At 41.7% G+C, this 57,671-nt stretch carries 42 protein-coding genes and 1 other annotated feature (1 of these 43 running past the window's edge); of the genes, 33 read left to right on the forward strand and 9 right to left on the reverse strand.

Features of this window, described 5'->3' with window-relative positions; translation table 11 throughout:
• Positions 1-102: 102 nt before the first annotated feature.
• Positions 103-1,104 (reverse strand): tryptophan--tRNA ligase, encoded by a 1,002-nt coding sequence (gene trpS, locus EP58_RS15820; RefSeq protein WP_036094813.1) that lies wholly within the window; start codon positions 1,102-1,104, stop codon positions 103-105.
• A 52-nt stretch (positions 1,105-1,156) separates the two neighbouring features.
• Positions 1,157-1,537, reverse strand: a binding site (T-box leader).
• A gap of 48 nt (positions 1,538-1,585) precedes the next feature.
• A complete protein-coding gene (locus EP58_RS15825; protein ID WP_036094814.1) occupies positions 1,586-1,936 on the reverse strand; it encodes a DUF3899 domain-containing protein in 351 nt (116 codons plus the stop codon).
• 244 nt (positions 1,937-2,180) lie between these two features.
• Between EP58_RS15825 and EP58_RS15830 the strand changes: the two genes are divergently transcribed.
• The 10 genes from EP58_RS15830 to pepF all read left to right on the forward strand — a co-directional run bounded on the left by EP58_RS15830 (position 2,181) and on the right by pepF (position 15,253).
• Positions 2,181-3,839, forward strand: a complete 1,659-nt coding sequence (locus tag EP58_RS15830; protein ID WP_036094815.1) for a peptide ABC transporter substrate-binding protein — start codon at positions 2,181-2,183, stop codon at positions 3,837-3,839.
• A gap of 619 nt (positions 3,840-4,458) precedes the next feature.
• Entirely contained in the window at positions 4,459-6,126 is a 1,668-nt protein-coding gene (locus EP58_RS15835; RefSeq protein ID WP_036094816.1) for a peptide ABC transporter substrate-binding protein, read from the forward strand.
• Positions 6,127-6,457: 331 nt separating this feature from the next.
• Positions 6,458-7,384 carry an oligopeptide ABC transporter permease gene (gene opp3b, locus EP58_RS15840; protein WP_036094817.1) on the forward strand — a complete coding sequence of 309 codons (927 nt, stop codon included), beginning with the start codon at positions 6,458-6,460 and terminating at the stop codon, positions 7,382-7,384.
• A gap of 2 nt (positions 7,385-7,386) precedes the next feature.
• Positions 7,387-8,406 (forward strand): oligopeptide ABC transporter permease, encoded by a 1,020-nt coding sequence (opp3C, locus tag EP58_RS15845; RefSeq protein WP_036094818.1) that lies wholly within the window; start codon positions 7,387-7,389, stop codon positions 8,404-8,406.
• Between the two features lie 17 nt (positions 8,407-8,423).
• Positions 8,424-9,503 carry an ABC transporter ATP-binding protein gene (locus EP58_RS15850; protein WP_036094819.1) on the forward strand — a complete coding sequence of 360 codons (1,080 nt, stop codon included), beginning with the start codon at positions 8,424-8,426 and terminating at the stop codon, positions 9,501-9,503.
• Complete coding sequence (locus EP58_RS15855; RefSeq protein WP_036094821.1) at positions 9,496-10,461, forward strand: ABC transporter ATP-binding protein; 966 nt, start codon at positions 9,496-9,498, stop codon at positions 10,459-10,461. The genes EP58_RS15850 and EP58_RS15855 overlap by 8 nt, the downstream gene beginning before the upstream one ends.
• 317 nt (positions 10,462-10,778) lie before the next feature.
• Positions 10,779-11,174 (forward strand): transcriptional regulator SpxA, encoded by a 396-nt coding sequence (spxA, locus tag EP58_RS15860; protein WP_036059428.1) that lies wholly within the window; start codon positions 10,779-10,781, stop codon positions 11,172-11,174.
• Between the two features lie 297 nt (positions 11,175-11,471).
• The gene (mecA, locus tag EP58_RS15865; RefSeq protein ID WP_036094822.1) at positions 11,472-12,125 is read left to right on the forward strand and encodes an adaptor protein MecA; all 654 of its coding nucleotides are present in this window, start codon (positions 11,472-11,474) and stop codon (positions 12,123-12,125) included.
• 137 nt (positions 12,126-12,262) lie between these two features.
• Positions 12,263-13,375 (forward strand): competence protein CoiA family protein, encoded by a 1,113-nt coding sequence (locus tag EP58_RS15870; protein WP_052171481.1) that lies wholly within the window; start codon positions 12,263-12,265, stop codon positions 13,373-13,375.
• Positions 13,376-13,441: 66 nt separating this feature from the next.
• A complete protein-coding gene (gene pepF / locus EP58_RS15875) occupies positions 13,442-15,253 on the forward strand; it encodes an oligoendopeptidase F (RefSeq protein WP_036094826.1) in 1,812 nt (603 codons plus the stop codon).
• 474 nt (positions 15,254-15,727) lie between these two features.
• Here the strand turns inward: pepF and EP58_RS15880 are convergent, their stop codons facing one another.
• A complete protein-coding gene (locus tag EP58_RS15880) occupies positions 15,728-17,098 on the reverse strand; it encodes an Nramp family divalent metal transporter (RefSeq protein WP_036094827.1) in 1,371 nt (456 codons plus the stop codon).
• A gap of 206 nt (positions 17,099-17,304) precedes the next feature.
• On the opposite strand from EP58_RS15880, the gene EP58_RS15885 reads away from it, so the two are divergent.
• Both EP58_RS15885 and EP58_RS15890 read left to right on the forward strand, forming a co-directional pair.
• On the forward strand, positions 17,305-17,886 hold the full coding sequence (locus EP58_RS15885; RefSeq protein ID WP_036094829.1) for a bifunctional transcriptional activator/DNA repair enzyme AdaA: 582 nt from the start codon (positions 17,305-17,307) through the stop codon (positions 17,884-17,886).
• Entirely contained in the window at positions 17,886-18,377 is a 492-nt protein-coding gene (locus EP58_RS15890) for a methylated-DNA--[protein]-cysteine S-methyltransferase (protein ID WP_036094832.1), read from the forward strand. The genes EP58_RS15885 and EP58_RS15890 overlap by 1 nt, the downstream gene beginning before the upstream one ends.
• Here EP58_RS15890 and EP58_RS15895 read toward each other — a convergent pair.
• The 3 genes from EP58_RS15895 to EP58_RS15905 all read right to left on the reverse strand — a co-directional run bounded on the left by EP58_RS15895 (position 18,374) and on the right by EP58_RS15905 (position 20,035).
• Positions 18,374-18,673 carry an MGMT family protein gene (locus tag EP58_RS15895; RefSeq protein ID WP_036094960.1) on the reverse strand — a complete coding sequence of 100 codons (300 nt, stop codon included), beginning with the start codon at positions 18,671-18,673 and terminating at the stop codon, positions 18,374-18,376. The two genes, EP58_RS15890 and EP58_RS15895, sit on opposite strands and share 4 nt — an antisense overlap.
• Before the next feature lie 73 nt (positions 18,674-18,746).
• A complete protein-coding gene (gloA, locus tag EP58_RS15900; RefSeq protein ID WP_036094835.1) occupies positions 18,747-19,127 on the reverse strand; it encodes a lactoylglutathione lyase in 381 nt (126 codons plus the stop codon).
• A gap of 62 nt (positions 19,128-19,189) precedes the next feature.
• Positions 19,190-20,035 carry a YihY/virulence factor BrkB family protein gene (locus EP58_RS15905; RefSeq protein ID WP_052171482.1) on the reverse strand — a complete coding sequence of 282 codons (846 nt, stop codon included), beginning with the start codon at positions 20,033-20,035 and terminating at the stop codon, positions 19,190-19,192.
• Between the two features lie 397 nt (positions 20,036-20,432).
• On the opposite strand from EP58_RS15905, the gene EP58_RS15910 reads away from it, so the two are divergent.
• The 18 genes from EP58_RS15910 (at position 20,433) to EP58_RS15995 (ending at position 43,843) form a co-directional block, all read left to right on the forward strand.
• Complete coding sequence (locus EP58_RS15910) at positions 20,433-21,098, forward strand: cyclic nucleotide-binding domain-containing protein (protein ID WP_036094837.1); 666 nt, start codon at positions 20,433-20,435, stop codon at positions 21,096-21,098.
• Positions 21,099-21,246: 148 nt separating this feature from the next.
• Complete coding sequence (locus EP58_RS15915) at positions 21,247-24,894, forward strand: immunoglobulin-like domain-containing protein (RefSeq protein WP_052171483.1); 3,648 nt, start codon at positions 21,247-21,249, stop codon at positions 24,892-24,894.
• A 33-nt stretch (positions 24,895-24,927) separates the two neighbouring features.
• Positions 24,928-27,825: an immunoglobulin-like domain-containing protein gene (locus EP58_RS15920; RefSeq protein WP_036094839.1), complete on the forward strand. Its 2,898-nt coding sequence runs from the start codon at positions 24,928-24,930 to the stop codon at positions 27,823-27,825.
• Between the two features lie 31 nt (positions 27,826-27,856).
• Positions 27,857-31,318: a toxin Cry1Ac domain D-VI-related protein gene (locus EP58_RS15925; RefSeq protein WP_036094841.1), complete on the forward strand. Its 3,462-nt coding sequence runs from the start codon at positions 27,857-27,859 to the stop codon at positions 31,316-31,318.
• 70 nt (positions 31,319-31,388) lie between these two features.
• Positions 31,389-31,844, forward strand: a complete 456-nt coding sequence (locus EP58_RS15930) for a DUF4352 domain-containing protein (RefSeq protein ID WP_052171484.1) — start codon at positions 31,389-31,391, stop codon at positions 31,842-31,844.
• A gap of 22 nt (positions 31,845-31,866) precedes the next feature.
• Positions 31,867-33,135: a nucleotide sugar dehydrogenase gene (locus tag EP58_RS15935; protein WP_036094842.1), complete on the forward strand. Its 1,269-nt coding sequence runs from the start codon at positions 31,867-31,869 to the stop codon at positions 33,133-33,135.
• A 75-nt stretch (positions 33,136-33,210) separates the two neighbouring features.
• A complete protein-coding gene (locus EP58_RS15940; protein ID WP_036094844.1) occupies positions 33,211-33,876 on the forward strand; it encodes a YveK family protein in 666 nt (221 codons plus the stop codon).
• On the forward strand, positions 33,870-34,553 hold the full coding sequence (locus tag EP58_RS15945) for a CpsD/CapB family tyrosine-protein kinase (RefSeq protein WP_036094845.1): 684 nt from the start codon (positions 33,870-33,872) through the stop codon (positions 34,551-34,553). Before EP58_RS15940 ends, EP58_RS15945 begins: the two co-directional genes overlap by 7 nt.
• Before the next feature lie 16 nt (positions 34,554-34,569).
• On the forward strand, positions 34,570-35,883 hold the full coding sequence (locus tag EP58_RS15950) for a hypothetical protein (protein WP_036094847.1): 1,314 nt from the start codon (positions 34,570-34,572) through the stop codon (positions 35,881-35,883).
• A complete protein-coding gene (locus EP58_RS15955; protein ID WP_036094848.1) occupies positions 35,849-37,084 on the forward strand; it encodes an oligosaccharide flippase family protein in 1,236 nt (411 codons plus the stop codon). The genes EP58_RS15950 and EP58_RS15955 overlap by 35 nt, the downstream gene beginning before the upstream one ends.
• 1 nt (position 37,085) lies before the next feature.
• Positions 37,086-37,694, forward strand: coding sequence for a sugar transferase (locus tag EP58_RS15960; protein ID WP_036094850.1), 609 nt, complete (start codon positions 37,086-37,088; stop codon positions 37,692-37,694).
• 25 nt (positions 37,695-37,719) lie between these two features.
• Complete coding sequence (locus EP58_RS15965; RefSeq protein WP_036094967.1) at positions 37,720-38,661, forward strand: NAD-dependent epimerase/dehydratase family protein; 942 nt, start codon at positions 37,720-37,722, stop codon at positions 38,659-38,661.
• Positions 38,662-38,678: 17 nt separating this feature from the next.
• Entirely contained in the window at positions 38,679-39,995 is a 1,317-nt protein-coding gene (locus EP58_RS15970; protein WP_036094851.1) for a UDP-glucose dehydrogenase family protein, read from the forward strand.
• Positions 39,996-40,000: 5 nt separating this feature from the next.
• Complete coding sequence (locus EP58_RS15975) at positions 40,001-40,852, forward strand: hypothetical protein (RefSeq protein ID WP_052171485.1); 852 nt, start codon at positions 40,001-40,003, stop codon at positions 40,850-40,852.
• Positions 40,849-42,141, forward strand: a complete 1,293-nt coding sequence (locus tag EP58_RS15980; protein ID WP_077917963.1) for a glycosyltransferase — start codon at positions 40,849-40,851, stop codon at positions 42,139-42,141. Before EP58_RS15975 ends, EP58_RS15980 begins: the two co-directional genes overlap by 4 nt.
• Entirely contained in the window at positions 42,128-42,844 is a 717-nt protein-coding gene (locus tag EP58_RS15985) for a glycosyltransferase family 2 protein (protein WP_036094855.1), read from the forward strand. The genes EP58_RS15980 and EP58_RS15985 overlap by 14 nt, the downstream gene beginning before the upstream one ends.
• A gap of 13 nt (positions 42,845-42,857) precedes the next feature.
• Entirely contained in the window at positions 42,858-43,619 is a 762-nt protein-coding gene (locus EP58_RS15990) for a YqiA/YcfP family alpha/beta fold hydrolase (protein WP_052171486.1), read from the forward strand.
• The gene (locus EP58_RS15995) at positions 43,616-43,843 is read left to right on the forward strand and encodes a helix-turn-helix transcriptional regulator (RefSeq protein ID WP_036094857.1); all 228 of its coding nucleotides are present in this window, start codon (positions 43,616-43,618) and stop codon (positions 43,841-43,843) included. Before EP58_RS15990 ends, EP58_RS15995 begins: the two co-directional genes overlap by 4 nt.
• Positions 43,844-44,524: 681 nt before the next feature.
• Here EP58_RS15995 and EP58_RS16000 read toward each other — a convergent pair.
• Together EP58_RS16000 and EP58_RS16005 are read right to left on the reverse strand one after the other, a co-directional pair.
• Entirely contained in the window at positions 44,525-45,196 is a 672-nt protein-coding gene (locus EP58_RS16000; protein ID WP_036094859.1) for a Crp/Fnr family transcriptional regulator, read from the reverse strand.
• A 128-nt stretch (positions 45,197-45,324) separates the two neighbouring features.
• Positions 45,325-45,969 carry a hypothetical protein gene (locus EP58_RS16005; protein ID WP_036094861.1) on the reverse strand — a complete coding sequence of 215 codons (645 nt, stop codon included), beginning with the start codon at positions 45,967-45,969 and terminating at the stop codon, positions 45,325-45,327.
• Positions 45,970-46,546: 577 nt separating this feature from the next.
• Between EP58_RS16005 and EP58_RS17130 the strand changes: the two genes are divergently transcribed.
• Complete coding sequence (locus tag EP58_RS17130; RefSeq protein ID WP_052171487.1) at positions 46,547-51,928, forward strand: VaFE repeat-containing surface-anchored protein; 5,382 nt, start codon at positions 46,547-46,549, stop codon at positions 51,926-51,928.
• A gap of 88 nt (positions 51,929-52,016) precedes the next feature.
• Here the strand turns inward: EP58_RS17130 and EP58_RS16015 are convergent, their stop codons facing one another.
• Positions 52,017-53,147: an LCP family protein gene (locus EP58_RS16015; RefSeq protein WP_036094864.1), complete on the reverse strand. Its 1,131-nt coding sequence runs from the start codon at positions 53,145-53,147 to the stop codon at positions 52,017-52,019.
• 236 nt (positions 53,148-53,383) lie between these two features.
• Between EP58_RS16015 and EP58_RS16020 the strand changes: the two genes are divergently transcribed.
• Both EP58_RS16020 and EP58_RS16025 read left to right on the forward strand, forming a co-directional pair.
• On the forward strand, positions 53,384-55,684 hold the full coding sequence (locus EP58_RS16020; protein ID WP_036094865.1) for a SpaA isopeptide-forming pilin-related protein: 2,301 nt from the start codon (positions 53,384-53,386) through the stop codon (positions 55,682-55,684).
• A 220-nt stretch (positions 55,685-55,904) separates the two neighbouring features.
• Positions 55,905-57,671 carry the 5' portion of a YhgE/Pip domain-containing protein gene (locus EP58_RS16025; RefSeq protein ID WP_036094870.1) on the forward strand. Its footprint extends 1,011 nt past the window's final position, so 1,767 of the gene's 2,778 nt are visible here — the first part of the coding sequence; the start codon lies at positions 55,905-55,907; its stop codon lies off the right edge, out of view.

Consider the following 57,671-nt stretch of genomic DNA (forward strand, 5'->3'; position numbering starts at 1 on the left):
AAATGATACATCATATTTTGCCACAGCAAAACACCCCAAACGTTAGATTTTTGGTCTAACTTTTGGGGTGCACATCAAAAAGGCATGACAGGATTTTTTTACTTATTTTCTTCTTTTACGACCAAGTCCAATCGCATTTTCCATTTTCTTTAACGTTTTATTAGCCACACGAGCCGCTTTTTCAGCACCGTGATCTAAAATGTCATCGAGCTCAGGAGACTTCAAGAAATGCTCGTAACGCTCTTGAATCGGAGCTAATTCATTCACAACAACCTCGGCAAGATCCGATTTGAAATCACCATAACCTTTGCCCTCATATTTGGCCTCAAGCGCCTTCACTGATTCGCCAGTCATCGCAGAATAAATCGCCAATAAGTTCGAAATGCCAGGCTTGTTCTCTTTATCAAACTGAACAATACCAGAAGAATCCGTCACGGCACTCTTAATTTTTTTCGTAATCACATTCGGCGGGTCCAACAAGAAAATCGCATTCTTTTTATTATCATCCGATTTACTCATTTTGCGCGTCGGATCTTGCAGCGCCATCACGCGCGCGCCTTGCTCAGGTACATAAATATCCGGAACAACGAATACATCCGCATCCTCATTTTTCTTATTAAAACGCTCCGCCAAATCGCGCGTCAACTCAATATGTTGCTTCTGATCATCGCCAACCGGCACCAAATCCGTTTGATACAGCAAAATATCCGCAGCCATCAAAGGCGGATAAGTCAACAGCCCAGCGCTCACACCAGCTTTACCAGTCGATTTATCCTTAAACTGCGTCATCCGCTCCAATTCACCAATATACACATTACATTGCAAAATCCAAGCCGCCTGCGCATGTGCCGGAACCTCCGATTGAATAAATAACGTTGACTTCTCTGGATCAAGCCCAACCGCCAAATAAAGCGCAGCAAGATTACGAATGCTTTGGCGTAACTTCAAGCGGTCTTGCGGAACCGTAATCGCATGCTCATCCACGATACAATAAAAACAGTTATAATCCTCCTGAAACTGTCCAAACTGCTTCAAAGCCCCGATATAGTTCCCTAAAGTTAAATCCCCACTCGGTTGAATCCCTGAAAAAATGGTCTTTTTCATCCTAATTTCCTCCTCCATAATCAACAAAAAAACGCCCATCCCAATCGTAAAAAATAGGGACGAACGTATATCCGCGGTACCACCCTAATAAGCTAGCTCTACAATCCGAATAAATCGGCGACAAGCGCTCGCATTCTGGGAGTTTGGCGGACTTCCGGTTCTCATGTACAGTCGTACACTCCGCTTCCGGGTTCCACCAAACTCCCAGAATACAAACGCTTTCGCTCGATTTGTGTAAAGCGCAATCTATAGCTTCCAACAAGAATATATGATTTTTTAACCAGAGTTAACGGTCTAACCCGTCATTTGCTACTTCCATATTCACAAATGATGCCAAAGAACCCATTCAAGCAAGGTCGCTATCTGTTTCCACCAACCACAGACTCTCTAAAAAACGTTACCCAGCCATACTATTTTCTTTGCTAACACATTTCAATTATATAACTCCATAATACCAAGGAATAAACACCGCGTCAATGTCTTAACTGTAGTAAATCGCGAGTGCAATAAAGCTCGTTGCAAGCACTGCCAGCGAACTGAGCAAGAGACTCACATAGCCGACATTCATCAATTCAGACAACGGCACATCCGCGAATTCACTTTCCTCTTCCCGACGCATTCTCCTCGTAATTTTGCGCATGCCGGTATGTATTAAATCAAAGAAACCAGACTGCATCACATAAAGTATTAGACCTACTACAAATACAATTGCTGCCACGATAAAGGAAACATTTATATAGTAAAGTAGCGAGATATTCCAGTAAAAAGAAAGCATCAGAAAGAATATCAAAATCTCCTGAATAACTGCAAAAATGATTACACGCTTGAGCAAATATGTCACCTTCCCATCAAAAATTCTACTCTAACTCTATCATAAAAACTGTCAAATGACCATCCAGTCCAGTGATATTTAGAATAAAAATTATATTACTTTAACACGTCAAAAGACCAACGCGCGCAAGGTATTTGCATTTATGTACAAAAATAAAAGTAATCAAATTTATAAAAACTACTTTATTTTTCTGAAAAAATAGTATATAGTGATTCTACACTCTAAAGAGGGAGAGGATTAAGTTATGAAGTTGAAAAAAAGTTGGGTATTACTATTGATGCTAACAATTATGTCCGCAGTACTTGTGGCATGTGGAGGCGGCGATAGCACAAAAGACGATGTCAGCACGTCAGGCAAGAAGACGGTTAATCTAATGGAATCCGCTGAAATTCCATCGATGGACTCTAAAAAAGGAACAGACGGTGTAAGTTTTACGGCTCAAAACACTGTTTTCGAAGGTTTGTACTACCTGGATAAAGACGATCAAGTACAGCCCGGCGTTGCAAAAGAAGATCCACAAATCAATGATGACCAAACTGTATACACAATCAAACTGCGCGACGATGCTAAATGGTCAGACGGCACGCCCGTGACAGCCAATGATTTCGTATATTCATGGAGAAAAATAGTAGATCCAAAAACGGCTGCAGAGTACGCTGTCATTTTCAGTGGCGTAGTAAAAAATGCTGCTAAAATAACAGCCGGCGAAATGAAGCCCGAAGAACTAGGCGTGAAAGCAATTGACGACACAACGCTTGAAGTAACGCTAGAGCAACCCGTTCCATATTTCCATTCGCTCCTAACATTCCCAACATTCTATCCGCAAAACGAGGAATATGTTGAGAAACAAGGCGCTGACTATGCAAAAGATAGCGACCACATGATTTACAACGGCCCATTCACGATGAAAGGCTGGACAAACACAAGCAAATCATGGTCTTACGAGAAAAACAGCAAATATTGGAACAAAGGCGACATCAAGCTAGACAAAATCAATCTACAAGTTATCAAAGATCCAGGAAGCGCTGTTAACCTTTACACAACAGGCAAACTAGACCGCGCAACACTTTCTGGTGACTACGCGAAACAAAAACAAAACGATGCAGACTTCACATCAAGTTTAGATGCATTTGTATATTTCTTGAAATTTAATCAAAAACTAGATGGCAAAGCGACTATTTTTGCGAATGAAAATGTTCGTAAAGCGATTGCCACTGTTATTAATAAAGAAACAATGGTAGACACAGTCCTTGCCAATGGTTCCGAACCAATCGACGGACTAGTACCATCGAAATTCACATTCAATCCAGTAACGAAAGAAGACTTCCGTAAAGAAAATGGCGATTTAGTAACATACGACAAAGCCAAAGCACAAGAATACTGGAAAAAAGCAAAACAAGAACTTGGTCAAGATAACATCACGATTGAATTCCTAGGCGATGACCAAGAGTTCAGCAAGAAAATGGCTGAGTACATCCAAAATGAATTAGAAACAAATCTAGACGGACTAAAAATCAACATTAAAACAGTCCCATACAAATCACGTTTGAAATTGGATGAGACACAACAATATGAATTACAACTAGCACGTTGGGGCCCAGACTACCAAGATCCATCCACATTCCTAGGCGTATTCGAAACAACAAGCAGCTACAACCGTTCTAGCTACTCCAACCCAGAGTATGACAAACTGTTAAAAGAAGCAGCAACAACACTAGCAACAAAACCAGAAGAACGCTGGAATGTACTACTTCAAGCCGAAAAAATCCTTATCGAACAAGACACAGCAATCGCACCACTTTACCAAAACGGTGTAGCAGCATTGCAAAATCCGAAGATGACAGGATTCGTGACGCATTTATTCGGTGCACCATATTCGTATCAATGGATCGATATTAAATAAAGTAAAGCAGACAGAAAGCGCGCTCCGAATTCAATTTTGGGGTGCCTTTCTTCTATATTAAAACTGGAAATGAAATCCTAAATAGCCCGAATATCTAACAAAGCTAGTGAAATTTTCTGTCATTAGAGAAATTGCTAGAAACGGCATATATTAAGGGTTTGTAAAGTTTTTTTAAAAGTTTATTTATTTTTTAGTGTATTTATGTAGACAGATGACGAAAAAAAGTATATAAATAAATATAATCCTACTAAATATTAGTGGATTGCTTTTCGAGTGATTTATACTTTCAAAATTAAAATTGTTTTCGAGTACATAGTGTGTTTGAAACAGTGAAGCTTTGGGGGATATTATTTTAATCGATTTATTTATTCAGAAAACTTAATAAAAGGGAAGAGTAAATTGTAAGATAGTTTAGCTAAATAATCTCATTCGCTCAAGTACATGCAAGAAAAGCGTTGCAATAGGCTAATTGGGTTATCTTGCGGAAATTTTGCAATAACTTATAACTTTCATCCTTGTTTTCGTGTATTTCGAAAAAATAATTTACAAAGCTTAAATTTTTAGAGTATAATAGTAATCGAAATGATTTTTCTGAAAAATAAAAAAGGGAGGTTTACTAATGAAAAAATCTAAATTGTTTTTAGTTTTAGGATTAACATTAGTACTAAGCTTAGTACTGGCAGCATGTGGAGGCGGAAGCGATTCCAAATCTAGTGGAGGCTCAAAGGATTCCAAGCAAGAATTAAACTTGATGGAGTCAGCTCTTATCCCATCAGCGGATAGTACAAAAGCAGATGATGCAGTTGGATTAAACGTAATTAACCAAACAAACGAAGGTCTGTACGCACTTGATAAAGATGGTGTAGCACAACCTGCAGGCGCTACTGAGAAAGCAACAGTAAGCGACGACAAAAAAGTTTATACATTCAAACTACGTGATGATGCAACATGGTCTAACGGTGACCCAGTGACAGCACAAGATTATGTGTATTCATGGCAACGTGCCGTTGATCCAAAAACAGCAGCAACTTATTCCTACTTATTTGATGGATTAGTTCAAAATGCTTCTGAGATCATTAAAGGTGAGAAAAAACCTTCTGAATTAGGCATTAAAGCAGTCGACGATAATACACTAGAAGTAACACTGGTTCAACCAGCAGCTTACTTCGATTCATTACTAGCATTCCCAACATTCTTCCCGCTTAACCAAAAGTTTGTTGAAAGTAAAGGTGACAAATACGCTTTAGATAGCGATAGCATCCTTTACAATGGACCATTCAAATTAACAGATTGGAATGGAACAGGAAAAACTTGGTCTTTCGTACCAAACGATAAATATTGGGACAAAGACAAAGTAAAACTTGATAAAATCAACGTACAAGTAGTACAAGATCCTGGAACTAGCGTTAACTTATACAACACGAACAAACTAGACAAGGCGTTACTATCGGCTGAATACGCTGTACAAAACAAAAATAAAGACGACTATGCTGTAGAAGAAGAATCTTCTGTATTCTACATTAAATTTAACCAAGAACGTAATGGTAAGAAAACACCATTAGCGAATAAAAACATCCGTAAAGCATTGGCATTATCTGTTGATAAACAAAGCTACGTGGATACAGTACTACAAAATGGTTCTATCCCAGCAAACGGTTTAGTTCCTAAGAAATTCACATTCGATCCTAAAGATAACAAAGACTATCGTGATGAAGTTGGCGATGTTGGCGTTTATAACTTAGACGAAGCGAAAAAAGCATGGACACAAGGCTTGAAAGAGCTAGGCGTTACTTCTCTAAACCTTGAGTTTACAAGTGATGATACTGAAAATGCGAAGAAATCAAGTGAATTCTTACAAAACCAATGGGAGAAAAACCTATCAGGTCTTAAAGTAACACTTAAAAACGTACCATTCAAAATCCGTTTAGCGAATGACCAAAAACAAGATTATGACTTCTCTCTAAGCGCTTGGGGTCCTGATTATCAAGATCCATCAACATTCTTGAACTTGTTCAGAACTGGTAACACACAAAACAGAATGAGCTATTCAAATGCCGCTTACGATAAAATTATCGACCAAGCAGCAGGACCACTTGCTGGTGATACACAAGCTCGTTGGGATGAAATGCTTAAAGCTGAACCAATTCTAATTGAAGAAGATTATGCTATTCAACCACTTTACCAACGTGCGAAAGCATTCTTGCAACAACCATACGTGAAAGATCTACAAAAAAATGCGTTTGGTCCAGACTATACGTTCAAAACAACGTATATTGACGGAAAATAAGTAAACGCATATCGATTTAAGAAATGCTTGACTGTAACCTGAGAGAGTATATTCTATATACTCTCTCTTTTAATGATGAATTAGGATGCGTACATATCCAAGTGATAACCACGCTGAAATTTCAGTTTATTATGTTTGCGTTTAGAATAATCACAATGAATTTTTAGATAACTTGATGTATTTTGGTTTTCAAAGAGTGTTCTTTTATAACCAAAGTGGATTCGAGAAATTAAAAAAACAATGAATTGAGAAAACAAAGCTCGCTATGGTTGCAGGCTTATGATAAAATAAGAAAATATTCTACAAAATAAATTTTTCGGGGGGTGTAGAGATGATTAAATATGGATTGAAACGGCTCTTATATATGGTTATTACAATGTTTATTATTGCAACGGTGACATTCATTTTAATGCAATATCTACCAGGTTCACCGTATAGAAACGAAGCTAAAATGACGCCAGAACAAATTCAGATTATGAACGACCAGTATGGACTAAATGATCCAGTACCAGTGCAATATCTTCGCTACATGGGAGACTTATTACAGGGGAATCTAGGGGTATCCTTCCAATTGGATAATCGACCTGTATCTGAAATACTAGGAAATCTGATTGGCCCATCGATTACAATCGCCGTGGAAGCCATTGTTTTCGGGCTACTATTCGGTATTATACTAGGGGTTATAGCGGCCATGTTCCAGAATAAGTGGCCGGATTACACCAGTACGTTTATTGCGATACTAGGGAAATCGATACCATCTTTCGTATTCGCCGCCATGCTACAATATTGGATTGGTGCCAAACTACAATGGTTACCAGTGGCTGGATGGGGAACCTTTGAATACACCATACTGCCAGCACTCGCGCTCGCCATGTTCCCACTCGCCACAGCGGCTCGTTTTATGAGGACAGAGCTTATCGATGTATTTGGTTCGGATTATGTGTTGCTTGCAAAAGCGAAAGGGAATAACCGTGTGGAAGTTGCTTGGAAACATGCGATTCGTAATGCACTGATTCCACTTATTACTGTTATCGGTCCATTAACTGTGGCCTTGATGACTGGTTCACTTGTTATTGAAAATATCTTTGGTATTCCAGGTATCGGAAGCCAGTTTGTTTCATCTATACAAACCAATGACTATCCTGTAATCATGGGAACTACGCTACTTTTCGCAGGTATGCTTGTTTTCGTTATTCTAGTGGTAGATATTCTTTACGGATTGATTGACCCTCGTATCCGTGTGTCGGGAGGTAAATAATTATGACAGAACCAAAAATTTCAAAAGAATTATTCCAACCCGCGCATATACAAGAATCAGAACATGAGAAAATTCTCCGTCCAAGTCTGACATTTATGCAAGATTCTTGGATTCGTATCAGAAAGAATAAAGCCGCATTAGTGAGTATTATCGTGTTGGCGCTTGTTGTCATCATGGCTTTTGTTGGACCGCTTATTTCTGGATACACGTACTCAGAACAAACAACGTCTAATGCCTCACTACCACCTAAAGTTCAAGGTTTTGATAATATGCCATTTTGGAATGGTAAGCAAAACATCGGTGGGGAAGAAGTAGATGTTTATAAACAAAAAAATGTACCTGAAGGAACGTACTATTGGTTTGGGACGGATACACTTGGCCGTGACCAATTTACACGTGTGTGGAAAGGTACGCAAATATCACTATTTATCGGTTTTGTAGCGGCATTCTTTGACTTACTTGTCGGAGTAACGTACGGTATGATCTCTGGTTATTCTGGTGGTCGTGTTGATAACTTCATGCAACGTATTTTGGAAGTTGCTTCGGCGATTCCAAACTTAGTTGTAGTTATCCTCATGTTGCTCGTCCTCGATCCCGGTATCATGTCCATTATCATTGCAATCGCGATGACTAGTTGGATAACGATGGCTCGGGTTGTACGTGGACAAGTTTTGAAATTGAAAGATCAAGAGTTTGTCTTAGCTTCTAAAACGCTTGGTGGTTCGACGCCGAGTATTTTATTCAAGCATTTGCTGCCCAACGTATCGGGTGTTATTATCATCAACGTTATGTTTAGTATTCCAAGTGCGATTTTCTTCGAGGCCTTCTTAGGATTTATCGGATTAGGTATTCCTGCACCACAGGCATCGCTTGGAACGCTTATCAGTGAAGGGTACAAGACGCTACAAGTATTGCCATATATGGTTCTTTATCCAACGCTCGTACTATGTATTATCATGATTGCATTTAACTTAATTGCTGACGGCTTACGTGATGCGTTTGATCCGAAAATGCGTGATTAAAGGTGAGGTGAGGAAAAATGGAAAAACTATTAGAAGTAAAAGACCTGCATATCTCGTTTCATACGTATGCTGGTGAAGTAAAAGCAATTCGTGGCGTGAGCTTTGATCTTATTAAAGGCGAGACGTTAGCCATCGTTGGTGAGTCTGGTTCGGGTAAATCCGTAACGACAAAGTCCATCATGCGCCTATTGCCTGAAAGCAACTCCAAAATTAAATCAGGAGAAATCCTATTTAACGGTATAGATATCGCGAAAGCATCTGAAAAACAAATGCAAAAAATTCGTGGTAAAGAAATTTCGATGATTTTCCAAGATCCGATGACCTCATTAAATCCAACAATGACCATCGGCAAACAAATTGCAGAACCGATCATCAAACACCAAAAAATCGGTAAAAAAGAGGCCTTGAAAACAGCGCTTCGGTTGCTTCAATTGGTTGGTATTCCAAATGCAGAAGAACGTTTAAAACAATATCCGCATCAGTTTTCGGGTGGTATGCGTCAACGTGTTGTTATCGCGATTTCGCTTGCTTGTAATCCGCAAATCCTGATTGCCGATGAGCCAACAACGGCCCTCGATGTTACGATTCAAGCGCAAATTTTGGACTTGATGAAAGATTTGCAGAAGAAGATTGATACGTCGATTATCTTCATTACACATGACCTTGGTGTTGTAGCGAATGTGGCGGATCGTGTAGCCGTTATGTATGGCGGTAAAATTGTTGAAATCGGAACTGTGGATGAGATTTTCTACAATCCGCAACATCCGTACACGTGGGGACTTATTAGTTCGATGCCAACGTTGGATACGGAAGAGGAAGAACTGTTTGTTATTCCTGGTACGCCTCCTGATTTGCTTGATCCTCCAAAAGGGGACGCTTTTGCGGCTCGTAATAGATACGCGATGCAAATCGATTTAGAACAAGAACCACCGATGTATAAAGTCTCTGACACGCATTATGCAGCCACTTGGTTATTGCATCCTGATGCACCAGAGGTTACGCCTCCTGATGCCGTATTACGTCGTCAAGAGCAATTTGCAACGGATCATCCCGGTATGCAAGCTGTTCACGCGAAGGGGGTTGAAGTAGATGGCTGAAAAACTACTCGAAATTAAGAATTTAAAGCAATATTTTAATAAAGGTAAAGCAAGCGAAGTCCGCGCTGTAGATGGTATTTCTTTTGACATCTATAAAGGGGAAACGCTTGGTCTTGTAGGCGAGTCTGGTTGTGGTAAATCGACAACTGGGCGTACGATTATCCGTCTATATGACGCAACCGATGGCGAAGTGCTTTACGATGGTGTCAATGTACATGGTCGTAAATCACGGACAGAAATGCATGAGTTCCGCCGCAAAATGCAAATGATTTTCCAAGATCCATATGCATCGTTAAATCCGCGTATGAAAGTCAAGGATATTATTGCAGAGGGTATTCGTATTCACGGCTTGGCAAAAACACCATCTGAGCTTACGAATCAAGTCTATGAATTGCTGGAGACGGTTGGTTTGAGCAAGGAACACGCTGGTCGTTATCCACATGAATTCTCTGGTGGTCAACGTCAACGTATCGGGATTGCTCGTGCGCTTGCTGTACAACCAGAATTCATCATTGCCGATGAGCCGATTTCTGCCTTGGACGTTTCGATTCAAGCACAAGTCGTCAATCTACTAAAACAATTGCAAAAAGAAAAAGGCCTGACATATCTGTTTATCGCGCATGATTTGTCGATGGTTAAATATATTAGTGATCGTATCGGCGTTATGTATTTCGGTAAATTGGTGGAATTGGCACCAGCTGACGACTTATATCGCGCACCATTACATGCGTATACGGAATCATTACTTTCTGCGATTCCACTACCTGATCCTAACTATGAGCGCACTCGTATCCGTAAAACATACGATCCAGCGATTCATAATTATACAGGAAATGAAGATTTACAGATGCGTGAAATCGCGCCAGGACATTTTGTGTATTGTTCCCCTGAAGAAGTAGCAACTTATCAGGAGAAACATGCCAAGTTGACTGCCGATGCTGCTGCAACTGTCGAATAATAATTTGGAGCCATCCTGGTTTTCGGGGTGGCTTTTCCAATGGCATTCTAACAAAATTCTCATCAAATTCTCATGTAAAGGCTTATATTTTCATCGGATTCTAGTTTTAAAGCGGTATAGTAAGGGTAACATACATATAACGAGCAACTTTCAATCTGTGTGAGTTGGATAACTTTTTTTGAAATAGTGTGTTGCTTTTTGCTATTTTGGTGTATAATGAAAGTAGGTCTTAAAAGAGATCGTTTCCAATAGATATATTGTTAGGAAATTCGTTACATTGAATGAAACAATAAACCAATAAGGAGTGTGAATGTCTAATGGTAACGTTATACACTTCACCAAGTTGCACGTCTTGTCGTAAGGCTCGTGCATGGCTAGAGGAACATGATATCCCGTACAAAGAGAGAAACATTTTCTCGGAGCCACTAAGTTTAGGCGAAATTAAAGAAATTTTACGAATGACAGAGGATGGTACGGATGAGATTATTTCCACACGTTCTAAGACATTCCAAAAATTAAATGTGGATTTAGATAGTTTACCGCTTCAAGAATTGTTTGAACTAATCCAAAAAAATCCAGGTTTGCTACGTCGCCCAATTATTATTGACGAGAAGCGTTTGCAAGTAGGCTATAACGAAGATGAAATTCGTCGTTTCCTACCACGTCGCGTTCGGACGTATCAATTGCGTGAAGCTCAAAAACTGGTTAATTAATCTTATTTGGACTACCAATGCTTTTTTAGGTATTGGTAGTTTTTTTGGAGCAGATTAGGGTTTTCATGGATTATTATCATAATTTTTTTATAAATATAGGCTTTTTTGAGGGAATTGGGAGTTTCTACTCTTGAATTCTGGGTAAATATAGGCTAAGATAGTATTCTTCAATCAAATAGTGGCTTTTAGCGAAATCAATTATTAGCCCTTTTTTTTGAATTAGGCTACAATGATACTAACAACAAATGAATTACCCTTCATTGTCAATGTTGAAGATGGAAGGGAGAGTGTGTGACGATGGAAATTGAACGTATTAATGAGAATACCATAAAGTTTTATATCTCTTATATGGATTTGGAAGAACGCGGTTTTAATCATGAAGAAATTTGGTATGACCGTGAGAAGAGCGAGGAGCTTTTCTGGGATATGATGGACGAACTTAAGTATGAAGACGAGTTCTCTCCTGATGGACCACTCTGGATTCAGGTACAGGCTTTGAAGCACGGTTTAGAAGTGCTAGTTACGAAGGCTAACCTAGGTAAAGGTGAATCTGGCTTTGAGATTAACATGGATCAAGCCGATGAGCTAGCCGAGGAACGTATTGAGAAACTGCTAGAAGAACATTTTACCCCTGCCAAGATTACGGAGGGCGGGGATGATGATACGTTAGAATTTATTTTGCAGTTCCGCGAATTTGAGGACTTGATTACCTTGTCTAAAGCGACTGGGCTTGATCAGTTATCAACGAAACTGTACCACTACAAAGATAACTATTATCTTTATGTGGAGTTTCCTGAAGCGAAATTTGATGAAAAAAACATTGACAATGTAGTCAGTATTTTATTAGAGTATGGCGATGAAACGAATTTAACGGGGTATGTCCTTGATGAATATGCCAAAGTTATTTTTGATGACCCTGCCTTGCCACAAGTAAAGAAATATTTTAACTAAAAAAGCTTTTTGGGCTCGATTTGCGCTGTGAAAAACACGTGAATCGAGTCTTTTTGCGTTTTTGGAAGAAGAGGGAGGAATTGCGGAAGATTGGGCGAATATAGTTAGTATACAGACCTAGAGAGGCAGTGAAAATTATGTTTACCGCAAAAGATCAGAATGGACGAGATGTTGTTGTAACACGGGGAAATGTGGCTTTTTTGAAAGCAAGAAGGGATCAATATACGTGTGGATGTTGCGCGGAACGGCTGATTTTGAAGGCTGGCGAGATTAATATGCCTCATTTTGCGCATCTGGCTTCCAGTAAGTGTCGATTTGCTTCAGAAGGTGAATCGGAGCGGCATTTGAGCGGAAAAAAGTATTTTTTGGAGTGGCTGATTTTGCAGGATCGTCAGGCGGATGTAGAAGTGTATCTACGCGATATAAAGCGACAGGCGGATATTCTTGTGGATGGGCGTACTGTGATCGAATATCAGTGTTCTACGGTGCCTGTGCAGGAGTTGCGGCAGAGAACCGAGGATTATCATATGGCGGGGCTTTGCGTGCACTGGATTCTAGGACAGGATATACGGATGCTGAAAGGGAGGTATTATTTAACGGCTTTTCAGCAGGCTTTTATTAAGCAAGCGCCGAATTTGGGGTATTATTTGATGCAGTATTTGCCGGAAGTGAATCGTTGGACGGTATTATATCATATTACGATGGATACGACGAATCGTTTTTATGCGCGGGCGATGACGTTTGATGGGCGTGTTGGGGTGAGCGTGATTAAGAAGGCGTTAGAACGGATTAAGTATGCGACTTTTTATGTGAAGCGGGATTTGGCATTTGGGAGGCAGAAACAGTGCTATTTTTATACGCGGTTTAAGAAGCAGAGTGGTTTTTTGAAGGATGTGTATGAGCAGGGGTATTATTTGCAGCATTTGCCGATGGAAGTTGGTGTTTCGTTGCCGATGCAATTTAGAGTGAAGACGCCGGCAATGGAATGGCAGTTTTATTTGTGGAACCTATTTTTCCGGACACTGGGGGTTGGAGATTCATTTGGGATGGCTAGTGTGCTACCGATTTTTGAGAAACAGGTTGTTCGGATGCCTTTGATTTGGGACGAGGATCGGGAGGGGCTTTGTTTAGCTTATTTGCAATTTCTTTGTAAGCAGGGAATTTTGCGTACAAATGCGGCTGATAGTTATACGATGATGCGGCAGATGACAGAATTGGTGAATGAGGAGGCGCGCTTTTTGGATGTTTGATTTTTGCAATTTTAATGGGATTAGCTCATAATGAATGAAAAAGTAATTATTGGAGGTATAGGATTTATGAGTGAGAATAAAGTAGCTGCATTGCCAACGCGGGAAGAAGTGCCAGTAAGTGCAACATGGGATTTAACGACGATTTTTAAAGATGATGCTGCGTGGGAGGCCGATTTTGCGCAGTTGAAGGATAAAGTGAAGGAAGGCAAGGCGTTTCAAGGTAAGCTTGGCGATAGCAGTGATAGTTTGTTGCAAGCGTTGCGTTATCGCGATGAATTGTATGATCGCTTAGGAAATCTGTATGTTTATGCGCATTTAAAGCAAGATCAGGACACGACAAATACGACATATCAGGGATTAAATAGTCGCGCGGGAAGCCTGTTGACGGAAGCTTCGGCGGCGATTTCTTATTTTGAACCAGAGATATTGGCGATAGATGAGGCGAAATTGAAGGGTTTTATCGCGGAGAATAAGGATTTGCAGCTGTACTCGCATTTGTTGGAAGAAGTGAATTTGAATCGTCCGTATGTGCTTTCTGAGAAGGAAGAGGCTTTGCTTGCTCAGGCGGGTGAGGTTTTAGGGAATGCTTCGCGGACGTATAGTATTTTAAATAATGCGGACATGAAGTTTCCAGTGATTGAGGATGAGAACGGCAATCAGGTGGAGATTACGCATGGTCGCTATGGCAAGATGATGGAAGGGAAGAATCGGGATGTTCGTAAAGCCGCGTTTAAAGGGATGTATAGTGCTTATGATGGCTTGAAGAACACGTTGGCAACGACATTAACGGGGCAAGTGAAGAAGGGGAATTTCTATGCGAAGGTGCATGGTTATGAGTCTGCGCGCCATGCAGCATTGTTTGGGAACCATATTCCGGAGGCTGTCTATGATTCGTTGGTAGAGGCTGTAAATGATCATTTGCCGCTATTACAGCGTTATGTCGGGCTTCGCAAAGAGTTGTTGAGTCTGGATGAATTGCGTATGTATGATATGTATACGCCGCTTTCAACGGATGTGCATTTAGCGTTTACGTATGAGGAAGCGAAGGATATTGTTTTGAATGGTTTGGCGCCGCTTGGAGAGGAATATCAAGCTATCTTGAAAGAGGCGTTTGATAATCGCTGGATTGATGTCGTGGAAAACAAAGGGAAACGTAGTGGGGCTTATTCTTCTGGCGCATATAGTACGAATCCGTATATTTTGATGAACTGGCAGGATACGATTGATAATGTGTTTACGTTGGCGCATGAGTTAGGCCATAGTGTGCATAGTTATTATACGCGCAAAAATCAGCCGTTTGTTTATGGGGATTATTCGATATTCTTGGCCGAGGTGGCTTCGACAACGAATGAGAATTTATTGACGGATTATATGTTGAAGAAATATGATGATCCGAAAGTGCGTGCGTATTTATTGAATCATTATTTGGATGGATTTAAAGGAACGGTATTCCGCCAAACGCAATTTGCTGAATTTGAGCATTTTATTTATCAAGCAGATCAGAAAGGCGAGGCTTTGACGGCGGAGTTCTTGACGGAGAATTATTTTGCGATGAATGAGAAATATTATGGCAGTGAGATTGTGTATGATGAGGAGATTGGGCTTGAATGGTCACGTATTCCGCATTTTTATATGAATTATTATGTGTTCCAATATGCAACAGGATTTAGTGCAGCATCGGCGCTTAGTGATCGTATTTTGCATGGTGGTGCTGAGGCTGTTGAGAAATATCGGGCTTTCTTGAAAGCAGGAAGTTCTGATTTTCCGATTGAAGTGTTGAAAAAAGCTGGTGTGGATATGACGACGGCTAAGCCAGTGACGGATGCGTTGAAGGTATTTGAGCAACGGTTGAATGAGCTGGAGAAGTTGGTTAAATAGTACTTGTTTGTGAAAATTAGCAGATTTAGAAAATAAATTTATATTTTTATTAGTGATAAAGTAGGGTTCTTAAATGAGAATCCTATTTTATTATTTATGACATAGAAAACCTTATTTTGTTATTTAATTGGTTTTAGGGTGAGGAAAACGCGGGTTTTATGGGGAATTTATGTAGATATGCGAGTTATTCTTTATTAATGTCTATTTTTATTTGCGAATGAGGATTATCTGGATGGAAATGAAAAGAGGTATTATAAAAATAAAGTTTGTGAAATGTTGAATTATTGATTTAGATGTGGTATATTATTGACGTGAAATAAATCACAATACAAATACCCCCTTTATTTGATTGTGTGAATTTCTCCTTTTGATTGCGCTGAGAAAAGCCGTGGCCTTGTGTCGCGGCTTTTTTCGATTTTAAAGAAGCAAAAATCCAGAGTTGCTCTATTTTTGAGAGGACTCTGGATTTTTTTGTTAGCCTATTCCTGAGAGGGTTTGGATGATTAGCTGGATGTTGAGGATGCTCAGGACAACGGTTATGACCCATGCTAGAATCGTGACCCATAGGTGGTTTTTGAAATCGCCCATTAGTTTTTTGCTGCTGGTGAAGATGGTGAGTGGGATCATGGAGAATGGTAGGGCGATACTTAGGAATACTTGGGTGTAGATTAGGAGTTGCTCGACTGCGTTTTCTTGGTCGCCGTATATTACAATGCAGATGATGACTGGGATGATGGCGAGTACTCGTGTGATAAGTCGGCGAATCCAGACGGGTAGTTTCATATGGATGAAGCCTTCCATGACGATTTGACCGGTTAGTGTGCCTGTGATCGTGGCGTTTTGTCCGGATGCGAGTAGGGCGACAGCGAAGAGTACGCTGAGGACGGGACTCGCGATGGCGCCAACGATGGCGTTATTTTGTAAGGCGTCGTAGAGTTGTGTGAATTGGCCTAGGTTGCTGGTGTCTTGACCGAAGAATAGGGCCGCGCCGAGTATGAGTAGTAGGCAGTTGACGACGAATGCTGCGGTTAGCTGGATGTTGGAGTCGATGGTCGAAAACTTGATGGCTTCTTTGAGTGATTTTTTGTCGTTGCGGTCGTATTTTCTGGCTTGGACAATGGATGAGTGTAAGTATAGGTTATGCGGCATAACGGTCGCGCCGATGATACCGAGTGCTAGGAATAGTGCGCCTTTGTCTGTGATGACTTGTTTTTGTGGGATGAAGCCGCCGAGCATGTCGGACATGTTTGGATCGGATAGGATGACTTCGTATAGAAAAATCACAAGAACGGTGATGATGAGCGTGACGACGATGGCTTCGATTTTTCGGAAGCCGAATTTGGCTAGTACGAGAAGTAGGAAGACGTCAAGCACGGTGATGATGACGCCGAGTATGAGTGGTATGCCAAATAGCAGGTTTAGGGCTACGGCGCTACCGATGACTTCGGCGATATCCGTGGCCATGATGGCGAGTTCGGCTACGATCCACAGGGCAAAGCCGCCTTTTTTTCCGGTTTTTAAACGGGTGGCTTGGGCTAGGTCAAGGCCGGTGACGATGCCGAGTCTTGCGCACATGCTTTGTAGTAACATGGCGATGAGGCTGGACATCAGGATGACGCTTAGTAGCAGATAGCCGTATTGTGAACCGCCTTGGATGGATGTGATCCAGTTACCGGGATCCATGTAACCAACTGCGACGAGTGCGCCGGGGCCTGAGTAGGCGATGAGTTTACGCCAGAATCCGCCGTTTTTGGGGATGCTGACACTATTATTTATTTCTCCCAAACTTGAACCGTTGGGTGGGGTATGTTGGATTATTTTTTGTTTTTCTTTTTTATCAGTCATAGTCAAAATCCTCTCAATGTTTCCTTCGTGCAACAAATTTAGTTTAATGCAGATAGAGGGATTTTGCAAGTGTTATGCTGTATTTTGGGAAAAAGAAAAAGTTACCATGATGGGATGGTCTTTTTTAGAGATACATGAGTTTTTCAAATCTTGCTTTTATTTTTTTAGTGGGTTATTTTTTCAGGGGGAACGCGGTATAATGGGGTATGGATAAGTGGAAGGGGCTGGCGGAATTGGTGACGGTGGAGCAGTGGCGTGCGATTTGTGAAAATGATGCGGGGTATGACGGGCAGTTTTTTTATGCGGTGAGTACGACGCGGATTTTTTGTCGGCCTTCGTGTAAGTCGAGGACGCCGAAGCTTGAGAATGTGCGGGTGTTTTTGTGTGCGGAGGATGCTATGGATGCGGGGTTCAGGCCTTGTAAGCGGTGCAAGTCAGGTGGCGTGAGGTTGCCGGATGAAGATTGGGTGGCGCAGATTGAGGCTTATATTGGTGAGCATTATCGGGAGCATTTGACGCTTTCGAGGATTGCGGATGGGTGTCATGGCAGTGCGTATCATCTGCATCGGGTTTTTAAGGCGCAGACGGGGATGACACCGCTCGATTTTGTGCATGAGGTGCGGATTCGGGAGGCGTGTGTGTTGCTGGAGACGACGGAGATGCGGGTGATGGAGATTGGTGCTGCGGTTGGGATGCCGAATGCGGCGCAGTTTGCGACGTTGTTTAAGCGGACGCGGGGCGTGACGCCGAGTGGGTATCGGAAAAATTGGAAGGAGTTGCATGTGTGATGACGCGGATTTTTTATGATCGGTTGCAGGTGGCCGGGATGGCGTTTTATATTGGGGTCAGCGAGCGTGGATTGGCGTTTGTTGGCTCGGATGGGGCAGATATAGCTGAGTTGGAAAAGTGGGGCGAGCGGGTTCGCGTGGATTTGACGGTGGATGAGATGCGGGTGAAGCCTTATGCGGACGGGATTGCGGCGTACTTGACGGGGGCGCGACGGGATTTTGATTTGCCGCTGGATATTGCGGGGACGCCTTTTCAGGAGGCAGTTTGGCAGGCGCTAGTCGCGATTCCTTATGGGGAGACGAGGACGTATTCGGAGATTGCAAGTGAGATTGGGAAACCACAAGCGGTGCGGGCAGTTGGGACGGCGATTGGGGCGAATCCAGTTTTGATGGTGGTTCCGTGTCATCGCGTGATTGGGAAAAATGGAAAAATAACGGGGTACCGTGGTGGTGTCGCGATGAAGGAACGGTTGTTGCGATTAGAGGCCTAGCCTTGCCAAAAACAGTTTTTCAAGCGGACGTTACCATTTGGCGTGAAGGGGATGCCTTCTGCTTTTAGTAGGTCGTATTGGGCGGACCAGCCTGGAACGAGGCGGCCTTGGGAGTTGACGACGCGGTGGCTCGGGATGCTGGCGTCACTTGGCGTTAGGCGCATGGCTTGGCCGACAAGACGCGAATTTTTAGGGCGACCGAGCATGTACGCGATTTGACCGTATGTTGTGACTTTTCCGCGTGGGATTTGGCGGACGAGATTATAGATGTCTTGCTGAAATTCGTCGTGTTGCATCATGAGTTTCCTCCTATTATATGTAGTAAAAGAGAGCAATGATGGAAGCTGCTCTCTTTTTTTTGCGTGCTAATTAGCGATTTTGGATAACTTCGGTTTTGTAGCCGTCTGGATCCATCACGAAGAAATACGATGGTTTTGTTCCTGGTAGGCCTTTTAAGTCGGTGATGCTGTAGCCGGCTTTTTCGAATTTTTCGTGTGTTGCAGATAGATCATCGACGCCAACTGCGAGGTGTCCGTAGCCGTTTCCAAGATCGTAGGCTTCTGCGTCGTAGTTGTAAGTCAGTTCCAATTCGAATCCGCCTTCTTCAAATGCAAGGTAGACGAGTGTGAATTTGTGGTCTGGGAAGTCTTTGCGACGTGTTTCTTTCAGGCCAAATGCTTCGGTGTAGAAAGCTAGCGATTTGTCTAAGTCCTTGACGCGAATACACGTATGTAGCATTTTAATACTCATGATAAAATTCCTCCTAAATAGCGATTTTCTCTCGTTTTCATTGTAGTATATTCGGGCATTGATTACAAATTTTGTTGTTTGTAGGAGTCGATGATGACGTTTATAAATGCGCCGAGTAGTAGGATAATCGAGACGAAGTAGAGCCAGAGCATGATGACGATCATGATGCTGAGGCTGCCGAAACCGAGAATTTTATCGCCTTGAAAACTGACGTACGCGGAAAGTAGTTCGGTTGCAGCGAGCCAGCCGATTGTGGCGAATAGGGCACCGATGACGCTTTTTCTGATTTTCCATTTGACGTTTGGAACGAGCCAGTAAATGATGAGGAACAAGATGAATAGAAAAATTGGCGTGATGAACCATTTTGCGGCGCCTAAATCGGCGAGGGCATCAAGCTTCAGGTCGAATTGGTCTTGTAGGAAAGTCACGATTTGTTCGCCAAATGCGAAGATAAAGACGACAGCGCCGAGAATCACGATAATAAGTAGCATCATAAGGAAAGACATGATGCGGGTCACGATGAAATTTTTGCGGTCGGGGGCCTGGTAGACGATGTTTAGCACTTCTTGTAGGGCGCTGAAACATTTCGAAGCGGACCAAATTGCAGTGATTAGACCGAGTGAGATGGCGGTGCTGCTTGCATTGGTGAGCATGCTTTCGATGACGGGGTGCAGGATATCGTATACTTCTGGTGGCATGAATGTTTGGAGTGTGGTGTAGACCTCCTCTTTTGGAATTGGCAGGAGTGGTATCAGATTGCCGAATACGAGCATCATTGGGAGAATGGATAGTAATATGTAAAAGGTGAGCTGGGCGGCGTGGGAGGTGATTCGGGCGCTTTTCCAGTTTGTTTTGGCGAGTTCTCCTACTTGTTTTAGTTTGGCTTTTGTTTGGTTTTTTAGTGGCATGTGTGTTACATCCTTTCGTGAAATGGATTTCTGACATTTAATTAATTATTTTGGTTGTAGCATAATTCTCTGCATAGTCACAATACCCCTGAGCCTATAAATAAAACAAAGATGAATCGCATGAGTGAAAAGCCACCTAGTAACATTTGTTACTGATATTTTGTGTTTTTTTATACTTATTTTTAAAAATATCCTATAAAAATGACGGTTTAGACATAAAAATGACATAAAATAAATGCTTTAATAGCAGTCGTTTTGATGATGATTTACAAAATTACAAATTAAAAATAGATATCTGGTGACTTTCCTATATGCAAATTACGATTTTTTAAGTGTATAACGTCAAAAAATTATACTTTATGCTAAGTAAGTAGTTCAAATAAAAGGGAGGCGTCCTATGGATTTTCTTGCTGTGCACAGTTTGTTACTTAGGGAACCTAACTTGCTGTTACCGTTACTAGACTTGTCAAATATAAACAGAAGAGATTCTGAGCTTTACCAAAATAAGATTCTCGATAATCATCAACATCTTGTTTTGTCGGATTCCGGTAAATTAATTCATATAGTAAAAGGGAAGCTATTGCAACAAATCAACAATGCGGGTCAAAAAAAACAAACCGTGAATGCTATTTGGATGGAGAATGATTTTATTTTTCATAATGTTTTTCACAATGATGAGTATGAATACGTTGCGCTTGGTTCTGTAGAATTGGCAGTTTACGACGCGAAAACGGTACTTCAGGAACTTTCTCAGCAGCCATTTTTCCCGGATTTGCTTATCGATATTTTGAAGCGCCAAGAGTTTCATTTTTATCGGTATGCGCATATGTTGACCCAAAGTACGCAGGAACGGGTCATCGATATGATTAAACTGCTGTCTAAAAAGGGCGATACGGGATATCACATACCTAAAATGGTGAATTATTTATTACTTTCTAAATGTTGCCAAATATCACCGCATACAGCCAAAAAAGTAGTGAGTGAGCTAGAGTTAGACGGGAAAATTATTGTTGATCGAGGACAATCTATTTTAGTATATGATTCTGATGATTCGGGTTTATAAGTTAATCCCGCCCATGAAAAAACTTAAATCTGACATGGAGAACTACATGGGAATACTACTGATGGATTCAAGTGAACGCTTTTGAATTCAGTTTAAAAAGTAGTTGCGCAACAATAATAATTAAAATCAGGGGAGGACATTAATTATAATGTTAACGAAAAATAATATCATAAAAAAAAGTGGGAAAATCGCTTTAGCAACTGTATTAGTTGGAAGCTCGCTGCTAACTACAATACCTGCTAACGTATTTGCAAGTGAAGAAGCACTTAAAAATGTAGCCGCACTTACAGCTGCTCCTGCTAATGCAACGGAGGTAGCAACATCTGCAGAACTAAGAGCAGCCTTGTTAAGCACAACGATAACAGACATTAAACTAACAGCAGACATTAAACTAACGTCAAGTTTTAACTTCACAACACAAAAAAATCTATATGGTAACGGACATTCCATCGATATGGGTCTGAATAGAATCGGTGTTGCAAAAGTTGATTCCATTAACCGCATAGAGGATCTAACTATAACTAACCAAGATATTTACCCGTTATTCTGGTCAGAATTTGCTGGCGTGCAAGTCACTTATAAAAATGTCACTTCTAGCGGTAGACAATTTGTGTACAATGCGAGAGGTACGGCCATTTTAGAGGGAAATATTAAAGCAACTTCTGATTACGGAAAAACTATCCAAGGAACGAACTTGATAATCAAAGAGGGCGCAAACGTCGATTTCTCTTCCGTTGATTCTAATGGAATAGCACTTTATGTGATTGGGAATTTAACCCAAGAAGCAGACTCTAATATGAAAGTCGATTCGAAGTCATATACGCTTTATGTGGCTAATAATAATGCACAAATTTCTGTTGCAGGAAATATGGAGCTGAAATCAGCAACGAAGCAAGCCATTTATGCAACTGGCGGGAATATGGTCGTTAAAACAGGCGCTAAATTCAAGGCTGATGCAGGTGATGCGGTGGAGGAAGGTATTTCTATTACGAATGGTAGCTTAACTGTTCAATCAGGAGCGGATTTCGTTGCGACTTCCAAAGGTGTACAAGGAACAGTTCAAACGGGTAAATCATTAGTATTTGAGAACGGTTCAAATTTTGCCATTACAAATACGAATGCTACAGGATCTGTTTTTGCGAACTATGCTGGCGCTTCCACTAACATTAAAATTAATTCCGATAAAGGGCTAACCACCTGGGATTCCGCTTTTATCTACAATGACAAGCCAACGCATAGCTACAATGACTTTAAAATGGCAACACTTGATTTGTCTGGTTGGGATAAAGGTAACTTAAGTCAAAAGAACTTAATGTCAAACAGTGCGCAATTTCAAACACAATTTGTAAGTAAAACAACAGCGAAACTACTAGGTGGTAGCTATACCTTAACGAATATGGCTCAAACAAAAATTGAGGAACTTACGACAGATTCAACGCACGTAGTCGGTTTAGCAGAGCCAAACGCAAAAATCGTTATTAAGGACGCAGCGGGAACGACACTAGCTTCTGGTAGAGTAGGATCAGACGGTTTCTACGATGTTACCATTGCTAAACAGGCCGGGGGAACTGTCGTAACAGCAACAGCCGATTCTGATGGTATTACCTCTTCGGCAACAACAACAGTCAAACAAGCTGCTATTGCACAAACAACCATTGCACCTCTAACAACAGATTCAGTAAAAGCAACAGGCACAGCAGAACCAAATGCAGACATTGAAATCAAAGCAAATGGTGAAGTCATTGGTTCTGGAAAAGTAGGATCAGACGGAAACTATAGCATTACAATCTCACACCAAGATGTTGGCACAAGAGTAACAGCAACAGCAACAAAAGGAACTGCCACTTCTACAGCAACAAAGACCGTTACACAAGGTGAGCTGGAACAAACAACTATCTCAGCGATAACAACAAAATCAACGGTAGTAGAAGGAACAGCGGAAGCAAATGCATCTGTTGAAATTAAAAATAGTGCTGGAGATGTACTTGGATCTGGAAAAATAGGATCTGATGGTAAATACAGTATTACAATTCCAAAGCAAGCCGCAGGAACAGTTGTGACAGTCACAGCAGCATCAAACGGCAAAACTTCGGCAGCACAAACAACAGTCGTTCGCGGTGAAATTGATGCGACAACAGTTAACGACGTGACGACAGAATCAGTGTCTGTTTCAGGAACAGCTGAACCGAATGCAACAATCACAGTGAAAGATCGAGATGGCAAACAATTGGCAACAGGTCGTGTCGGATCAGATGGCATATACAGCCTCACTATTGCAAAACAACCAGAAGGAATGGTTATCTCGATAACAGCTTCGTTAGCAGGATTCACATCAACAGCATCAACTATTGTGGTACGTGATGGTATTGATCAAACGACCATTAATTCCCTTACAACGGATTCTGTCTCTGCTTCAGGAACAGCTGAACCAAACGCAACAATCACAATGAAAGATCAAGATGGTAAGCAACTGGCAACAGGACGTGTGGGATCAGATGGTATTTACAGTTTGACGATTGCGAAACAAGCAGAAGGAACAGTCGTAACAGCAACAGCAACAAAAGATGGCAAAACGTCAAGTGCAAAAACAACAGTCATACGAAATGGTAATGCTGATCAAGATGCAGCTAGAGCGGCCGTCGATGCATTATTCACAGACGCAACAAAAACGGATATCAAATCGACTACAAACCAAGCCACAATCGACGCAGCACAAAACTTAGTAAACAAAGTAACAGACCCAACGAAAAAAGCAGAACTCCAAGCCGATTTAAACAAAGCACAAAGTCAGTTGGACGCTAAAACAACGCAAGCAGAAGCAGAAAACAAAGCACGTGAAGCAGTGAATAACTTATTCACAAACAAAGACCCAAATGGCAACATCACGAATGCAGTAACACAAGCGGTGATTGACGCAGCGCAAGCATTGGTTAATCAAGTAACCGATCCAACGAAAAAAGCGGCACTACAAAAAGACTTGGACAAAGCGAAAGCACAATTTGCGACAAAAGGAACACTGAAACCAGACGATTTTGTATTAGGGACAACATCCATCACTGGTAGTTATTCCGGCGATATAGATCGTATTACCCTGAGCAAAGACGGTGTGGAATCAGGAAACGCGACGAAAACAAACGGCACATTCAAGTTCTATGTCGGACCAGGCATCAAAAAAGAACAATCTCTATACATGGTAGCTTACGACAAAAACGGCAGAGAAATTGCTCGTGAGAAAGTCAATATCGCGGCAGTAACGGAAGGCAATCTTTCGCCCACTGCGATGACAATTCCAGGCGACTCTTACATCAGTGGAACTTACACAGGAGACGTATCTCGAATTGAAGTCAGCATCACAAACGAAGCTGGCGTGACACAACTATACAAAGGCGGCACAGTAGCAAACGGTACCTTCAAGTTCTACTCTTTCGACAAAACCAAATCACCAAAAGACATCATTGTCGTTCGTGCTTACGATAGCGTTGGTAAATTACTCGACACAAAAACAGTCACGATCAAAAACAATGTGGTCACAACAGAAGGTAAAGTAACACCAGCAACCATGACGATTCCAGGCGATACAACGCTAACAGGAACGGTATCTGGTGATGTAGCTTCTCTTAAAGTAACGGTAAACGGCACAGAATATGCTGGTGGCAGTATCAATAATGGCACATTCAAATTCTACACACTAGACAAAATCAAAAAAGCAGATGACAATGTCACGATTGCGGTTTACGACAAAACAGGCAAACTGTTAGACAGCAAAAAAGTAACGATCCAAGCACCAACGAAATAAAATAGAACACGACAGAAAAGGAGAATGATATCAATGCAGAAGCAAAAAAGGGTTATGAGTCAAGCATTAAAAGTGATGGCAGCAGGTACTATTGTATTTTCTAGTTTAGGAGCTATTCCATTTAATACGTTTGCCGCTGATGTAACGGCGACGCAAGCGGAAAATGAGAAAGTTACTATCCAAAATGGTGTGAAGGCAGAGTACACAAAAATTATTAACAGAAGTCCATGGCAAGCTAATCTAATTGGATCGGCGTATGTCGAAAAAGCATTTAGTGAAAGTTTTGGCACGAGTGAACCATTTCCTGGATTAGGGAACACAAATTATTCTATTAAGAAAACTGGTTATGTCGTAATCCCAGTATCTGGTCAGTATAACTTAAAAACCCAAGGGGATGACAGAACCTCCGTCAGTATCAATGGAGAGCTACAGTTGGTAACAGGAGCTTATAATGCGTCAAATTGGAAAAGTATGGGGTATCTTCATGGAGGCGATATTGTTGAAATTTCACAGACCGTAGAACAAGATGCTGGTGTTGCGTATACGTTATTGAGTTGGGGCATGCCGAATCTAACAACGGAGAATCCAGATAATAATTGGAAAGAGGTTCCTCTATCTAATACGTACCCAACAAGAGAACAAGCAGAACTGGCATCGGCTGAGATGAAGAAGCATGGTGTGATGACAGAATATTATGATGGTACTACAACAACTATTTTTAAAGGCCAAACGGTTGAGCATGAGAGCTTTACAAAGCATTACGGGACATTTGAACCATATCCTGGATTGGGAACAGACTATTATACCGTGAAGAAAACAGGCTATATTTATATTTCTGAAACTGGGAATTATCGCTTTAATGGCGGCGGTGATGATATTTATACGCTAGCGATTGACGGTAGAGAAGTCATTAAGAATTTGAGATATCCTAATCTTGCTGAAACAGGGGACCTTTATCTGGAAAAAGGAACGACTATCAAGATTGAGCAAACGGTTGCTAACGAAAAGGGACCAGGTGCTTCTTCATTAAAATGGAAAACGCCAGGCCAAACAGCGTATAGCGATGTTCAAGTAACTGATGTGTATGAATCCAAGGAAAAAGCGTTGGCATCGAACGAAGGAGGCCTTTTTGATGAAGCTAGTAAAGCTGTGAATAATTTATTCATCAACAAAGATCCAAACGGTACGATTACGAATACAGTGACACAAGCAGATATTGATGCGGCACAAGTTTTAGTGAACAAAGTGGTAGACCCGACGGAAAAAGCTGGACTACAAGCCAATTTGAACAAAGCACAAAGTCAATTAGATGCTAAAACGGCACAAGTGGAGGCAGAAAACAAAGCGCGCGAGGCAGTCAACAACTTATTCACCAGCAAAGATCCAAACGGAAACATCACGAACAAAATGACGCAAGCAGATGTTGATGCAGCGCAAGTTTTAATCAACAAAGTAACCGATCCAACGAAGAAAGCGGCGTTACAAGCTGATTTGGACAAGGCACAAAATCAATTAGACGCTAAAACAACGCAAACAGAAGCAGAAAATAAAGCGCGTGAAGCGGTGAATAACCTATTCACAAACAAAGATCCAAATGGCAACATTACAGGTGCGACAACACAAACGAACATTGACGCAGCGCAAACTTTAATCAACAAAGTAGTAGACCCAACGAAGAAAGCGGCGTTACAAGCTGATTTGAATAAAGCGCAAAGCCAATTAGATGCTAAAACAGCACAAACAGAGGCAGAAAACAAAGCACGCGAGGCAGTCAACAATCTATTCGTTAACAAAAATCCAAACGGAAACATCACGAGTACTATGACGCAAGCGGATATTAATGCAGCCCAAGCGCTCATCAACAAAGTAACTGATCCAGCGAAAAAAGCAGCATTGCAAGCCGATTTAAACAAAGCACAAAGTCAGTTGGACGCTAAAACAACGCAAGCAGAAGCAGAAAACAAAGCACGTGAAGCAGTGAATAACTTATTCACAAACAAAGACCCAAATGGCAACATCACGAATGCAGTAACACAAGCGGTGATTGACGCAGCGCAAGCATTGGTTAATCAAGTAACGGATACAACGAAAAAAGCAGCACTACAAAAAGACTTGGACAAAGCGAAAGCACAATTTGCAACAAAAGGAACACTGAAACCAGACGATTTTGTATTAGGGACAACAACTATAACTGGTACCTATTCTGGTGATGTAGAGCGTATTACATTGAGCAAAGACGGTGTAGAATCAGGAAACGCAACGAAAACAAACGGTACTTTCAGATTTTATGTGGGACCAGGTATCAAAAAAGACCAAGTACTATACATGGTTGCTTATGACAAAAATGGCAGAGAAATCGCTCGTGAAAAAGTCAATATTGCGAAGGTAACAGAAGGAACTCTATCTCCAACGGCAATGACAATCCCAGGTGATTCTTACATCAGTGGAACTTACACAGGAGACGTATCTCGAATTGAAGTCAGCATCACAAACGAAGCCGGCGTGACACAACTATACAAAGGTGGCACGGTCGCAAACGGTACATTCCGATTCTATTCTTTCGACAAAACAAAATCACCAAAAGACATCATTGTCGTTCGCGCTTACGATAGCGTTGGCAAATTACTCGACACGAAAACAGTCACGATCAAAAACAATGTGGTCACAACAGAAGGTAAAGTTACACCAGCAACCATGACAATTCCAGGCGATACAACGCTAACAGGAACGGTATCCGGTGATGTCGCTTCTCTCAGAGTAACGGTAAACGGCACAGAATACGCTGGTGGCAGCATCAGCAACGGCACATTCAAATTCTACACCCTAGATAAAATCAAAAAAGCAGACGATAATGTCACAATTGCCGTTTACGACAAATTAGGCAAACTACTAGATAGCAAAAAAGTAACAATCCAAGCACCAACAAAATAATATAGGATACGACAGAAAAGGAGAATAAGTTATGCAGAAACAAAGAAATGCTATGAGCAAGGCGCTAAAAGTAATGGCAGCAGGAACCATTGTATTTTCCAGCTTAGGAGCAGTGCCATTTAACACATTGGCAAGTGAAGTGATTATGCCAGCTGTGGATACACAAACAACCGATGTCAAGACATGGAACGAACTAAAAGTAGCGTTAGAAACAGCCAATATTACAGATATTAATTTAAAAGCGGACATCACTATGGCTGCTAATGCAAACATTAATGGCGCGAGTAAAACGATTCATGGAAATGGATATATGATAAATGCTAATAACAAAACATTAAGTATCTTCGCAGCAGGAACAGCCGTGAAAGTAGAAAATATGATGGTTGTAAACACGCATAAAAATGGTTTTATAAGTGGATCTAGTGAGACGATACAAGCGACAGTAACACTCTATAACATAGCATCTTCAGGAGCTCGTTTATTCAAATTATCGAATGCAACACTCATTTTAGAAGGTGATATATCAGATAAGTCCACATTCACTTGGAGTGGCTCGCCTGGATCTATCGGTGCTGGGAAAATTATAGTTCGCGAAAATGCAAATGTAAATATAGAAACAACAGGAGCTGACACATACGCAATCGCAGCTGGACAAGAGCTGAATGTTGAGAAAAGCTCAAAATTGAATATCAATGCTAAAGGCAGTAGCTTACTAATGGACAAAGGTTCTAAAGGCATTATAGACGGGCAAATAACAACGACAGCGAAAGATATTAATGGTATTCGCTTAACTCAAGCTCAGTTGACGATATCTAAAACTGGTGTTTGGAATGCATTGAATAGCGGAAGAGCGGGCTTGCTCCTTGAAAAGTCTCAGTTTGAAAACAATGGTTTGGTTGATATCAATGGACCAAAGGAGAATATTTCAGGGGATAACAGTGACGTTACAAATCTTGGAACAATGAAAATGTATTCAGATGCAGCGCTAGATTACAATCTAGTAAGAGTTGAGAATGGAAAACTGACACTAGGTACAGATAGTCATTTTACATTCAGTCATAAGAATAAAATAACGACTTCAAGCCCGTTAAGATTGAGTGTTTTAAATGTGGAGAAAGGCGCCACAATGGAAGTTAGTGCGAATGCTGCTAAATCTGCAGTCACGATACTTGAAACAGCTAAATTTGATAAAGGCGCTAATTTTTCTATCCAGAATGTTGTGGGTAGTGTTTTAGGATCGTTTTCAGGAGCATCAAAAATTAATATTGAATCAGATAATGGCTTTGCGACATGGAATAAAGGAAATGTTTTGTCTAAGGACCCGAACAGAATTTATGCTGGTCCACTTTATATGTATTTTGAGGTTACTGGTAATGAGGCGAATCAAAAGCAAGGCAATCTTCAGTCAGATAGCAGTGAGGCAAGAGTATTTTACAATAATCAAAATACCGGCAAAATTGCAAGTGGATCATTTGTGAAAGATCCTAGACAAGTAGAAGCAGAAAACAAGGCGAGTGAAGCGGTGAACAGCTTATTCACGAACAAAGATCCAAATGGTAATATCACGAGTACGGTGACACAAGCGGACATTGACGCAGCGCAAGCGTTGATTGACCAAGTAACGGATTCGGCGAAAAAGGTGGTACTGCAAGCTGATTTGAATAAGGCACAAAGTCAATTATTACAAGCAGAGAACAACGCACGCGAAGCAGTCAACAACTTATTCGCTAACAAAAATCCAAAAGGAAACATCACAAGTACGATGACACAAGCGGATATTGATGCAGCGCAAGCGTTAATCAACAAAGTAACTGATCCCGCGAAGAAAGCTGAACTACAAGCTGATTTAAACAAAGCGCAGAGCCAAATGGATGCCAAAACAGCACAAGTAGAAGCCGAAAATAAAGCGCGTGAGGCAGTCAATGACTTATTCACAAACAAAAATCCAAATGGCAATATCATGAGCACGATGACGCAAGCGGGTATTGATGCAGCGCAAGTGTTAATCAACAAAGTAACCGATCCAACGAAGAAAGCGGCGTTACAAGCAGATTTGGATAAGGCGCAAAATCAATTAGACGCTAAAACAACGCAAGCAGAAGCAGAAAATAAAGCGCGCGAAGCAGTGAATAACTTATTCGCAAACAAAGATCCAAATGGCAACATTGCAGGTGAGACAACACAAGCAAATATTGACGCAGTGCAAGTATTGATCAACAAAGTGGCAGATTCCGCGAAGAAAGCGGCGCTACAAGCTGATTTGAACAAAGCACAAAGCCAATTAGATGCTAAAACAGCGCAAGCAGAGGCAGAAAACAAAGCACGAGAAGCAGTGAACAACTTATTCACGAATAAAAATCCAAACGGTAACATCACGAGCAACATGACGCAAGCCGATATTAATGCAGCCCAAGCGCTCATCAACCAAGTAACTGATCCAGCGAAGAAAGCGATCTTGCAAGCCGATTTAAACAAAGCGCAAAGTCAATTGGACGTAAAAACAACACAAGTAGAAGCAGAAAATAAAGCACGAGAAGCAGTGAATAACCTATTCACGAACAAAGATCCAAATAGTAACATCTCAAGTGCAGTGACACAGACAGCGATTGACGCAGCACAAGCATTAGTCAATCAAGTAACCGACCCGGCGAAAAAAGCAGCACTACAAAAAGACTTGAATAAAGCGAAAGCACAATTCGCTACGAAAGGAACACTGAAACCAGATGAGTTTGTGTTAGGTACAACATCCATCACTGGTAGCTATTCTGGCGATGTAGACCGTATTACCCTGAGCAAAGACGGCGTAGAATCTGGAAACGCGACGAAAACGAATGGCACATTCAAGTTTTATGTCGGACCAGGTGTCAAAAAAGACCAAGTACTATACATGGTAGCTTACGACAAGAACGGTAGAGAAATTGCTCGTGAGAAAGTCAACATCGCAGCGGTAACAGAAGGCAATCTATCTCCAACAGCAATGACAATTCCAGGCGATTCTTATATCAGCGGAACTTACACTGGAGATGTATCTCGCATTGAGGTCAGCATCACAAATGAAGCCGGCGTGACACAACTATACAAAGGTGGCACAGTGGCAAACGGCACATTCCGATTCTACTCCTTTGACAAAACGAAATCACCAAAAGACATCATTGTCGTTCGCGCTTACGATAGCGTTGGTAAATTACTCGACACCAAAACAGTCACAATCAAAAACAATGTGGTTACGACAGAAGGTAAAGTCACACCAGCAACGATGACAATTCCAGGCGATACAAGCCTAACAGGAACAGTATCTGGTGATGTGGCTTCTCTCAAAGTAACGGTAAACGGCACAGAATACGCTGGTGGCAGCATCAGCAATGGCACATTCAAATTCTACACACTAGACAAAATCAAAAAAGCAGACGACAATGTCACGATTGCGGTTTACGACAAAACAGGTAAACTGTTAGACAGCAAAAAAGTAACAATTCAAGCACCAACGAAATAATTTAGATGCATCATGAGTGGTGTTCATCGCCACTCATGATGTCCTAATTTTGAAAGGGAGTTCCAATTTTATGAAAAAGAAAAGAAACTGGCTCATGGTATTTTTACTCAGTATTGTCTTGGCGGTCGCAATAAGCGGATGTGGTAAAGCGGCGAGCGATGATGTTGGTAAAACAAGAGTAGCGAACAACCTCGAAATGACATTAGAGGGCACTCAATTGAAAATTAGTAACGACGATAAAAAGCAAATGCTACAACTCGATTTTAGCGTGAAGAATACAGGTAAGGAAAAAGCTGGAGCTGGCGCGGGTGATTTCAAGATTCAGACAAAAGATGGGAAAAAGCATGCGATGTATGGCTTGAATGCTAACAATTTTGGCGATGAGATTGCGGCTGGAAAGACATTGAAGGGTTCTGGTTTTTATGAAATACCGGCGGATCAGAAGGAAGTAACGGTGCTGTACGAGCCTTATTCACAAGAGGCGACGGATCATGTGAAGTGGACGGTTACGGTTCCTGATAAATGACAAGAAAGGGGAAAGCAATAGGATGAAAATGACGGTTATAGGCCTTGGATATATTGGTTTGCCAACTGCGATATTGTTCGCGAAATACGGGCATCAAGTGACGGGCGTCGATATCTCACCATGGGTCACCACACAGTTAAACGCGGGCTTGATTCATATTGAAGAGCCGGGTTTAGAGCAAGATTTACAAGGAGTATTGTTGACGGAAAACTTCTTTGCGAGTACGGTGCCTGCGAGTGCTGACGTTTACATTATCGCTGTACCAACGCCGAACAAAGCGGATCAATATCAGTCTTGTGATACGCGTTATGTCGAAGCTGCAGTGAACAATATTTTACCTCATGTAAAACGAGGCGATACGATTATTGTCGAATCCACTATTGCTCCGCGAACGATGACGGATGTCGTACAACCTGTGATTGAGCAGCAGGGTTTTACGGTGGGCGAGGATATTTTTCTAGCGCATTGTCCAGAGCGAGTTTTGCCGGGGAATATTATGCATGAATTAGTGCACAATCCGCGTATTATTGGCGGGATTACCGATGCTTGTACGGAAAAAGCGGCGGCGGTTTATGGCACTTTTGTGAAAGGTGAAATGATCAAGGCGCAGGCGGGCGAGGCGGAACTGAGTAAGTTGATGGAAAATACGTATCGGGATGTGAATATTGCACTTGCTAACGAGCTTGCCAAAATTAGTGAGCGTTTGGGCATCGATGCTTTGCGTGTGATTGAAATGGCGAATAAGCATCCACGTGTGACTTTGCATCAGCCAGGGCCAGGCGTTGGCGGTCATTGTTTAGCAGTTGATCCGTATTTTGTTATTGCTGCGGCTCCCGAGGAATCTCTGTTGATGCAGACGGCGCGGGCGATTAATAATAGTATGCCAGACTTTGTGGTACAACAAGTTCGAGCGTTCATGGCGGAGCGTGAGGGAAACAGGGTGACGCTTTTCGGAATGACATATAAGGGAAATATTGATGATGTCAGGGAAAGCCCAGCGATGGAAATAAAGGCGCGATTGGATGATATGGCTTTTGATGTTCGCGTTTTCGATCCGCACGTGGCTGAGTTGCCGCTGACTGGGGAAGAGGCGTGTGATGGGAGTTCTTTATTAGTGGTGCTGACGGATCATGACGAGTTTCGAAATATTCCGACAAAATATACGAATAAAATGCGTGACATGACGATTTTTGATACGAAAAATATTGTGCAACATGTTGGTGCAAAAGTGAATTACGTGAACTATGGCAATTTATCTCAAGCGAAAAAAATAGCTGTTGTTCCAAGTTAATCTACGCTAAAAGTACAACATAAATCTAAACGTTGCGTAACGGACTAAAAAACTATAGATAAAAGGTGGGAAACGGTGAATATCGAAAAAAAGATTGATATGAAAATGCTCGTTCAGTATTTGAAACGTTATGCGATTCTGTTGCTCTTCATGACAAACCTAGGTATTGCAGGGGCGTATGTTTGGGTGACGCAAATGGCAGTTCCGATGTACCAAGCGAGTTCGGATATCCTTGTGAAACCGCAGAAGCTTGCGGAGGATGATATTAGGCTGGATGCGAATACTAATAATCGCTTAATCAGCACGTATACAGGTATTTTGAAAAGTAATTACATTATCGATAAGGTGAAAGACGATTTGAGTTTAGTAGCAAAACCCGAGATATTAGCGCAAAAATTAGCGGTAAAAAACGAAAATGACTCGCAAATTATTTCTGTCTCGTATAAAGCGGACAGCGCCGAAAAAGCCATGGAATTTGTTAATAAAACCGTGTCGACTATGCAGCAAGAGGTTGGGAACTTAATCGAGGACAATACGATTGTGATTCTATCCAAAGCTGTGGAAGGCAACGTTGTGAGTCCGAATAAAAAGGTGAGTCTGGTAATGGGAGCTTTTATTGGTTTGATGATTGGCTCGGTTATTATGTTTATACACGGCTTCACCAATGTGACGATTCGCGAAGAGGCAGATATTCAGGAAGTAACGGTTATTCCAGTGCTAGGAGAGATTGAAAAATGGTAATCAAAAAACAGGCGAAACAAAGAACGCTCATCACAAATGAAAAAGGAACGATTCCGGAGCAATTTCGTAATATTCGTGCATCGATTCAATACGTAGCGGATAAGAAAAAAATCAAGACGATTATGGCGACTTCTTGCCGACAAGGGGAAGGGAAATCTTCGCTGATTGCTAATTTAGCGATGTTTATGTCGAAGAGTGGGAAGCGAGTACTTTTGATTGATGGTGATTTACGATTGCCAACGATTCATCGGATTTTTAAATTGAAAAATTATGTTGGGTTGTCTGATCTTTTGAAAGATAATCAATTTCATAGATATGAGGGAATTCAGAAGATTGATGATCATCTGGATGTGATGGCGAGTGGTGCTTCGCCGTATAATCCATCTGAACTTTTAAGCGATAGTTTATTGCCGGAGATTTTGAAAGAGTATGAAGCGGTGTATGATTTTATTTTTATTGATGCGCCGCCGATTGGGTTATCGGATACGATTATTACCGCGAATTATTGTGATGCGACGATTCTTGTTTTGGAGAATGGGAAGACGACAAAGACGCAATTGAAGGAATGTATCGAGAAATGCAAGATGCAAAATATTGACGTGTTGGGGATTATTCGGAATAAGGTTAAACGGCGTCGTCATGAATCTAGTTATTATTATGATTACGTGAAGAAGTAAGGGGGAGAGGAATTTCATGTCTATTCGAGTCGGCAAATTATCTGTGTGGGCAGGGATTATTTTATACATCTTGAGCCTTTACAACGCTTACATTTATCTCATATCGCCGTCGTATAGCTATTATCGACTCGTCAACCTTCATCCGCCGCTCTGGATCTGTGCTGTGTCTAGCATACTCGCCTTTTTACCAGCTTTTTGGTCGGAGTATCGGGTGTCGAGGCCGTCGCAAGTTATTTATTGGATATTGTATATTTTCGCGTATATTCCAGTGATGCTCATACCAGATTTCGTTCGTGCTACGCCGTTTGATTCCTTTTTTATCTTCAAATTTGTATTGCTTATATGTCTCATTATTCTGTACTTTGGTGGAGGATTGCCGCTTATTCGAATAAGAGAATGGAACATATCGCAAAATTTAGTCACGGTTGGTATCGTTTTTTTCACGATGTTGTTGTATGCCATTATGATTCAAACGTTCGGATTTCGCATCGATGTCGTGTCGTTTAAGGAAGTGTATGACGTCCGCGAAACGTATCGGGGAGAAGCGAATCGGTTTTCGGGATACGCGGTTGTGTGGCTTTCGAAAATTATGGATTTATTCTTAGTTACGCTCGGTGTTTTGAAAGGAAATATGGTGCTTATCGGGGTTGGAATCGTTGGTCAAATTTATGTTTACTCGGTTACAGGGCATAAAAGTGTCGCGTTATCGTTGTGTTTGCTCGCGGTTGTCCTGTTTTGTTTGCGACACGGGGGGGCTAAGTTCGGCGTCCGGTTTGTCTGGATGATCTTGTTTCTCGTCGTATTCTCGATGGTTTTTGATACGCTTAGCGGCAATATTACGCTCACAGAGATTTTTACGCGACGCATGTTATTTCTTCCGGGTGCGCTATCCAGTTTCTTCTTTGACTTTTTCTCTACGCATCCGAAAACGTATCTTGGGCATTCGATTTTTCGTGGTTTTGTTCATTATCCGTATGACGCGAATCCGAGTTATGTCATCGGGTTGAACTATTTTGGATCGGAGGAAATGTCGGCGAATGTGAACATGTGGGCGGATGGATATTCGGCATTTGGCTACGCGGGAATGATTGTTTTTACCATTTTGCTCACGATTGTGCTGTGGGTTTACGATAGCATTTCGGCGAATCGGAATTTTATTATTAGTGTCGCGTTGATGGTTATGCCGGCGTGGAGTTTGGTGGATAGTTCGTTCATCATCGCGCTCATGACGAATGGTATTTTTATCGCGATGGGGCTGAATTATGTATTCCAAACAGAGCAAAGGAGGGAGCTTATTGCCTATCAAAAAAATCATCTGGACGCTGTTTAGTGGCAATGCTTTGGCGCAACTGCTCATGATTGCTTTCGCACCAATTATTGCAAGGCTCTACTCGGCGGCAGAGTTCGGCATTTACGCGGCGTATGTGACCGTCATTACAATCACGGTGAAGGTCGCGAGTCTTGGGCTCGAAAAAGCGATTCCGTTAGAGCGAAACCGGACGCGGGCAAAAAAACTAACGTACATTAATCAGTATTTGGCAATCTTGATAAGTCTCGTAATCTTGCTGGTGTATCTCGTTTTCGGTGTCAGTGTTTTGAATTGGGTGGGGATTTATCCGGCGTTATGGGAGGCGATTTTGCTTTCGATGGGCATCGCGATGACGAGTCTGATTCAGATTTATAATTATGAAAATATGAACCGGGAGCAGTATCGGACGTTGGCGATGACGCGGGCTTTGCAGAATGGCTTCACTGGATTTGCGCAGATTGGATTTGCTTTTTCTGGCGTGATGAAAGGAACAGGATTATTGGTTGGTGACGTGATTGGGAAGACGATTAGTGTTGGGATATTGGCTCGGGTTTCGAAGCAAGATGTGAAAGTCCGCATGACATGGCGCGATACGGCGGAATTATTGCGTAAATATAAGGACTTTATGATTTTTTCGATGCCGGCGGGATTGATTAACACACTATCGTTGCAACTCCCGTTATTGCTTGTGTTAGCGGTTTTTGGCGCGAATGATAGCGGTCAATATGCGTTTGTGCAACGCGTGATTATCGTGCCGATTTCGGTTTTAGCGATGACGTTAGCGCAGTTTTTTTACAGTGTAGCAGCGAAGGAAATGGCGGCGAATCCAGCGAAGGTTTATGCATTATACATGAGTCTAACGAAGAAATTAGCTTGGTATTTGACGGTTCCGTTTTGTATTTTTGCCTTTTTCGCGCCGAGCATTTTTCACGTGTTGTTTGGTGAGGAATGGGTGGTTGCTGGGCAATTGACGCAAGTTTTAGGGGCGATGTTTTTGACGCAAATGATTTGTAGCGCGACGTCTCAGATTTTGTATTTACTGGAACGGCAAAAGTTACAAATGGTGTTGGAGAGTGTCAAATTGGGATTTGTAGTTGTTATTTTTAGTGTTTTTAAGAGCGATTTTTTACAAACGATGCTCGTATATGGGAGTGTTATTGCGGTTTTTAATCTGTGTTTATGGTGGATTGGGAAGGAAATTTTGAAAGGAAGGAGGGGATAGGATGATGGCTTTTATGAAGCGGTTTGGGGATATTGTGTTGAGTGTTATTGGGATTGTTTTGACGGGGCCGATTATGCTTGTAACTGCGCTATGTATTAAGTTGGAGGATCGAGGGCCAGTGCTGTTTGTGCAGACGCGAACGGGGAAGGATGGCGAAGCATTTTCGATTTATAAATTTCGCTCGATGCGTGTGCGGGAGATGAGTGGTGAGCATGATTATGACTGGGAGCACGGGGTTCCGGATGGATTTGTTTTTAAAGATGTGACGGAGGAAAATCCGCATGTGACGAAAGTTGGGGCGTTTATTCGCAAGACGAGTTTGGATGAGTTGCCGCAATTTTTCAATGTGTTGTTGGGAAATATGAGTTTTATTGGGCCTAGACCGGAAATTCCGGCGATTACGTCGTGTTATTCGGAGCAGCAGCGGAAGCGTTTGGAAGTGAAGCCGGGGATTACGGGTTGGGCGCAGGTGAATGGGCGTAGTTCTGTGACGAATGGCGAGAAGATGCGCTTGGATTATCATTATGTGGAGAATTTTTCGTTGCGGATGGATTTGGTTATTTTGCTGCGGACGGTTGTGGTTGTGTTGAAGTCACGGGATGCAGTTTAGGAGATTAGCGAAAGTGGGGAAAAGCATGAGGAAAAAACGGATTTTAGTCACTGGTGGTTGTGGTTTTATTGGTTCGCGGGTCGTTCAGCGTTTACTTGCAACGCCACACGCGATTTTTGTGATCGATGATTTGAGTCGTGCGGATCGGTCGGCGATTCCTGAAGGTTTGGTCGATTTGAAGGTTTGTGATATTCGGAGTGAGGCTGCGCGGGAGTATATTAGGGAGATTGCGCCGCATTTTGTGATTCATCTGGCTGCGCAGATTGATGTGCAGGTTTCGATTGCGGAGCAGTTGCTGGATGCGGATATTAATATTATGGGGACGTTGAACGTGATGGAGGCATGTAAGCAAGTCGCAGATTTTGAACGGTTTGTATTTGCTTCTTCGGCGGCGGTTTATGGGAATAATGCGGAATTGCCATTGACGGAGGATGCTATTCCGATGCCGATTTCGCCGTATGGAATGTCGAAATGGATGGGGGAGGAGTATTTAAAACTGAATCATGAGACGGCGGATTTTCCTTATTGTGCGCTTCGGTTTGCGAATGTTTATGGGGAAAAAGGGACGGCTGCTAAGGATGTGATTTCTGAATTTTGGGATAAAGTGACGTCTGGAGAAAGTCCGGTTATTCATGGGGACGGCGAGCAAACGCGTGATTTTGTTTATGTGGAGGACATTGCGGAGGCGTTAGTTTTGGCGCTTGATGTACAGGAAAATGGGATTTACAACATTTCTACGGATGAGCAGACGTCGATTAATGATGTTTTGCGGGTGATGAGCGAGTTGTTGCAAGTGCAGGTTGTGCCGGAAAATCGGATGGCGCGGGTTGGTGATGTGCGTGATAGTCGGCTTTCGAATCGGAAATTTTTGGAGATGACCTGTTGGCAGCCGCTACATAGGTTGGCGAAGGGTCTGGAACGAATGCATGTGGAGAAGCAAAATCAGGAAATGGTCTTGATGAAATAGACGTGAGGGAGAGGAATATGAATATAGTTGTAATTGGAACGGGTTATGTTGGATTGGTGACTGGGACGGCGCTTGCGGAAGTGGGACATTGGGTGACGTGTGTGGATTTGGATGCGACAAAAGTGGCGCGAATGCGTGATGGGGAGTCGCCGATTTATGAGCCGGGGCTTCGGGATTTGATGCGACAGAATATTTTGAAAGGGCGATTGGCGTTTGAGACGGAGCTTTCGAATGCGATGACGGCGGATAGTGTGATTTTCATTGCGGTTGGGACGCCTCCTTGTGCGGATGGTTCGGCGAATTTGGATTATATTTTGGCGGCGGCTTGTGATGTTGCGCCATTCGTGCGGGCGGAGACGGTTGTCGTGACGAAGAGCACGGTTCCAGTTGGGACGAACGATCTGATTGCGGACACGATTGCGCTTGCTTGCGGGACGCGGCCGATGATGGTTTCGAATCCGGAGTTTTTGCGGGAAGGAAGCGCGATTCATGATACGTTTTATGGGGATCGGATGGTCGTTGGGACAGCGCATGAAGAAGCCGCGAGCGTGATGCGGGACATTTTTGAGCCGTTTTCGGTGCCTATTTTTGAGACGGATATTCGGAGCGCGGAGATGATTAAATATGCAGCGAATGCTTTTTTGGCGACGAAGATTAGTTTTATTAATGAAATGGCGGATATGTGTGAATGGAAAAATGCCGATATTGAAGCGGTGAGTGCTGGAATTGGCATGGATAAACGGATTGGGAGTCAGTTTTTGCAGGCGGGAATTGGTTATGGTGGTTCGTGTTTTCCGAAAGATACGAGGGCGTTGCTTGCAATGGCGCGGGAAGAGGGCGCGAATTTGCCATTATTGGACGCGGTCGAAGCGGTGAATGCTGTGCGTTATGAAAAAATGGTGGAGCAGTTATTGACGATTCATGATGATTTGTGTGGGAAAAAAGTGGCTGTGCTAGGTTTGGCGTTCAAGCCGAATACGGATGATATGCGTGATGCGCCGTCGCTGAAAATTATTGCGCAATTGTTGGAGGCGGGTGCGAGTGTTGCGGCGTATGATCCGGTTGCGACGATGGAGGCGCGTGGTTTATTGCCGAGTTCGGTTGCCTTGCATGATGAGATTGATGCGGCTTTGTTCGATGCGGAGGCGGCGATTATTGTGACGGAATGGCAGGAAGTGAAACAGCTGGATTTGACCGTTTTAAAAGCAGTGATGCGTGTGCCGGTTGTTATTGATGGACGAAACTGTATGGACCAAAAACGGATGAAGGAAGCGGGCATTATTTATCGTTCGATTGGGCGGAATCATCATGTTAGAATGCCGGTTTTGAGGTGATTATCGTGCTTATTATCAGTTGTATCATGCTACTTATCGCTGGAATCGCTTGGTATTACTTCTTTTATAAAGCAAGAGGGATTGTTCGGATTCAGCGGTTGCTTGAGGTGAAGGAAACGTATGCGGCGCAGATTCAAGGAAAGAAACGCTTTATTGTAGGCGGGAGCGATGTGCTTTACAGTTTTGATACCGCGTTTTTGAATGCGCAGGGAAACTTGCCACACGTGAATTTTGGCTTGAATGTTGGTTTGGGGATGCAATTTATTTTGGATGCAGCGATGAAAAATGCTAAATCAGGGGATGAAATCGTGCTTTGTTTCGCTTATTCGCTTTATCACCGGCCAAATCATGATATTTTCGCGTATGAGTATTATCGGATGTATCGCCGCCATCAGTTGAAGCGCTTTTCACGAAAGGAACAACTTTACTATTTACTTGCCAATTTGAAATTAAATGCGAAATTTGTTGAGAAAAAATTCGAAATTAGCGAATGCGGCTCCTATCAGAATATCGCGTTTTCAGATTTAGCACCGAGTAAGAATAAACCGCTGCGTTTTCCAGATTATTTTGAGGAGACGGAGGCCATGCGGGCGTTAGATTGTTTTGTTAAACGGGCTAAAAAACGCAATATAGAGGTGAAAATAACGTATCCGAGTACGCTGGAATTTGATGTCTATGCCCAATCGAATTATATTGCGGATTTAAAAGCGTATTTGGAAGCTCGCTACACGGTCATTGGCTCGCCGAATGATTATTTTGTGCCACTTTCAGAGATTGCGAATTCGGTCTATCACGTCAACCAAACAGGGCAGAAGCGGCGAACGGAACAATTTTTGCAAGAAGGGATGTTCAGATGAAGCAGAAGATTACGATGTTACTTTTTAATAATTTCACGAATGATGCGCGGGTTTATAAAGAGGGGAAATCACTGGCAGATGCGGGTTATCTAGTTGATTTGATATGTGTGCAGGAGGTCGGAAAAATGCCGCTACCGCGCGCGGAAGAGGTACAACCGGGATTTCAGGTGACACGAGTGAGCGGCAAGAGCGGGCTGATTGGGATTTCGTGTATTCTCGTGGGATTACTCCTTTTAAGCATGACGTTAGGTTCACTGATTGCAACGATTCTAAGCGTATGTCTCCTCGCCATCTGGCTGATTCCAAAAGTGCGGAGGCTAGCAAATATGGCGTTACTCATTGCTGAAATGACACGCATGGCTCGCGGCAGAAAAACTGATTTCTATCACGCACACGATTTGAATACGTTGCCACAAGCACAGATTGCTGCAAAATGGCGAATCAAAAAAAAGCCACTTATTTATGACTCCCACGAAGTTCAAACGAGTCGCGAAGGCTACCACGGCGCGATTCATGGCTGGATTGAGAGATTTTACATCAAGACGATCGATTTTATGATTGTCGAAAATGATACCCGAGCGGAATACAATGAAAAAATATACGGTTTTCTGCCGAGCGTTGTGCATAACTATCCAGAACTTGATGCAACACCAAGGAAAGTCACCTCGCTACATCAAAAATTAAACCTACCAAAAAACGAACTAATTTTACTCTATCAGGGCGTCATGAATCCAGGGCGCGGTCTAGAAAAACTCGTAACGGCAGCACCACTTTTCAAAAAAGGAACGCTCGTTTTTATCGGGGATGGCCGTCAAAAAGCAGAACTGGAAACAATGGTGGTGAAGCAAGGTTTGACCGATAAAGTGAAGTTCGTCAACAAAGTCCCACTTGCGGACCTAAAAAGCTATACCGAACAAGCTTATCTCGGTTTTCAAGTATTGAACAACACATGCTTCAACCACTATTCCGCGTCATCCAACAAACTATTCGAATACATTGCCGCAAGCGTGCCAGTCATTGCCTGCGATTTTCCTGAAATCAAAAAAGTGGTGCAGGGCGATCAAGTTGGCCTATGCGTCGATTCCCACGATCCGGCGTCGATTGCAAAAGGTGTCAACGCTATCATCGCCAACCCATTGCACTACGCCGAACTCAAAGCAAACATAACCACAATCAAAGAAAAATACATCTGGGAGAACGAACAGCATCGTTTACTCAACTACTACGCAAAATTAGGAGGAATCCCCCATCAAAAACGACAAAATCAGCATTATTATGCCAACGTATAATAGCGCTAACACAGTTGAGAAATCCATTCAAAGCGTTCTTGGGCAGTCATATCAAGATTTCGAACTGCTTATCATCGATGACTGCTCGAGTGATGCGACGTGCAGCATTATCGAGCAAATGACAGACCAGCGAATTCAACTTATTCAACTACCCAAAAATAGCGGATCAGCCATTGCACGAAATACAGGCATCCAAGCCGCAACTGGCAGATACATCGCCTTTCTCGATAGCGACGACAGCTGGCACCCTGAAAAACTAGCACGCCAGCACACATTTATGGCGGCAAACAACATCGGATTCAGCTTCACTGCTTACTACCGCAACGAAACAAGCGGAAAACAACGACTTGTTCCAGCACCAGCCGAAATGACGTATAAAAAACTACTCCGAAACACGATTATCGGTTGCTTGACCGTCATGATTGACTGCACTATTGTTGGGACTTTTTCGATGCCAAATATCCGCACGAGGCAAGATACAGCAACCTGGCTAGCTATTTTAAAAACGGGAATTCACGCGTATGGACTCAATGAAGGGCTTGCCTATTACGAAGTCCAAGCGAATACCCTATCCGCGAACAAAACCAAAATGCTTGGGCAAACGTGGAAAATGTACCGCGAACAAGAAAAACTGACCTATATCCAAACAGTATATAATTTCACAGGTTATGTTTACCAGGCAATCAAAAAACGTATCAGTTAGGAAGGTGAAATACATGATAAAAAAACTATTTGCCAAACTCTATTTTCAGCTTATTGGACGAACAGCGACACAATCCAATGGTGTAAAACTGCACTATCTACTTCAAAAAGATAGCACGAGTCGCGACCTCTTCGTTATTTTCAGCGCTTTCCCTAGAGCAGGAATGTCCTCGACTTACAATTACGTCAACACATTAAAGGAAGTCTCAGGCAACAAACTGTTCATTCTAGATAACTTTGGACACCAAAAACGCGGCGTATACTACCTTTGCGAGCAGGGAAATTTTCAGATTCGAGATGCAGTCGAGGAGCTCATCACAACGACAGCCCAGAAAATGAAAGCAACACAAACAACATACATCGGCTCAAGTAAAGGCGGTTACGCAGCACTTTATTTCGGTTTTCGGATGAGAGCTACAAACATCATTTCCGGCGCACCGCAATATTTTCTCTCAACCTACCTCCAGTCGGAGCCAGAACGCATGCCAACACTTAAAGCAATGCTCGGTAAATTTACGGAAACGAAGCTACATCAATTGGATACAATGCTAAAAGAAACCATCACGATAACGAATGCACCGAACGTTTACCTGCATTATTCCAATCAAGAACACACTTATAAAAGTCATATCGAGCCACTTCTGGTACAGCTAACCATGGAAAAAGTCAAAACAGAACAAGACATCAAAAAGTACACCTCACATGCCGACGTACGAGGTCATTTTCCGCCTTACCTATTGCAAACAATTGCAAAAATAAGAGGTGAAGCATCATGAATCGTCAAGAAGAACTAATGATTTTTTTAAATCGAGAATTTTTATCCCGGCAAGAAGCCATCGAACACCTAGGCGTCTCAAAACAATGCTTTCACTCCTTGGTAACCCGTGGCAAAATCACAAAAATAAAAAAAGGCTCCGCCGTCTTATTTTACCGATACGAAATCGAAAATAGAAAACAGGACGCAGGCGAGCTACGAAAAAAATATCGACCATTTCAATAAAAAGGAAAAGTCGGTTATATCAATGGCCGACTTTTTCAAATGTTTCGCAAAAGGCTCCTTTTATTGCATAATGAAAATTTCAGACACAATTTAGACACATTTATACTCGTTGAACGCCAATCGTTTAGGGTCGCAAATAACAAAATTAAGCTTATAATGCACATAATCCTGAAAATCATTTGCAAAATAGTGTTTTTTCGCTCTTTCCTGTTAAAAAATTATGCATTATGCTAAATAATGTAGTTCAGATGAAAGGGAGGTTTCCTATGGATTTCCTCTTACTAGAGCTATCCAATATTACAACAAGTTAACAACCAGAAGCAAAACAAGCAATTAATCAACGCTATTTGGATGGAGAATAATTTTATTTTCCACAATATTTTTTAATCTACTCATTATGAATATGTGGCACTTGGGCATGCAGAATTAGTGGTTTATGGAACAAAAAGGGTGTTACAAAAACTTTCGCAACATCCATTTTTTCTGGATTTCTAAAAAGGAAAAGTAATTTTGGTTGATAAATCAGATAATTCAGATTAAAAAAAACGAACATTAAGCGGAAAGTATTATGTACATATAAAACAAGACGAGAAAAACAAATATAGCCACCAAAATAAAAAAGCCCTATTATACTGTTTACCGCTCTGAAATAAGCACAGGATAATAGAGCCACTTTTCAACCTAGTAACCACAAGAATCATGCAAAAAATCAATATCCAGAATAACAATCTTGCCTTCCTTGCTATACGTAATCACATTTTCTTTTTGCAATTCCGACATCACGTAAGACACGCGCGTCCGACTCACATTCGCCACATTTGCTAATATTTCATGCGTAATATATTTAGGAATACTATACGTGTTGTCCCATGGATTAATACCACGAAAACTATGAATGATAGACAGAATATAATAAATTTTTTCTTTCAAATTTAGTCCTAACATTCTAGCCGCACTATCTTTCCAAAATAATTCACGTTGAATATTTCTAAGGAAAAGCTCGTTCTTAAGATCATCAGGATAAGCCTCCAAAGCCGACAAAGGAATCTTCAAACCGCGAATATTGCCAAGTGTTGTATATTCAAAATAATCATCAAAATAAAAAATATTGGGAAGTAAGCCGATAAAGGAATTGCGCGTATAGAAATTATCATACAGCATCTTGCCTAGCGGAGAAATATGATATTTAAGGACAACACCTTCATAAACCAGAAAGGCATACTTCTCTAAATCAACCTGAAATAAACCAGGCCCCTCAAAGAAAAACTCCTGCGTACCTGCATGATTAGCCGCATACTCTGAAAACTTAGAATTAACACCAAACAGTTCTTTGTGAAACTGTATAAAGTTCATGACCATGACCTCCTCGCAAATTTCAGCATGTGAATCTTTCATAGTTATTATACAACAAAGAGACACCAAACTGTTAAAAATAGCCTCCTTTTACATATCATTGCGCACATCCGTATAGGCTATATTATCTAATCTTGAATAAATAAGTGCTGTTCTCTTTTGATGATACGTTTCTCATGTTTCAAGTCTATCAAGGCTTTTTTTATTGTAGCAGGCGTGGCTTGGCAACATTTCGATAATAGCAAACTATTGACGCGCTTTGGCACCATATAGCCATCTGGATGTTTTTTCGAGAAACGCTTCATCACATCTAAGACACGCTCGCGAATATTCTTCGTCAACATATAGGAAAACTGGAAAAACTCCTCTTGTTGACGCTTATTATATTCAATCAAAAAATCTGGAAAAAACGGTTCCTTAGAAAGCGTATCTAAAACAGCGCGCGCATCAAAAATGGCCACCTCGACGTCACCGATTGCTAAGTATTCGTATTGACTTTGCTGAAAAACATTATGGAATAGAACATCATCTTTCGACCAAATCGCGTTCACACTGATTTTACAAATGTCCGCATTATTGACTTGCTGTAATAAAACGCCTTGTGTGATATGAATAATCTTCTCCGCATTTTCTATGTTTAAGGATTGATAACTCTTTAATGTTTGAATTTGACATATATCAGGATGCCACGTATCAAGTTCTGTCATCTCAAGCAATGATACTAATAAGTTAGGTTTTTTTATTAATAAATCGTGCACATGTAAAAAATCCATTCTTCCTACCCACTCCATTCCCATTCGGATTTACTGCTAGTTTACAGTAACACATATAAATAGAGGAGATTGTAACATATGTTGCCCGCGATTTAATGTAAAAAAATTTCTACGTAAGCTGATCATTTTACCCAAGAATGAAAACTATTATATAGAAGAAAAAGAACTATTACGCGTCGAAAAGCCTTGGTAACACGTGTAAGTGAGGCGATTTTTTTGTCACCGTCCGTTCATTCATCCGTTTTTATGAGTTCTGTAACCTTTGTTACAAAACACCAGTAGGAATCGTGTTATTCTCTTCAAGGGAGGAAAACAGCAATACACCTACACGTATGTAACGATATGCTAGCCAATGCGAAAATACCCTAATTTAACTTTGTCGCTTCATCATGCCTAACCATTTTTCCAAAAGGGACACTTCACGTAAAGCAAAATCAAAATAGCAGGTATGAAACGAAAAAAAAGCATCGAGTAACATATGTTACATCACAAAATTAGGTTTATATATATACTAGTAATTGAGACAGGCAGTCAGGCAGTCAGGCATTACCAAATTCGAAATATCAGGAGGAAATGAATGAAGAAAAATTTTAAAAAGATTATCACAATCATGCTTTTGAGTGTATTAATTATTAATCAATTATCGATGCAGTTAATGGCATCGGCGGCAGGTGGATATAATTGGGGAAACCAATTCATTACAAGTGTGGTATTTACAGATGGCAGTGGTAATCCTATTCAGTCTATTCCAACAAATAAAAGTTTCAAAGTTAAATACGAGTTTGCGATTCCAAATGATAAAGATGTTGATGAAGGCGATAAAATGGAGGTTACGCTTCCTAAAGAGCTACAAACAGCACAAAATAATCAACTAGAGTTTAAGGATGGTAATGGAGAACTAGTAGCGATTGGTCAAGCGACAAGTCCAGGCGGGCAACAATATGTTGTTACCTTTACAGACTATCCTGAAAGGAAATCAAACGTTAAAGGATATTTTGAGTTTTTCGTTAACTTCACATCAGATGTTAAGCCAGGTGAAGAAATTGAAATTGAATTTGATATTGATGGAGAAACTGTGAAAGTACCAATCACGCCAGGAGAGCCAGGTGGTGGTGGATCAGATCCAGACCAACCATTCTATGGAGATCGTTACTATAAGAATGGAAGGGTTAATGCAACAGGAGATATGATAAGATGGGAAATCCTTATTCTACCACCATTATTACCTAATCCTGCATTTCCAGTTTTGTATGAGTCCATGAGCAATGTGAGAATCTACGATGAAATAGGTCCAGGTCAAGAATTTGCTGGATTCACGGAAGCGGACAAGGTAAATGTGATACAAAGTTATAATAGAGGGAATACAATCGGAATAGGATATGGAAATTTTTGGCTATTATGTTTAGAGAACTATAACGCGGAGCAAAGAACATTCGAGGTTAATGTAGGTGACATTAATGATGGAATGGGAAGAAAGATTTACTATAATACCCGAATTACAGATCCTGATCAAATAGAGTTTACCAATAAAGCCAAAATCGTATCAACAGAGAGAACAGAAGATAGCGAGTCTACTGTTAGGATAGAAGGCGGGTCAGGTGGAGCTGAAGGTGACAATGCTGGTTTTACAGTTAAAAAACAAGATGAATCTGGAAATCCTTTACAAGGCGCTAAATTTGACTTATATCGAATTTCAAACGGATCGAAAACGACAATCAAAGAGGGTCTTATATCAGATTCCAATGGTATAGTTAGCCATGATGAAACGTTAAAATTTGGTACGTATGAGTTAGAAGAAAAGGAAGCGCCGGCGGGTTACAAGCTACTAGAAGAGCCATATAAATTTGAACTTACTAATAAAGGTATCTTAGATTTAGAGATTCCAATTATTAATGAACGTGAAGAAATACCAGTTGGATCTGTAAAATTAGTAAAGTATGATGAGGCAAATGAGAGCCAAGGTTTAGCAGGAGCAAAGTTTGATCTATACAAAGGTACACCAGCAGCTGGGAATACGCCAATCAGTTCGCATACTACACCCACTAATGGCATTGTGCAAGTAGATAATTTAGAGTTTGGAGATTACTATTTTATAGAGACAGAAGCACCGGCAGGTTATGAGTTAGATGCAACACCAAGAACATTCACTATTGGGGAAGGGCAAGTAACGGTACCATTTGAGTTAAAAGTTGCTAACAAAGCAATCGAAGCCCCAGCAGGATCAGTAGAATTAATCAAGTATGATGAAGCAGATGAGAGTAAAGGATTAGCAGGGGCAGAGTTTGACTTATTCCGCGGAACACCAGGTTCAGGAACACTAGTAAGCAGTCATGTAACACCAGCATCAGGAGCTTTCCAAGTGAACAACTTAGAATTTGGAAACTACTATTTTGTAGAAACAAAAGCACCAGCAGGATACGAGCTAGACGCGACACCAAGAACATTCACAATTGGAGAAGGTCAAGTAACGGTACCATTTGAATTGCAAGTTTCCAATAAAGCAATCGAAGCACCGGTAGGATCGGTAGAACTTATTAAATATGATGAAGCAGAAGAGAGCAAAGTTCTAGCAGGAGCAGAGTTTGATTTATTCCAAGGAACACCAGGTTCAGGGACGCTAGTAAGTAGCCACGTAACACCAGCATCTGGAAAATTCCAAGTGAACAATTTAGAATTTGGCAACTATTATTTTGTGGAAACAAAAGCACCAACAGGATATGAGCTAGACGCGACACCAAGAACATTCACTATTGGAGAAGGCCAAGTAACAGTACCATTTGAGTTGAAAGTTTCCAACACAGCAACTGTTGAACCACTTGGTAGCGTAGAATTTACAAAAGTAGATGCAGATACGCAAAACCCATTAGCAGGAGCAGAATTCACATTATACGAAGGTGCATCAAGTGCACCAGGTAATCAAGTAGGTGTTTATACAAGTACGGCGACAACTGGTAAAGTAACAGTGAACGATTTACCATATGGCAACTATCACTTTGTAGAGACAAAAGCTCCGAATGGTGGTTATATCCTAGACGGTAAGCCGATTAATTTTGAAATTGTAAGTGATTCGACGGTACTAGAATTAGGCAATATCACCAATAAGCGTGATTATAAGCCGCAAATCGAAACACTTGCTTTTGAAACAGGAACGAACAACAAGGAATTATACCCAGGTATGGCGACACTTATCAGCGACCGTGTGAAATATGAGCAATTAACACCAGGCAAAAACTATCGTTTAGATGCAAAATTAATGACTAAAGATGGTAAAACAGTATTGACGCAAGGTTCGAAAACATTCACAGCGACAACGGAGAATGGGGAAGAAGTTGTGGCATTAGACGGATTTGACGCACGTGCTTTGAAAGGGCAACAAGTCGTCGTATTTGAGCGTCTGATTGATACAGCAACGAATGAAGTAGTGGCAACACATGAAGACTTGAATGATGCGGATCAAACAGTATCTTTCTTTGCACCAAGTTTACAAACATTTGCATTTGAAACGAGCACAGGGTTACAACATGATATTCACCCGCACCAAAACGTAGCGCTTAGCGACCGCGTAGTATATACCAACTTAAATCCGGGCGAGCGTTACACATTAGAAGCAACATTGGTAGACAAATTAACTGGAAACATCGTTCTAACGCAAGGTTCACACGAATTTATTCCGACAACAGCATCTGGAGAAGTCACAGTACCACTCAACAATTTAGACGCGACAGATTTAAAAGGTAACTCGTATGTTGTCTTTGAAGTGTTGAAAGATGAGTCTGGACAAGTGATGGCAACACACACGGATAAAGATAGCATGACACAAACCGTATCATTTATTGAGCCAAGCATCGGAACGGTTGCACGTGATAAAGAAACAGGCGAAAGCAATGTACACGCAGGACCGATTACGATTGTCGATGAAGTACAATATCAAAACCTAGACACGACGCAAACGTATGATATCGAAGGCATTTTGATGGACAAAGCAACGAATCAACCATTATTAGTAAACGGTCAAACAATTACGGCAACAAAATCGTTTAACCCAGCGAATACAAACGGCAGCGAAGAAATAGAATTCACTTTAGACGCATCGCAACTAAAAGGTAAAGACATCGTTGTTTTTGAAACATTGAAGTTAAATGGCGCAGTAGTAGCCGTTCACCAAGATATCAATGATGCGAAACAAACGATTAAAGTCGTAGATCCAGCGATTGGAACAACATTACGTGACGAAGAAACAGCAACACAAACACCGAGTCCAGAAGAAGACGTAACATTAGTAGACGTTGTGAAATATGAGAACTTAATTCCAGGCCGTGAGTATACGGTAAAAGGAATTTTGATGGACAAAGCAACAGAAGCACCACTCGTGATTGATGGCGAGCAAGTAGAAGCAGAAACCACTTTCACACCGGAAACAGCGAATGGTGAAGTAGAAGTAACGTTCACATTTAACGCCAAAGGTTTAGCAGGACAAGACATCGTAGCTTTCGAAACAATGTACCAAAATGGGCGCGAAGTAGCGGCACACACGGATATCAATGATGCGAACCAAACAGTTACATTCAAAACACCAGAAATCGGGACAACAGCAACAGATCAAAACGGTGAAAAAGAACTGAATGCAGACAGCGAAGTAACAATCATCGACGTAGTAGAATACAAAGATTTAATCGCAGGTAAAGAATACACACTACAAGGAATTTTAATGGACAAAGCAACAAACGCGCCAGTTCTTGTAAACGGTGAAGAAGTACGCGGTGAAACAACATTCACACCAGAAGATACAGATGGTTTTGTAGAAGTAGCGTTCACTTTTGATGCAAGTGACTTATACGGTAAGGATATCGTCGTATTCGAGAAATTGATGCGTAATGGCAAAGAAGTAGTTACCCATGAAGACATCAATGATAAAGGACAAACAGTAACAATCAAAACACCAGAAATCGGTACAACATTACGTGACGTAGAGACAGGCACACAAAGCCCGAGCCCAGAAGAAGAAATCAGTCTAGTCGATACAGTTCGTTATGAAAATCTTACGCCAGGTCGTGAGTACACGGTGAAAGGAATTTTGATGGACAAATCTACAGAAGCACCATTATTAGTTGACGGTGAGCAAGTAGAAGCCGAAACAACTTTCACACCAGAAACACCAAATGGCGAAGTAGAAGTAACATTCACATTCAATGCCAAAGCTCTAGCAGGGCAAGAAGTGGTAGCGTTTGAGCGTCTGTATACCGACAACAAAGAAGTAGCGGTGCATACAGACATCAATGATGCAGACCAAACCGTGACATTCACGAAACCAGACCTAAAAACAATCGCAACAGATCAAAATGGTGACAAAGAAATCCTACCAGAAGAAAAAGTAAGCATTATTGACAAGGTATACTATGAAGATTTAATCGTTGGAAAAGAGTATACTGTAACAGGAAAACTAATGGACAAAGCAACAGGAAAGCCAGTCGTATCAAACGGTAAAGAAGTGCTAGGCGAAACAACCTTTACACCAGAAGAGCCAAACGGTGTTGTAGAAGTAGCATTTGACTTGGACGCACGTGAATTAGGTGGACGTGAAGTCGTTGTCTTCGAGAAATTATTCCGCAATGGGAAAGAAGTTGTGGGACACGAAGACATTAACGACTTAGACCAAACGGTTCGCTATATCAAGCAGCCAGACCCAGAAAATCCAGGTCAACCGGAAAAACCAGGAAAGCCTGAAAATCCAGGCCAACCAGAAAACCCGCAAAAACCTGAAAATCCTTCTAAACCAGATAATGGTACTAGCAAACTAGAGAAGACGGATAAGGCTGGTAAAGATGGCGAACGCACAAGCCTAATGAGTAAACTACCAAAAACAGGAGACAATTTCTCATTGTTAACTCTCTTGTTCGGAAGCTTGCTTGTAGCAATTGGAGCTATCGTTTTCCTTAACAAAAGGAAACAAAATCGTTAAAAGATAAGGCATAAAAGAATAGTATCGTAGCAGCCGTTTGAAAACCGAGATTGGGTTTTCAAACGGCTTTTTTGTGTCTCAAGGAAGATTAATCATAAAATCCAGTCGTTGTTTTCTTATTTGGCAGGTCGCCTGTCTTGGTATTTCCGTCTGTCCCAATGTAAAGCCCTTCACCGGAGAACGTATCCGCGTTTTTTTCTGATTCTGGTGTTGCTGTCGTGTGGTCGCTTTTATATTTATATTTTCCATTGGTTTGGAATTTTTTGCTGTCACGCTCATCTTTTTTCTCTAGACCCAGTGAGACTCGTAGCTGGTGCGAGACATGGTCAATGCTATCTTGATATAACTCCACCATACTGTGCCCGCCGTTACTAAAAGCGCGCCAATCAAAGGTGAGTTGCTCTATCTCATAATCTTTGCCAATCAGAAAGTCTTGCAATATTGTTTTAATTTGGCGCATGTTGAGGTCCATTTGCATTTGGCCTTCTAGAGATTCGATGATTTTTATATATTTTGAAATGGAATTCAGGTGCATGGCTTTGTCTTTCACCGCTTCAAGAACGAGCTGTTGCCTGAAACCGCGCATGATGTCGTTATCGATTTTGCGTTCTCTGGAAAAAGCTAGAGCCTCTTCGCCATTTAGATGTTGGATTCCTTTTTCGAAGTGGACTTTTTTTCCGGTATCAAAAAGTGGACCATCAAATGTTTTCGGTACGTCTACATCAATGCCTCCAAGCGCGTCGATTACGTTGATGAAGGAATCGAAGTTCAGAACAACATAGTGATTAATGGGGATATTAAATAATTTTTTAACCGTATCTACAGCGCTTTTTGGGCCTCCGTAAGTATAAGCGGACTCAATTCGTTGCATACCAGTATAATTATCGGACTGTATTTGTACAAAACTGTCTCGGGGTATGCTGCAGAGCGTCATTTTTTGTGTACGTTTATTTAAGCTGACTAGCATCATCGCGTCTGTTCTGGAACTGCCGAGATTTCTAGTCGCATTATTGTCTAGTCCCATAACTAAAAACATCAGCGTATCTTCTGTTGCTTTTTTGTCTGTCGAGGAGATAGGATGATAGGCCTTACTCCAAACTTTTTCTGCTTTGACGTAAAGGATGCAGAGATAAATCAAGGTGCCAGTGATTAGTAAACCGAATAGTAAGAAGAGAATAAGACGCGTTCTTTTCTTTTTTCTGAATCTGGTGGGCTTCATTTTTTAACCGCCTTTCGTAAAAAGATTGTGATTAATAGAAGTATAATATAGGAATGTTACATTTATGTGTCGCCCTAGATAGACACAGAATGGACATAAAAAAACGGGAAAATTGCAAATGGTAGATAAGTGAGTCTTTAACTGAAATATGGATGCGTCTAATATAGAAGTATATTCATCGAGACTGGATGGATATGGCGCATTTTAAATAAATAGCAAAAGGAGATTAACTATCAATGGGGAAAAGTAAAAAATATATCGCGTGTTTTATTATCGCAATGCTTTGTTTACCGCTATTCGGCGTGTTCGCATCGGCGCAAGGTGGGACAGAGAAAGCGGGAAGTAGCACGATTCAAACATCGCTCGCGGTCGTGACGGGAACGATTAGTAGCCGGGAGGAAGTCAATTTACGCGTCAATATTTCTGGAAGTGCGGGTGCTTTTTTGACGGATCATGGGGATATCACGGTGACGATTCCGAAAGAGATTGTTTACAACGCGAATGATTTCACGACTAAAACCGTGATTCCGCAACCATTTAAACTGGAAAACGTGACGAATGATGCAACGAATTACCAGTTGACGTTTTCGGTGGACAGGACGGCGATTGGAGCAAATGATGCGTTCAATGGTATTTTTGAGATTAAATTTGGGGCGCCACTTATGACAGTTGGCGATGCTTATCATGATACGCAGACGTTTGCAGTGGATTATGCTGGGCAAAATAAGCAAGTGACGGTAGATGTGCAGAAGCAGAACGTTGCGATTGCGCCGCTTTTTGATAAGTGGTATAAGGGTGATTTTGATAAGGACGGGGTTGCGACGCTGAATACGGTGGATGCTGAAAATAATAGTTTTCAGTTGGTCGTGAATTATCGGCGCGTGGATTTGAAAAATGTGGTTATCACGGATACATTGCCAAAAGGGACGTCATTGATTGCGTCGCCGACTAAGTCTTCGATATCGGGGGATACAATGACGAAGGACGGGATTCGAATTTTGAAAGTGGCGGCTTTTGATGCGACCGGTACGGCGACGAAATATAACTATGTGACGACAGATTTTCAAGATAAAATTCACGTAGACAAGGAAGCAAACAGTTTTACAGTGGAATTGGGAGATTTGACTGTAGATGATACGTATTTTATTGAATATTCGCTGCAGGTGGATGACGTGAATACTGGTTTACAGCAAAATGTTGCCCAATTATCGGCAAGCAACCGTGCGGATGTGGTCAAAACAGTACCTGTGAAACCGATTAAACATTTCGGGACCAGCTATATTTTAAGCAAAAGTGTGGATAAGTCAGCGCTCAACTATGATGATAATGAGTTGGTTTATACATTGAAGTTAGCTTCTTTAGATGGGGATGCGATTCCAGCTGGGACAACGATTACCGATCCACTGGATGGCAGGATTAAGTCACCGATTTTATTGCCTTACGATAATAGTAAAGTAGATATGCAACTGGTGGACAATGAGATTAGGATTAAGACGCTTGTCGACATTCCAAAAACGGACAAGATGGAATGGAGTTTTAGAGTCAATGTGGAAGAACTCAAAATTGGTGATTTGCTGTCCAATCAGGCTTTTTTGACGGTGGATAATAATGTGATTCATTCGAATGCGGTTTCTACGCGGAAATATGACGGGCGGATAAGCATTCAAAAGGTGGATAATCATGGTGAGCCTGTAGCGGGCGCGGTGTATGAAGTGCGCAACGATAAGGCAGAGGTTATTTTTGAAGGGGCGACGGATGAGGCTGGATTTTTAGTGACGAAAGCATTGCCGCTTGGGGATTATACGGTGACGGAAATCGAGGCGCCGGTCGGGTATGTGCTAGATAGTACGCCGCATCCAGTAGTTGTTTCGAACCAGGATGTCACGCCGATTGTGTTGGGGACGGAGAACAAGTTGCAGACGGGGACGGTCACATTGACGAAAATCGATGTGCAAAATAATGAAAATAAGCTGGCTGGGGCTTCGTTTGAGTTGATAGATGAGGACGGAAATGTTGTATTACGGGACTTAGTGACGGATGAAAATGGAGAAATAACGGTGGACGGATTAGATCCGGGTGCATATGCGTTTGTTGAAACTGCCGCGCCGCAAGGATATGTGCTTGATAGTGATGCGGTCCCGTTCGAAATTGTGTTTGGAGAAAATGATGGTGTCGTGGAAGTTGCGAAGGAGAATAGTCATATTTTCACGCAAGAACCAGTTGATCCAGTTTTGCCAGAGCCGGAAATTCCGATGAAGCCAGAGCTGCCAGTCGAGCCGGAAAATCCAGTGGAGATTCCTAAGGCACCGACGGAAAAGCCAGTATCAGAACCAGAAGTTGTTGTTCCTATTGCAAAACCGGGAATTCCTGAGAAGCCGAATTTGGCACCGGTAGCGAAACCAGAACCAGTTGTTACAGCCAAAGTAAAACAGGAAAAATTAGTGAAAACGGGAGATCAGTCAGACAAACCTTTTATTCTTCTTGGTTGTATGTTACTGGGGGCTACTTTACTGTGGTATAGAAAAAGTGTAAGATAGTCACATTTTAAATAAGAAATGAGCAGAAATCTTGTGTACCCATTTTTAAAGAATGGAGTTGTGCAAGGTTTCTGCTTTTTTGTGTCTTAAGAAGCCAGCGCCATTTTTGTGCTAATAAAACGACAAAAACAAGCATTTGCGCGGCTCTAAAAATTATATACTTGTATTTGTAAGCAAGAGATGACAGATAACCCCCAAAATTTGAAGGAGGAAAACAAATATGAATATGGTCAAAAATGAGTGGAAAAAGCTGTTTCGCAATAAGGTATTATTAATTTCTTTTATCGCAATTTTATTTATTCCAATTATGTATGCGAGCTTTTTCTTGAAATCAGTGTGGGACCCATATGGTAAGGCAAATCAGTTGCCGGTAGCTGTTGTGAACTTGGATGAGACGGTGGATTTTCAGGGACAGAAGATGGATGTCGGCGATCAACTGGTCGCTAAACTGAAAAAAGATGATTCGCTGGACTGGCGCTTTGTTTCGAAAGAAGAGGCGCAGCAAGGTATGAAGGATTTGAAATACTACATGATCGTGACGTTGCCAAAAGATTTCTCGAAAAACGCGACGACACTTTTAGATAAAGACCCGAAGAAAATGGAGATTGGTTACGAAACAAATGGATCGCTTAATTTTATCGGGGAAGAAGTAACGAAGATGGCGATCGAGGATTTGAAGGCGCAAGTTAGCACGAGTGTGACGAAAGGTTATGCGGAAACGATTTTTGGACAGGTTGGTAAGCTTGGAAATGGTATCGAGCAAGCGGCAAACGGTGCGGGTGAAATCGCGACGGGTAGTGGGAAATTGGAAGCTGGTAATGATAAAATAACGGCCAACCTGAATAAGCTAGCAAGCAGTACATTAACGTTTGAAGATGGCGCGGATACGCTGAATGTTGGTTTAAATGAGTATATTGATGGCGTTGAAAAAGCAAATAATGGCGCGGCGCAACTGGACGCTGGTACGAAGAAACTTTCTTCAAGCGTTGGTCCATTAACGAATGGTGTGGCGGCACTTGATGCGGGTGCAAACCAATTATCAAACGGTGTTGGTCAATATACATCTGGCGTGAACGAGCTAAATAAAGGCACCACATCAACGCTTGCGGGTTCATCTAGCCTGACGCAAGGTTTGAACGATTTAAATAGCCAAATTCCGAATCTAGAAAACGGTGTTGGCGAGTTACAAACTGGTCTAGAAAAATTAAACACAGGTAGCGCAAAATTAAAATCTGGATTGGAAGAACTAAGCACGAATCTTTCAAGCCCGACGAGCAAGTCTCAAATCGCAGAATTACAAAGTGGTTTGAATCAATTTAAAACAGGATTGACAGAATTAAATCAGCAAGTAAACAACACGACATTGACGAGCATTGTAGATAAAGGAAACGCGATGGAGCCAACAATTAACAGAATTGAAGAACGTTTGGCGGCATTGGAAGCTTTAACGAGTGGCACGCATCACGATCAAATCTTGGCTAAAATTGAAGGTTCAGCCTTAACACCGGAAGAAAAAGCGATTTTGGTCAACGATATTACACCAATTTTGAATGATCAAGCGCAAAAACAAAATGAAGTGATTCAACTGATGCACAAAGATTTAGAAGAAATGAGTCAATTACTTGCAGATATTCCAGATAGTGTTGGCGAAATCGAAGCGCTACAATCTGGCGTGAGTCAATTAAACAATGGTTTCAACGGAAATCCTGGCATTTACAGCGGGACGAATGCACTGATCGGTTCGATGTCTGAAATCGGGCAAGCAGTTGGTAACGCGAACGACCAGAACACGCTTCTTGGTGGCGCGACGGCTCTTCATACTGGTATTGCAGACGCGACAACCGGTGCCAAAGAATTAAACGCAAAAGTGCCGACGTTAGCAAGTGGTGTCAATCAATTAACAGACGGCAGCCAAGCGCTAAACAATGGTCTGAAAAAAATCAATGACGGTACATCTGAATTAGGTAGCAAATCGTCCGCTCTAAAT

Origin of the sequence: Paenilisteria newyorkensis (genome assembly GCF_000766145.1) — a bacterium.
Taxonomy (GTDB): Bacteria; Bacillota; Bacilli; order Lactobacillales; family Listeriaceae; genus Listeria_A; species Listeria_A newyorkensis.

Excerpts from the sequence above, each read along its gene's own strand:
- EP58_RS15885 (WP_036094829.1), top strand. The coding sequence starts at position 17,305 with ATGGATAAGTGGAAGGGGCTGGCGGAATTGGTGACGGTGGAGCAGTGG.
- EP58_RS15910 (WP_036094837.1), top strand. The coding sequence starts at position 20,433 with ATGGATTTTCTTGCTGTGCACAGTTTGTTACTTAGGGAACCTAACTTG.
- EP58_RS15890 (WP_036094832.1), top strand. The coding sequence starts at position 17,886 with ATGACGCGGATTTTTTATGATCGGTTGCAGGTGGCCGGGATGGCGTTT.
- EP58_RS15835 (WP_036094816.1), top strand. The coding sequence starts at position 4,459 with ATGAAAAAATCTAAATTGTTTTTAGTTTTAGGATTAACATTAGTACTA.
- EP58_RS15950 (WP_036094847.1), top strand. The coding sequence starts at position 34,570 with ATGTCTATTCGAGTCGGCAAATTATCTGTGTGGGCAGGGATTATTTTA.
- mecA (WP_036094822.1), top strand. The coding sequence starts at position 11,472 with ATGGAAATTGAACGTATTAATGAGAATACCATAAAGTTTTATATCTCT.
- EP58_RS15925 (WP_036094841.1), top strand. The coding sequence starts at position 27,857 with ATGCAGAAACAAAGAAATGCTATGAGCAAGGCGCTAAAAGTAATGGCA.
- EP58_RS15965 (WP_036094967.1), top strand. The coding sequence starts at position 37,720 with ATGAGGAAAAAACGGATTTTAGTCACTGGTGGTTGTGGTTTTATTGGT.
- EP58_RS15980 (WP_077917963.1), top strand. The coding sequence starts at position 40,849 with ATGAAGCAGAAGATTACGATGTTACTTTTTAATAATTTCACGAATGAT.
- EP58_RS16000 (WP_036094859.1), bottom strand. The coding sequence starts at position 45,196 with ATGAACTTTATACAGTTTCACAAAGAACTGTTTGGTGTTAATTCTAAG.
- EP58_RS15905 (WP_052171482.1), bottom strand. The coding sequence starts at position 20,035 with ATGCCACTAAAAAACCAAACAAAAGCCAAACTAAAACAAGTAGGAGAA.
- EP58_RS16015 (WP_036094864.1), bottom strand. The coding sequence starts at position 53,147 with ATGAAGCCCACCAGATTCAGAAAAAAGAAAAGAACGCGTCTTATTCTC.
- EP58_RS15985 (WP_036094855.1), top strand. The coding sequence starts at position 42,128 with ATGCCAACGTATAATAGCGCTAACACAGTTGAGAAATCCATTCAAAGC.
- EP58_RS15915 (WP_052171483.1), top strand. The coding sequence starts at position 21,247 with ATGTTAACGAAAAATAATATCATAAAAAAAAGTGGGAAAATCGCTTTA.
- EP58_RS15930 (WP_052171484.1), top strand. The coding sequence starts at position 31,389 with ATGAAAAAGAAAAGAAACTGGCTCATGGTATTTTTACTCAGTATTGTC.
- EP58_RS16020 (WP_036094865.1), top strand. The coding sequence starts at position 53,384 with ATGGGGAAAAGTAAAAAATATATCGCGTGTTTTATTATCGCAATGCTT.
- opp3b (WP_036094817.1), top strand. The coding sequence starts at position 6,458 with ATGATTAAATATGGATTGAAACGGCTCTTATATATGGTTATTACAATG.
- EP58_RS15895 (WP_036094960.1), bottom strand. The coding sequence starts at position 18,673 with ATGCAACACGACGAATTTCAGCAAGACATCTATAATCTCGTCCGCCAA.
- gloA (WP_036094835.1), bottom strand. The coding sequence starts at position 19,127 with ATGAGTATTAAAATGCTACATACGTGTATTCGCGTCAAGGACTTAGAC.
- EP58_RS16005 (WP_036094861.1), bottom strand. The coding sequence starts at position 45,969 with ATGGATTTTTTACATGTGCACGATTTATTAATAAAAAAACCTAACTTA.
- EP58_RS15995 (WP_036094857.1), top strand. The coding sequence starts at position 43,616 with ATGAATCGTCAAGAAGAACTAATGATTTTTTTAAATCGAGAATTTTTA.
- pepF (WP_036094826.1), top strand. The coding sequence starts at position 13,442 with ATGAGTGAGAATAAAGTAGCTGCATTGCCAACGCGGGAAGAAGTGCCA.
- EP58_RS15960 (WP_036094850.1), top strand. The coding sequence starts at position 37,086 with ATGATGGCTTTTATGAAGCGGTTTGGGGATATTGTGTTGAGTGTTATT.
- EP58_RS15850 (WP_036094819.1), top strand. The coding sequence starts at position 8,424 with ATGGAAAAACTATTAGAAGTAAAAGACCTGCATATCTCGTTTCATACG.
- EP58_RS15945 (WP_036094845.1), top strand. The coding sequence starts at position 33,870 with ATGGTAATCAAAAAACAGGCGAAACAAAGAACGCTCATCACAAATGAA.
- EP58_RS15870 (WP_052171481.1), top strand. The coding sequence starts at position 12,263 with ATGTTTACCGCAAAAGATCAGAATGGACGAGATGTTGTTGTAACACGG.
- EP58_RS15990 (WP_052171486.1), top strand. The coding sequence starts at position 42,858 with ATGATAAAAAAACTATTTGCCAAACTCTATTTTCAGCTTATTGGACGA.
- EP58_RS15920 (WP_036094839.1), top strand. The coding sequence starts at position 24,928 with ATGCAGAAGCAAAAAAGGGTTATGAGTCAAGCATTAAAAGTGATGGCA.
- EP58_RS15855 (WP_036094821.1), top strand. The coding sequence starts at position 9,496 with ATGGCTGAAAAACTACTCGAAATTAAGAATTTAAAGCAATATTTTAAT.
- EP58_RS15935 (WP_036094842.1), top strand. The coding sequence starts at position 31,867 with ATGAAAATGACGGTTATAGGCCTTGGATATATTGGTTTGCCAACTGCG.
- spxA (WP_036059428.1), top strand. The coding sequence starts at position 10,779 with ATGGTAACGTTATACACTTCACCAAGTTGCACGTCTTGTCGTAAGGCT.
- EP58_RS15970 (WP_036094851.1), top strand. The coding sequence starts at position 38,679 with ATGAATATAGTTGTAATTGGAACGGGTTATGTTGGATTGGTGACTGGG.
- opp3C (WP_036094818.1), top strand. The coding sequence starts at position 7,387 with ATGACAGAACCAAAAATTTCAAAAGAATTATTCCAACCCGCGCATATA.
- EP58_RS15880 (WP_036094827.1), bottom strand. The coding sequence starts at position 17,098 with ATGACTGATAAAAAAGAAAAACAAAAAATAATCCAACATACCCCACCC.
- trpS (WP_036094813.1), bottom strand. The coding sequence starts at position 1,104 with ATGAAAAAGACCATTTTTTCAGGGATTCAACCGAGTGGGGATTTAACT.
- EP58_RS15830 (WP_036094815.1), top strand. The coding sequence starts at position 2,181 with ATGAAGTTGAAAAAAAGTTGGGTATTACTATTGATGCTAACAATTATG.
- EP58_RS17130 (WP_052171487.1), top strand. The coding sequence starts at position 46,547 with ATGAAGAAAAATTTTAAAAAGATTATCACAATCATGCTTTTGAGTGTA.